This is a genomic window from Streptomyces sp. NPDC096339 (assembly GCF_044762985.1).
GTDB lineage: Bacteria > Actinomycetota > Actinomycetes > Streptomycetales > Streptomycetaceae > Streptomyces.
In genome coordinates, this window is sequence record NZ_JBIWFI010000050.1 from 1 (window position 1) to 54986 (window position 54986).

The 54986-nt window shown below is 72.8% G+C and carries 40 protein-coding genes and 1 other RNA gene; 29 read left to right on the forward strand and 12 right to left on the reverse strand.

Going from position 1 to position 54986, the window contains the following annotated elements; genetic code table 11:
- Window positions 1-147: 147 nt before the first annotated feature.
- Together ACIQ5Y_RS36860 and ACIQ5Y_RS36865 are read right to left on the reverse strand one after the other, a co-directional pair.
- The gene (locus ACIQ5Y_RS36860) at window positions 148-939 is read right to left on the reverse strand and encodes an ABC transporter ATP-binding protein (RefSeq protein ID WP_403890915.1); all 792 of its coding nucleotides are present in this window, start codon (window positions 937-939) and stop codon (window positions 148-150) included.
- Window positions 932-1858 (reverse strand): ABC transporter permease, encoded by a 927-nt coding sequence (locus ACIQ5Y_RS36865; RefSeq protein WP_403890918.1) that lies wholly within the window; start codon window positions 1856-1858, stop codon window positions 932-934. The genes ACIQ5Y_RS36860 and ACIQ5Y_RS36865 overlap by 8 nt, the downstream gene beginning before the upstream one ends.
- Before the next feature lie 133 nt (window positions 1859-1991).
- Between ACIQ5Y_RS36865 and ACIQ5Y_RS36870 the strand changes: the two genes are divergently transcribed.
- Together ACIQ5Y_RS36870 and ACIQ5Y_RS36875 are read left to right on the forward strand one after the other, a co-directional pair.
- Entirely contained in the window at window positions 1992-2621 is a 630-nt protein-coding gene (locus tag ACIQ5Y_RS36870) for a TetR/AcrR family transcriptional regulator (protein ID WP_403890921.1), read from the forward strand.
- 242 nt (window positions 2622-2863) lie between these two features.
- Complete coding sequence (locus ACIQ5Y_RS36875) at window positions 2864-5008, forward strand: calcium-binding protein (RefSeq protein WP_403890924.1); 2145 nt, start codon at window positions 2864-2866, stop codon at window positions 5006-5008.
- Between the two features lie 27 nt (window positions 5009-5035).
- Here the strand turns inward: ACIQ5Y_RS36875 and ACIQ5Y_RS36880 are convergent, their stop codons facing one another.
- The 5 genes from ACIQ5Y_RS36880 to ACIQ5Y_RS36900 form a co-directional block, all read right to left on the reverse strand.
- Window positions 5036-7303, reverse strand: coding sequence for a CDP-glycerol glycerophosphotransferase family protein (locus ACIQ5Y_RS36880; RefSeq protein ID WP_403890927.1), 2268 nt, complete (start codon window positions 7301-7303; stop codon window positions 5036-5038).
- Window positions 7304-7448: 145 nt separating this feature from the next.
- Window positions 7449-8369 (reverse strand): carbohydrate ABC transporter permease, encoded by a 921-nt coding sequence (locus ACIQ5Y_RS36885; protein WP_403890930.1) that lies wholly within the window; start codon window positions 8367-8369, stop codon window positions 7449-7451.
- Window positions 8366-9676 (reverse strand): carbohydrate ABC transporter permease, encoded by a 1311-nt coding sequence (locus ACIQ5Y_RS36890; RefSeq protein WP_403891002.1) that lies wholly within the window; start codon window positions 9674-9676, stop codon window positions 8366-8368. Before ACIQ5Y_RS36890 ends, ACIQ5Y_RS36885 begins: the two co-directional genes overlap by 4 nt.
- On the reverse strand, window positions 9673-11046 hold the full coding sequence (locus ACIQ5Y_RS36895) for an ABC transporter substrate-binding protein (RefSeq protein WP_403890932.1): 1374 nt from the start codon (window positions 11044-11046) through the stop codon (window positions 9673-9675). The genes ACIQ5Y_RS36890 and ACIQ5Y_RS36895 overlap by 4 nt, the downstream gene beginning before the upstream one ends.
- 108 nt (window positions 11047-11154) lie before the next feature.
- The gene (locus ACIQ5Y_RS36900) at window positions 11155-14310 is read right to left on the reverse strand and encodes an FHA domain-containing protein (protein WP_403890935.1); all 3156 of its coding nucleotides are present in this window, start codon (window positions 14308-14310) and stop codon (window positions 11155-11157) included.
- A 443-nt stretch (window positions 14311-14753) separates the two neighbouring features.
- On the opposite strand from ACIQ5Y_RS36900, the gene ACIQ5Y_RS36905 reads away from it, so the two are divergent.
- Both ACIQ5Y_RS36905 and ACIQ5Y_RS36910 read left to right on the forward strand, forming a co-directional pair.
- Window positions 14754-16517: a protein kinase gene (locus ACIQ5Y_RS36905; protein ID WP_403890938.1), complete on the forward strand. Its 1764-nt coding sequence runs from the start codon at window positions 14754-14756 to the stop codon at window positions 16515-16517.
- A gap of 160 nt (window positions 16518-16677) precedes the next feature.
- Window positions 16678-17934, forward strand: coding sequence for a serine/threonine-protein kinase (locus ACIQ5Y_RS36910; protein WP_403890941.1), 1257 nt, complete (start codon window positions 16678-16680; stop codon window positions 17932-17934).
- Between the two features lie 370 nt (window positions 17935-18304).
- Here the strand turns inward: ACIQ5Y_RS36910 and ACIQ5Y_RS36915 are convergent, their stop codons facing one another.
- Complete coding sequence (locus ACIQ5Y_RS36915) at window positions 18305-19339, reverse strand: isopenicillin N synthase family dioxygenase (protein ID WP_403891005.1); 1035 nt, start codon at window positions 19337-19339, stop codon at window positions 18305-18307.
- A gap of 315 nt (window positions 19340-19654) precedes the next feature.
- Between ACIQ5Y_RS36915 and prfB the strand changes: the two genes are divergently transcribed.
- Window positions 19655-20764 (forward strand): peptide chain release factor 2, encoded by a 1110-nt coding sequence (prfB, locus tag ACIQ5Y_RS36920; RefSeq protein WP_403890944.1) that lies wholly within the window; start codon window positions 19655-19657, stop codon window positions 20762-20764.
- An 87-nt stretch (window positions 20765-20851) separates the two neighbouring features.
- On the opposite strand, the gene ACIQ5Y_RS36925 is transcribed toward prfB, so the two are convergent.
- Complete coding sequence (locus ACIQ5Y_RS36925; RefSeq protein WP_329384927.1) at window positions 20852-21046, reverse strand: hypothetical protein; 195 nt, start codon at window positions 21044-21046, stop codon at window positions 20852-20854.
- 238 nt (window positions 21047-21284) lie between these two features.
- Between ACIQ5Y_RS36925 and ftsE the strand changes: the two genes are divergently transcribed.
- From ftsE to ssrA, 5 genes are all read left to right on the forward strand, one after another.
- Window positions 21285-21974 carry a cell division ATP-binding protein FtsE gene (ftsE, locus tag ACIQ5Y_RS36930; protein WP_030771648.1) on the forward strand — a complete coding sequence of 230 codons (690 nt, stop codon included), beginning with the start codon at window positions 21285-21287 and terminating at the stop codon, window positions 21972-21974.
- Between the two features lie 17 nt (window positions 21975-21991).
- Entirely contained in the window at window positions 21992-22963 is a 972-nt protein-coding gene (ftsX, locus tag ACIQ5Y_RS36935; RefSeq protein ID WP_403890948.1) for a permease-like cell division protein FtsX, read from the forward strand.
- 67 nt (window positions 22964-23030) lie between these two features.
- A complete protein-coding gene (locus ACIQ5Y_RS36940) occupies window positions 23031-24209 on the forward strand; it encodes a S41 family peptidase (RefSeq protein WP_403890951.1) in 1179 nt (392 codons plus the stop codon).
- 18 nt (window positions 24210-24227) lie between these two features.
- On the forward strand, window positions 24228-24713 hold the full coding sequence (gene smpB, locus ACIQ5Y_RS36945) for an SsrA-binding protein SmpB (RefSeq protein WP_376662476.1): 486 nt from the start codon (window positions 24228-24230) through the stop codon (window positions 24711-24713).
- Window positions 24714-24797: 84 nt separating this feature from the next.
- Window positions 24798-25186, forward strand: a transfer-messenger RNA (tmRNA) gene (gene ssrA / locus ACIQ5Y_RS36950).
- 81 nt (window positions 25187-25267) lie between these two features.
- On the opposite strand, the gene ACIQ5Y_RS36955 is transcribed toward ssrA, so the two are convergent.
- Together ACIQ5Y_RS36955 and ACIQ5Y_RS36960 are read right to left on the reverse strand one after the other, a co-directional pair.
- A complete protein-coding gene (locus tag ACIQ5Y_RS36955) occupies window positions 25268-26497 on the reverse strand; it encodes an SH3 domain-containing protein (protein ID WP_403890955.1) in 1230 nt (409 codons plus the stop codon).
- 110 nt (window positions 26498-26607) lie between these two features.
- Complete coding sequence (locus tag ACIQ5Y_RS36960; protein ID WP_403890958.1) at window positions 26608-27930, reverse strand: MFS transporter; 1323 nt, start codon at window positions 27928-27930, stop codon at window positions 26608-26610.
- An 87-nt stretch (window positions 27931-28017) separates the two neighbouring features.
- Between ACIQ5Y_RS36960 and ACIQ5Y_RS36965 the strand changes: the two genes are divergently transcribed.
- The 8 genes from ACIQ5Y_RS36965 to ACIQ5Y_RS37000 all read left to right on the forward strand — a co-directional run bounded on the left by ACIQ5Y_RS36965 (window position 28018) and on the right by ACIQ5Y_RS37000 (window position 39496).
- Window positions 28018-28980: a LysR family transcriptional regulator gene (locus tag ACIQ5Y_RS36965; protein ID WP_403890961.1), complete on the forward strand. Its 963-nt coding sequence runs from the start codon at window positions 28018-28020 to the stop codon at window positions 28978-28980.
- Window positions 28981-29077: 97 nt separating this feature from the next.
- Window positions 29078-30448 (forward strand): nitrate/nitrite transporter, encoded by a 1371-nt coding sequence (locus ACIQ5Y_RS36970; protein ID WP_403890965.1) that lies wholly within the window; start codon window positions 29078-29080, stop codon window positions 30446-30448.
- Window positions 30449-30541: 93 nt separating this feature from the next.
- Window positions 30542-31690, forward strand: coding sequence for a uroporphyrinogen-III synthase (locus ACIQ5Y_RS36975; protein WP_403890967.1), 1149 nt, complete (start codon window positions 30542-30544; stop codon window positions 31688-31690).
- 68 nt (window positions 31691-31758) lie between these two features.
- Window positions 31759-32286 (forward strand): GNAT family N-acetyltransferase, encoded by a 528-nt coding sequence (locus ACIQ5Y_RS36980; RefSeq protein WP_403891007.1) that lies wholly within the window; start codon window positions 31759-31761, stop codon window positions 32284-32286.
- 125 nt (window positions 32287-32411) lie between these two features.
- Entirely contained in the window at window positions 32412-32960 is a 549-nt protein-coding gene (locus tag ACIQ5Y_RS36985) for a CGNR zinc finger domain-containing protein (protein ID WP_403890970.1), read from the forward strand.
- Between the two features lie 1563 nt (window positions 32961-34523).
- Window positions 34524-36845 (forward strand): HelD family protein, encoded by a 2322-nt coding sequence (locus ACIQ5Y_RS36990; RefSeq protein WP_403890973.1) that lies wholly within the window; start codon window positions 34524-34526, stop codon window positions 36843-36845.
- A 564-nt stretch (window positions 36846-37409) separates the two neighbouring features.
- On the forward strand, window positions 37410-38813 hold the full coding sequence (locus tag ACIQ5Y_RS36995; protein ID WP_403890976.1) for an NAD-dependent malic enzyme: 1404 nt from the start codon (window positions 37410-37412) through the stop codon (window positions 38811-38813).
- 401 nt (window positions 38814-39214) lie between these two features.
- A complete protein-coding gene (locus ACIQ5Y_RS37000) occupies window positions 39215-39496 on the forward strand; it encodes an HU family DNA-binding protein (protein WP_007264399.1) in 282 nt (93 codons plus the stop codon).
- Between the two features lie 332 nt (window positions 39497-39828).
- Here ACIQ5Y_RS37000 and murA read toward each other — a convergent pair whose 3' ends face one another.
- Window positions 39829-41172: a UDP-N-acetylglucosamine 1-carboxyvinyltransferase gene (gene murA / locus ACIQ5Y_RS37005; protein ID WP_030771691.1), complete on the reverse strand. Its 1344-nt coding sequence runs from the start codon at window positions 41170-41172 to the stop codon at window positions 39829-39831.
- Window positions 41173-41435: 263 nt separating this feature from the next.
- Between murA and ACIQ5Y_RS37010 the strand changes: the two genes are divergently transcribed.
- The 11 genes from ACIQ5Y_RS37010 to ACIQ5Y_RS37060 all read left to right on the forward strand — a co-directional run bounded on the left by ACIQ5Y_RS37010 (window position 41436) and on the right by ACIQ5Y_RS37060 (window position 54834).
- Entirely contained in the window at window positions 41436-41996 is a 561-nt protein-coding gene (locus ACIQ5Y_RS37010; RefSeq protein ID WP_376660975.1) for a YqgE/AlgH family protein, read from the forward strand.
- A 28-nt stretch (window positions 41997-42024) separates the two neighbouring features.
- A complete protein-coding gene (locus ACIQ5Y_RS37015) occupies window positions 42025-42309 on the forward strand; it encodes a DUF3039 domain-containing protein (protein WP_030010729.1) in 285 nt (94 codons plus the stop codon).
- A gap of 187 nt (window positions 42310-42496) precedes the next feature.
- Window positions 42497-44137, forward strand: coding sequence for a beta-N-acetylhexosaminidase (locus ACIQ5Y_RS37020; RefSeq protein WP_403890981.1), 1641 nt, complete (start codon window positions 42497-42499; stop codon window positions 44135-44137).
- 437 nt (window positions 44138-44574) lie between these two features.
- Window positions 44575-45414, forward strand: coding sequence for an FAD binding domain-containing protein (locus ACIQ5Y_RS37025; protein ID WP_403890983.1), 840 nt, complete (start codon window positions 44575-44577; stop codon window positions 45412-45414).
- Window positions 45411-47822: a 2Fe-2S iron-sulfur cluster-binding protein gene (locus tag ACIQ5Y_RS37030; RefSeq protein ID WP_403890986.1), complete on the forward strand. Its 2412-nt coding sequence runs from the start codon at window positions 45411-45413 to the stop codon at window positions 47820-47822. Before ACIQ5Y_RS37025 ends, ACIQ5Y_RS37030 begins: the two co-directional genes overlap by 4 nt.
- A gap of 41 nt (window positions 47823-47863) precedes the next feature.
- On the forward strand, window positions 47864-50161 hold the full coding sequence (locus ACIQ5Y_RS37035; RefSeq protein WP_403891010.1) for a xanthine dehydrogenase family protein molybdopterin-binding subunit: 2298 nt from the start codon (window positions 47864-47866) through the stop codon (window positions 50159-50161).
- Between the two features lie 164 nt (window positions 50162-50325).
- Window positions 50326-50862, forward strand: coding sequence for a hypothetical protein (locus ACIQ5Y_RS37040; protein WP_403890989.1), 537 nt, complete (start codon window positions 50326-50328; stop codon window positions 50860-50862).
- Window positions 50859-52301, forward strand: coding sequence for a WXG100 family type VII secretion target (locus ACIQ5Y_RS37045; protein WP_403890992.1), 1443 nt, complete (start codon window positions 50859-50861; stop codon window positions 52299-52301). The genes ACIQ5Y_RS37040 and ACIQ5Y_RS37045 overlap by 4 nt, the downstream gene beginning before the upstream one ends.
- A gap of 21 nt (window positions 52302-52322) precedes the next feature.
- Window positions 52323-53504, forward strand: a complete 1182-nt coding sequence (gene mycP, locus ACIQ5Y_RS37050; RefSeq protein WP_403890994.1) for a type VII secretion-associated serine protease mycosin — start codon at window positions 52323-52325, stop codon at window positions 53502-53504.
- A 208-nt stretch (window positions 53505-53712) separates the two neighbouring features.
- The gene (locus tag ACIQ5Y_RS37055; RefSeq protein ID WP_403890997.1) at window positions 53713-54255 is read left to right on the forward strand and encodes a hypothetical protein; all 543 of its coding nucleotides are present in this window, start codon (window positions 53713-53715) and stop codon (window positions 54253-54255) included.
- A gap of 372 nt (window positions 54256-54627) precedes the next feature.
- Window positions 54628-54834, forward strand: a complete 207-nt coding sequence (locus ACIQ5Y_RS37060; RefSeq protein ID WP_403891000.1) for a hypothetical protein — start codon at window positions 54628-54630, stop codon at window positions 54832-54834.
- The last annotated feature ends 152 nt before the right edge of the window (window positions 54835-54986 follow it).

Sequence of the window (54986 nt, forward strand, 5' to 3'; positions counted from 1 at the left end):
GCGGGTGCATCTCCCTACCCCCCCCCGGGGGGGGGGGGTGGGGGCCCCCCCCCCCCCAACCGGGGGGGGGGGGGGTTTGCCGGGGGGGGGTTTGGGGGCGCGGGGGCCGGGGCGGAGCCTCGATCCTTCAGCCGGGTGCCGCCCTGCCTAGTGGCGGCCCGCGGTGAAGGCCTCGTACGCGTCGCAGACCTCCGCGGCCGGGCCGTCCATGCGGAGCACACCCGCCTCCAGCCAGATCGCGCGGTCGCAGGTCTCTCGGACGGTGCCGATGCCGTGGCTGACCAGGAAGACCGTGCCGGCGTGTTCGCGCAGTTCCTCGATGCGGGCCTGGCTGCGCCGCTGGAAGGCGGCGTCGCCGGTCGCCAGGGCTTCGTCGATCATCAGGACGTCGTGGTCCTTGGCGGCGGCGATGGAGAACCGCAGGCGGGCGCCCATGCCGGAGGAGTACGTGCGCATGGGCAGGGAGATGAAGTCGCCCTTCTCGTTGATGCCGGAGAAGTCGACGATGCCCTGGTAGCGCTCCTTGATCTGCTCCCGGGTCATGCCCATGGCGAGGCCGCCGAGGACGACGTTGCGCTCGCCCGTCAGGTCGTTCATCAGGGCGGCGTTCACGCCGAGCAGGGACGGCTGGCCGTGCGAGTAGATCCGGCCCCGGGCCACCGGCTGGAGGCCGGCGATCGCGGCCAGGAGGGTGGACTTGCCCGAGCCGTTGGTGCCGATGAGGCCGATGGCCTCGCCCTTGTACGCGGTGAAGGTGACGCCCTTGACGGCGTGCACCTCGCGGATGCCGGGGGCCGGCTTGCGGGAGAAGATCCGGCTCAGGGCCGCGGTGGCGGCGCCCTTGCGGCCTCCGCCGTTGACCTTGTAGACGACGTGGACCCCGTCCGCGATGACGGTGGGCACGCGGGTGTCGGTGGGGGTGGTGGTGAGCTCAGCCACGGCCGTACTCCTCCTCGGCCTTCCAGAAGTAGATGAACCCGCCGACTCCGGCGAGCAGGGCCCAGCCGATGGCGACGAGCCACGCGTGGTGGGGGAGCGAGTGCGCCTGGAAGCTGTCGATCAGCGAGAAGCGCATCAGGTCGATGTAGACGGCCGCCGGGTTGAGCTTGAGCATCATCGACACCCAGTGCGGCAGCTGGTCCGACTTGAGCATCGAGTCGATGGACCACATGACGCCCGAGGAGTACATCCACGTCCGCAGGACGAAGGGCATCAGCTGGCTGACGTCCGGGCTCTTGCTGCCGATCCGGGCCATGACCATGGCGACGCCGGCGGCGAAGACGGCCATCAGGAAGAGGGTGGGGACCGCCAGCAGCCAGGCCGGGCCGGGGGTCTGACCGAAGGCGAGCAGCAGGATGACCAGGGCGCCCATGGTGACGAGCAGCTGCTGGAAGAGCTGTGCGACGGTGGAGATCGGCAGGCTCGCGCGGGGGAAGTGCAGGGCGCGGACCAGGCCGAGGTTGCTGTGGACGGAGCGGGTGCCGGCGTTGATGGAGCTGCCGATGAAGTCCCAGACGAACACGCCGGTGATCAGGAACGGTACGTAGTCGGCCACGCCGTGGCTGGCGCGCATCACGATGCCGAAGATGAAGTAGTAGACCGCCGCGTTCAGGAGCGGGGTCACCAGGTGCCAGACCTGGCCGAGCTTCGCGTTGCTGTACTGCGCCTGCATGCGGGCGGTTGCGTACGCCGTCACGAAGTGGCGGCGGTCCCAGAGCTCCGCGACGTAGCGGGGGAGGGTGGGGCGGGCGCCGCTGAGGGTCAGGCCGTGGGCGGCCGCGAGCTCCGCGAGCTGGGCGGAGGTGGGCGGGGAAGCCTTCGGGGATTCAGGGTGCGCGGGTGCCGTCGAGGTGGTCACGAGGGTCGCTTTCGCCGGGGTCGGGGCGTCGCCGACGACGGGACGGGTCCGTATCGTCGCTACGGCGAGGGTAGGGCGCGACACGTCGGAACGCAACCGTTTCGTCGTTACGTGGCGCGGTTATGCTCTGTGCATGACCACGGATCCTGCCGCCGCTCCCGCCTCCGCCCCGCGCCGTGCCCCCGCCGGGGCCGCCGTCCTGCGGGAGGACGTGACCGAGGCGATCCAGGCCGCGGTGGTGGAGGAACTGGCCGCGGTGGGCTTCGCGCGGATGTCGATCGAGGGCATCGCGCGACGCGCGGGCGTCGGCAAGACGGCGGTGTACCGGCGGTGGAAGTCGAAGCTGCACCTGGTGCTGGACCTGGTGGGGGCCTTCGCGGTGGACGGGCTGCCGGTGCCGGCGACGGGGTCGCTGTACGGGGACGTACGGGCCCTGCTGGAGGTCATGGCGCACGTGCTGCGGCACCCGGTCGCGTCGGCGGTGATCCCCGACCTGCTGGTCGAGGCCGCCCGTAATCCGGAGATCGCCGACGCGGTGCGCGGCGCCCTGCTGGAGGGCGAGCGGCGGATGGCGCAGAGCATCGTCTCGGAGGCCGTCGCGCGCGGTGAGCTGGCCCCCGGCACCGACCCGGGCCGGGCTCTCGACCTCGCGATCGGCCCCTTGTACTGGCGCCAGGTCGTCGTACGCGAGCCCGTCCCGGCCGACTACCTGGACGACCTGGCCCGCTCGGTCGTGGCGGGTCTGACGGTCACCGCGGGCTGACCGGGAGCTGGGCTGATCAGGCGCCGCCGGACCACGCTTGGCCGAACGCAGGGAGCGCCTTCGCGGGGGCGAGGAGAAGGCGCGAGACGCTGCGGCTGCGGATGCCCCGGGCCGACGTGCCGTCCTCCCGGGATCCGTGCCCGGCGGGTGCGAGCGGCGCCCGTGGGGAATGGCTGCCGTCCCGACGCCGGCTGCACGCGCGAGGGCGAGTGGCGGCACGGACGAAAGGCGGCTCGATGGCCATGCCCATGCTCCTTCCGCACGCGCCCCTCGCGCGGAGACGACCACCCGTACGGCCGGCGGGCCGCCGGTGGACGGGGCTCGGCCGGGTCGGGGCGGCAGCGGCCCTGAGCGGGGTGCTCGTACTGTCCTCTCCAGGCGCCGCGTGGGCGGCGGCGGGGGACCTGGACACCGGCTTCGGCTCCGGCGGGGTGGTGCTCACCGGCTTCGGCAGCGGAAGCATCGACCAGGGCCGAGCGGCAGTCGTGCAGGGCGACGGCAAGATCGTCGCCGTGGGCCCCACCGTGAGCGGCAACGCCGACTTCGGGCTGGTGCGCTACAACGCCGACGGCGGCCTGGACACCACCTTCGGCAGCAACGGCACCGGCAAGGTGACCACCGGCTTCGGCAACGGCACCGGCGATGCCGATATCGACGTGGCGCTGCAGCACGACGGCAAGATCGTCGCCGCCGGCCAGAGTGACGACGACTTCGCGGTGGCCCGCTACAACACCGACGGCACCCTGGACACCACCTTCGGCGCCAACGCCAACGGCCGGGTCGTCACCGACTTCGGCGGCGGCATCAGCAGCGACTGGGGCCGGGCGGTACTGGTGCAGGCCGACGACAAGATCATTGTCGCCGGTCGCAGCGGGTCGGGCGGCTTCTACGATTTTGCTCTGGTCCGCTACAACGCCAACGGGACCCCGGACACCACCTTCGGCACCAACGGCAACGGCAAGGTGCTCACCGACTTCGCGGGCGGCGCCGTCGACGTCGTCCTCGACCTGGCGCAGCAGCCCGACGGCAAGATCGTCGCGGCCGGCCAGGGCGGCCCGCTGAACAACCCCTACATCGCGGTGGCCCGCTACGACTCCGACGGCACCCTGGACGGCACCTTCGGCGCCAACGGCCGGGCGACCACCGACGTGAGCAGCGGCAACGACGAAGCGATGAGCGTGGCGGTGCAGTCCGACGGCAAGATCGTCACCGCCGGGGACAGCCGCGCGAGCAACAACCTGTCCGACTTCACACTGGTCCGCTACGCCGCCGACGGCACCCCCGACGCCACCTTCGGCAACAGCGGCAACGGCCTGGTGACCACCGACTTCAACAACGGCAACAGCGACTTCGCGGGCGGCGTGGCGCTGCAGGCCGACGGCAAGATCGTCACCGCCGGCTACAGCCTCCTGCAGAACGACTCCGACTTCGCGCTGGCCCGCTACAACGCCAACGGCAGCCTGGACACCACCTTCGGCCCCGACGGCAACGGCAAGGTGCTCACCGAGCTCGGCTTCTTCAGCGACGGTGCCTTCAACATCGCGCTGCAGCCCGACGGCAAGGCCATCGCCGTCGGCAGCGCCAACGACGACTACGCGCTGGCCCGCTACCTCGGCGACCAGAGCGGCCCGACCGGACCCGACCTGTCCGTGGCCAAGAGCGGGCCGGCCACGGTCAGCCTCGGCGACCAGGCCTCCTACACCGTGACGGTGACCAACGCCGGCGCCACCACGCCGGCCACCAACGTCACCCTGACCGACCAGCTCACCGGATCCGGCCAGGTCCTCAGTGCCACGTCCACCCAAGGCACCTGCACCACCACGGCGTCCGGTGCGAACTGCTCCCTGGGCACCCTCGCCCCCGGCGCCCTCGCCACGGTCACCGTGACCGTGGAACCCACGGCCACCGGCCCGCTCACCAACACCGCCACGGCCGCCGCCACGGAGCCCGACCCGGCGCCGGGCAACAACACCGGCACGGCGCCCGCCATCGTGAACAACGCCCACGGCTGCACCCTCATCGGCACCGCCGGCGCCGACAACCTCACCGGCACCCCCCGCAACGACGTGATCTGCGCTCTCGGCGGCAACGACATCGTCGACGCACGCGGCGCCGACGACACCGTCTACGGCGGCTCCGGAAACGACACCGTCGACGGCGCGAGCGGCGCGGACATCCTGCTCGGCGGCCCCGGCAACGACACACTGAACGGTTCGAGCGGAGGCGACGTACTGAACGGCGGGCAGGGCAACGACTCGCTGAACGGCGGGCCGGGGAACGACAGGCTGAACACCGCCGACGGCGTCAACGGCAACGACTCGGCCGCCGGCGGGAGCGGCACCGACACCTGCACCACCGACCCGGGCGACACGACCGGCAGCTGCTAGTACGTCGGAGCCGAGGTGCCGGCGGCCCTACGGCCACAGCCCGGCCGACGCCGGCTCGGGGAGCAGCGAAGGGGACACCGAAGCGGCCCCCGGGGCCGGCCGCCGTTCCTCCAGGGGGACGACGGCCGGCACGGGGGAGGACTGGCCGAAGAACACGCGGCGGACCACGCGCTCCGCCGCGTGCCCGTCGTCGTACGAGCAGAAGCGGGCGCGGAACGCCGAGCGCAGCTGCGCCGAACGCGAGCCCTGCCAGTGGCCCGTGCCGAAGATGTCGACCAGTTCGTCCTCCGTGCGGGCGATCGCACCCGGCGGGCAGGCCCGCAGGTCGAAGTAGGTGCCGCGGGCCGCCTCGTACGCCTCCCAGTCGTCCGCGTGGATCACGATCGGCCGGTCCAGCGAGGCGTAGTCGAACATCAGGGACGAGTAGTCGGTGACGAGCGCGTCCGAGGCCAGGCAGAGTTCCTCCACCGAGGGGTGGGCGGAGACGTCGATGAGCCGGGGGTGGGGCTCCGCCGTCGCCGGGGCGTCCGCGTAGGTGAGGTGGGTGCGGGCCAGCAGGACGAAGCGCGGACCCAGATCGCGCAGGACCCGCTCGAAGTCGAGGTGGTCGGGGCGGCTGCGCCGGTAGTCGCGGTGCGTGGGGGCGTACAGGATCGCCGTCGAGCCGGCCGGGATGCCGAGGCGTTCGCGCAGCTCCAGGACCTCGGCCCGGGTGGCCCGGTGGAAGGGGTCGTTGCGGGGGTAGCCGTATTCGAGTGTGGTGTAGGAGGCGGGGACCGCCTTCTCCCACACCAGGGTGGAGTGCCGGTTCGCCGAGAGCAGGTAGTCCCACTGGTCGGCGCCCCGCAGCAGGCCCGCGAAGTCCGTCGTCGGGGCGGCCGCCGGGCGGTCCTGGAGGTCCAGGCCGACCCGCTTGAGCGGGGTGCCGTGCTGGGTCTGGAGCAGGACCTGGCCCGGGCGTTTGACCAGGGCGCGCTCGAAGTTGACGTTCGTGGTGAGGTAGGTGGCCCTGGCCAGGGCCGTCCAGTACGCAGCGGAGCCCGGCCGCAGCGCGGTCGTCTCCCGGGGCAGCGTCGCCGCGTGCTCCGGGTCGCAGATCCACGCCGTCCGCATCCGCGGCGCCAGCTCCCGCAGCTTCGCCTCGATCGCCGCCGGGTTGCAGGCGTAGCCGCCGTGCCAGTACGCCGAGAACACCGCCAGCTCCGGGCGGAGCGGGAGCAGGCGCTGGGTGCGGTAGTGCAGGCGCAGGGCGCTCTCGCGCAGCCCCCGCCCCAGGGCGGCGCCGCCGCGGCCCGTCGCCCGGGCGGCCGAGCGCAGCACCGACAGCAGCCGGTACGTGCGCCGCAGGCCCAGCCGCATCAGGGCGTGGCGCAGCTGCTCGGTGCGGGACAGGGACAGGGGCAGAGCGCCGCCACGGCCGGGGGCCCGGTAGCGGCGCAGGAGGGTCGAGGCCCGCTTGAAGAACTCGGGGCGGCCGGCGCGCGGGAGGCGGACCGGGTTGGCGTAGACGGAGCAGAAGTGCTCCGCCATCCGCCGGTGCAGGGCGGGGCGCCAGCGCTCCAGTTCGGGGCGGCCGGAGAGGTAGCCGAAGACCCGGTCGTACTGGTCGAAGAGGTCGAGGTGGCGGCGGCTGGGCGTGGTCAGGATCGAGCCGGTGCGCCGCTGGCGGTAGTGCACGCAGACCCGGTCCAGGACGGCGACGGACTCGGCGGCCAGCAGCGCCGGGTAGGTCCAGGGGGTGTCCTCGTAGAAGCCGGGCGGGAACCGCAGGCCCTCGCGCTCCACGTATTCGCGGCGGTAGGTCTTGTTCCACACCACCATCAGCAGACCGAGGAGGGCCGGGCGGTCGGCGAGGCGGAAGCTGGCCGGGCCCTCCTCGCAGAGGCGGTGCGCGAGGCTGTTGCGGACCGGCTCGCCCGTCCAGTAGGTGCGCGCGTAGTCGTAGACCAGGACGTCGGGGGATCCGGTGGCCTTCAGCCGGTCGGTGATGGCCTGCAGGGAACCGGGGACGAGGACGTCGTCGCCGTCGAGGAAGACCAGGTAGTCGCCGGTGGCCCGGGCCAGGCCCGCGTTGCGGGCGGGCCCCAGCCCGACGTTGTGCGGCAGGTGCACGGCGGTTACGCGCGGGTCCCGGGCCGCGTACTCGTCGATGATCGAACCGCAGGCGTCCGGGGACGCGTCGTCGACCGCGATCAGTTCCAGATCCGGGTACGACTGCGTCAGGACCGAGTCCAGACTTTCCTGCAGATAGGCCTGGACCTTGTACGCGGGCACGATGACGCTGAACCGGGGCACGGCACATCCAGGGGTCGGCGCGGGCATATTGCCCAGGAACCCCCGGCGTGGCGATCGGGTTACGCAGAGTGCGGCATTCGGGTTACGGAGCGTCAACGCCCCACGTCAACCGCTGTCTTCAGGGCGCCCCGGCCGACGGCGGCGGCTACTTGACCGCGCCCGCCATCACCCCCGAGACGAACTGCCGCTGGAAGGCGAAGAAGACGACGAGCGGCACCACCATGGACAGGAACGCGCCGGGCGCCAGTACGTCGATGTTGTTCCCGAACTGCCGTACCTGCTGCTGGAGCGCGACCGTCACCGGCGGGTTCGCCGAGTCCGCGAAGACCAGCGCGACCAGCATGTCGTTCCACACCCACAGGAACTGGAAGATTCCGAGCGAGGCGATCGCCGGGCCGCCCAGCGGCAGCACCACCCGGGCGAACAAACGCAGTTCGCCCGCTCCGTCGAGGCGGGCCGCCTCCAGCAGCTCGCGCGGGATCTCGGCGAAGAAGTTGCGCAGGAGGAAGATCGCGAAGGGCAGTCCGAAGGCCGTGTGGAAGAGGACCACGCCCGCGGTGGTCTCGAACAGGCCGATGGAGCCGAAGAGTTCGGAGACCGGGATCAGCGCCACCTGTACGGGGACGACCAGCAGCCCGACGACGACGAGGAACAGCCAGTCCCGGCCGGGGAACTCCAGCCAGGCGAAGGCGTATCCGGCGAAGGCGCCGAGGGCGACCACGAGCAGGGTGGCCGGTACCGCGATCGCGACGGTGCTGAGGAGGGAGTCGGTGATGGTGTCGTTGGCCAGCAGCCGCTCGTAGTTGTCGGCCGTCAGCCGTGCGGGTGCGGTCAGCACCTGCCACCAGCCGCCCTTGTTGAGGTCGGTGGGGGAGAGGAAGGAGGAGATCAGCAGGCCGAGTGTCGGCAGCAGCCAGAACAGCGCGGCCGCGACGAGGAACACGTGCGTGGCGCCTGCGGCGACCCGGGCCGGGCCTCTTGCGGCGAGCTTGGCTCGTACGGTGCCGCCTGCGGCGGGCTCGGCAGGCGGGTCGGTCGGGTCCGGTGCCTGGCCGGAACGGGTCATCGGGATCCCTCCTTGCGGAGCCGGCGGATGTTCACGAGCATCACCGGCACCACCAGCACCAGCAGCAGGACGGCGATCGCACTGCCCAGGCCCGGGTCGGCGTCCGTGCCGAAGGAGGTGCGGTACAGCTGGAGCGCGAGGACGTTCGCGTCGTCCTGCACCGCTCCGGGTGCGATCACGAAGACCAGGTCGAAGACCTTCATGACGTTGATGACCAGGGTGACGAGCACGACCACCAGTACGGGCGCCAACACCGGGACGGTGATCCGGCGGAACACCTGCCACTCGTTCGCCCCGTCCACCCGCGCGGCCTCCAGCAGCTCCCGCGGTACGGCCGCCAGCCCGGCCCCGATCAGCACCATCGCGAACCCGGCCCACATCCACACGTACGCCCCGATGACCGACGGGGTGACGAGCGCCGGGCCCAGCCACTCCACCCCCGCGTACGCCTCCCGGAAGTTCGACGCGGGCAGGCGCAGCAGGGCGCCGTCGGCCGACGCGGGCAGGGTGAAGGTGCCGTCGGCGCGGGTCGTCGCCGAGGCCACGACCTTCCCGTCCTTGACCGCCTCGATCCGCATGCCGGAGAACGCCGACTCGCTCGGGTCGACCGCGTTCGTCCGGCCGCCGCCGCCCCGGGTGAAGTCCTGCCAGGCCGTACCGGTGACCTTGCCCGGCTCGGCGGCCGCGGCCTTCGCCGTGCGGGTGCCCTCGGGCAGGGCCTCCGGAGCCACGCCGACCAGCGGGAGCACGGCCGGGGTGCCCGCCCTGACCGGATCGCGGGTCACGAAGGCGCCCCCGTCGGCCGGGACCAGCGGGGAGTCCCGGCCCGGGCGGGCCTTGGGGAACGCCGAGGACTCCGCGAACGTGTCGTGGACCCCGACCCAGACCGCGTTGGCGATGCCCCGCTCCGGGTCGTGGTCGTAGACCAGCCGGAAGATGATGCCCGCCGCCAGCATCGAGATCGCCATCGGCATGAAGACCAGCAACTTGAACGCCGTTCCCCAGCGCACCCGTTCGGTCAGCACCGCGAAGATCAGGCCGAGGGCGGTGGCCGTCGTCGGCGCCAGCACCACCCACACCGCCGTGTTCTTCAGGGCGGTGCGGATCGTGCCGTCGCCGAGGATCTCGCGGTAGTTGCCGGCGCCCACGAAGGTGTCCCCGGAGCGGTCGAAGAGGCTGCGGTAGACCGAGTAGCCGATCGGGTGCACGACGAGCGCGCCCAGCAGCACGAGCGCCGGGAGGAGGAACGCCGCCGCGATCAGGCGGCGGCGCCGGGCCTCCCGGGAGGTGGCCGCCACGGGAATCAGTTCCCGTAGGCCTTGGCCGCGTCGGCCTCCAGTTTCGCCTGCGTGCCCGCCACGTCCGACGGGTTCGCGAGGAAGTCCTGGAGGGCCTTCCACTCGCCCGCGCCCGGGGTCCCGCCGAAGGCGGACGGGGCCTGGTCCGACATGTCGAAGCGGAAGTCGTCGCCCGCCGCGAGCAGGGCCTTGGCGATGTCGCGCTGGATCTCATTGGGGTAGGCGCCCGGGTTCACCGCCCGGTTCGGGGAGACGAACCCGCCCTCGCGGGCCTGGATCTCCGCCGCGTCCGGCGAGGCCAGGAAGGTCAGCAGCGCCTGCGCGCCCTTCGAGGGCTTCAGCACGACCGCCACGTCACCGCCCGACACAACCGGAGCCTTCGCGCCGACCGCCGGGAAGGGGAAGACGAGGGCGTCCTTGCCCACCTTCGCTTCCGTCTGCGCGATGTTCACCGCCACGAAGTCGCCCTCGTAGACCATCGCGGCCGCCGGCCGGTCCCCGCCGGTGAACGTCTGCGTCACCGACTTCGGGAACTCCGTCGCGAGGGCCCCGCTCGGCCCGCCCGCCAGGAAGTCCTTGCGCCCGAAGAGCTCGGCGAGCGTGGTCAGCGCCTGCTTGACGCTGTCGTCCGTCCACTTGATCTGGTGCTTCGCCAACTGGTCGTACTTCTCCGGCCCCGCCTGCGAGAGGTAGACGTTCTCGAACCAGTCGGTGAGGGTCCAGCCGTCCGCGCCGGCCACGGAAACGGCCGGGGTACCGGAAGCCGAGAGCGTGTCCGCCGCCGTCAGCAGCTCCTTCCACGTCTTCGGCGGCTGCACGCCGGCCGCCTCGAAGGCCTTCGCGTTGTACCAGATCAGCGACTTGTTGGCGGCCTTGTAGTACACGCCGTACTGGGTGCCGTCGACCGCGCCGAGCTTCTTCCAGCCCGCCGAGTAGTTCGCGTCGAGCTGCGCCTGCGCCTCCGGGCCCACCGGCTGCGCCCACTTGTTCTGCACGGCCGAGACCAGAGCCCCGACCTGGGGGAGCAGCGCCACGTCCGGCGGGGCGCCGCCCGCGATCTTCGTGCCGAGGAAGGTGACGATCGGGTCCTGGGCCGGGACGAAGGTGACCGTCGCACCCGTCCGCTTCTCGAACTCCTTCAGGACCTTCGTGAAGTTCGCCTGCTCCGGGCCGGTCCAGACGGCCGCGACCTCCAGCTTCTCGCCGGTCAGCTTGGGTAACTGCACCCGCGGCGAGGCCGTCCCGCCCTGGGGCGGCTCCGAAGACCCGTCCTTGGTCCCGGACCCGCCGCCGTCCCCGCACGCGCCGAGCACGAGCGCGCCCGCCGCGGCCAGTGCCGCCCAGGTGAGTGTCGTACGGCCCGTTCCGTGCTTGCGCATGGTTCTGCCCCCGATGCCCGTGGATGCCCGTGGTGTGTCCTGGACCACAAGGTCTACGCCGACCCGCGCACCCCGCGCAATACCGCCTCGCGGGGGGCGCGGCCGCGTCTACGGGGCCGGCGGGAACAGCACGGGCACCGCCGAGACCAGGTGTGAGGCCCGGTCCAGGGCGCTGGCCAGCAGCGCGAGGTCGGTCGGCCCGTTGCCCAGTTCACGCACCGGACGGCGGGCCGGAGGGTCGCCCATCCGCTCCCATTCCACCGGGACCACAGTGGGCCGCAAGGTCGCCGTCCGGGGGATCCGGCCGGTCACCCTGCCCGCCTGGAAGGGCACCGTCCGCCCGTCCGCGTGCCGCAGCAGACCGCGGCCCGGCCCCGGCTGGTCGGGCGCGTCCAACTCCACCCGAAGGGTGGTCAGCCGGGCGAGGAGGGTGTCGGCCGTCCGGTCCGGGCGGGCGCTCGTGGCCACCAGGTGCACGCCGAGCCGGGCGCCCTCGCGGGCCACCGCCTCCAGCGCCCGCACCACCGAACCGGCGGCGGGCCGGCCCGTGGCGCCGAGCCCCGGCGCGACCAGCGCGTCGAAGTCGTCGACCAGCACCACCAGCCGGGGCAGCGGACTGGGCCCCGCCGGATCGGTGCGGGTGGCGGACGAGCGCAGCCGCAGCGTCCCCGAGCGCTGGGGGTCGAGGTCGCCGCGCAGCTCGCCCGCGCTGGGCTGGCGGGGGGAGACCATCCGGTCGGCGAGCTCCCGGCCCGCGTACTCCCGGCCGATCTGCTCCCGGCCCGCGTGCCACTCCGCGAACGGCACCCCGTCCAGCAGTTCGGCGCGGCGCTTGAGCTCCGCGCCCAGCGCCTGGGCGAACTCCCGCATGCGCAGCGGATCGGAGGCCACCAGATGGGCGGAGACGTGCGGGAGCTCGGTGCACGGCAGCAGGCCGTCCCCGCGCTCGCCGCCGGCCCCGTCGAGCAGGACCAGCGCGAGCCGGTCGGGCCGGGCCGCCGCCGACAGCGAGGCCGCCACCGAACGCAGCAGCTCCGTGCGGCCGCTCCCGGCGGGCCCCTCGATGAGCAGGTGCGGCCCGTCGTGCACCAGCTCGGCGCCCACGGGCCCGCGCCGGCCGCCGCCCAGCACGATCTCGGCGAGGCCGCCCACGCCCTGCCCCTGGTCCGTCGAGGCGGCCCAGCGGGCCATCAGGGAGGCCGGGGTGGCCCGGGCCAGCCCCAGCTCGTCCAGCAGCCGCGCGGTGGCCGGCAGGGCGGCGGCGGCCGGGCGGTAGGTCTCCGCGGAGCCCTCGGTGGTGCGCAGGGGTGCCAGCGCCCGGGCGAAGCGCTCGGCCCAGGCGGCGGAGACGGCGTCGGCGGTGGCGGTGGCTCCGGCGGGCACCGGCCGGCCGTCGCCGGTGGTGAAGGTCCGTACGGCCGTGGCCACGTCCCCGCTGAGCAGGGCGACCGCGCCGCAGTCGCGGAACGCGGGGGAGGCCGCGCAGGCGGCCTCGTACGTCTCGGCGACCGGGGAGGCGGGGGTCGAGGCCGGGGCCTCGGCGAGCGCGAGGACGTGGATCCCGGCGGCCGGCCCGTGCGAGGCGAGCCGCCCCGTGAGATCGCGGAGCGGGCCCGCGCCGGGGTCACCGTCGAGGACGACCAGCGTGTACGGACCCTCGTAGACGGCGGCGGCCCGCCGGACCTGGTCGGCGTCGGCGGCGGCCCAGTGCGTGCCGAGGGGACCGTCGTCGAGGCGCCGGGTCAGCTCGCCCGTGCGCGCGGCCGCCTGATCGCGGTCGTACGCCAGGAGCAGCCGGCAGTCCTGGCCGTGCGCGGGCCGTACGTGGGGCAGCCAGCCGAGCCATCCCCAGTCGCGGCGGCGGTCGGCGAGGCCGCGGGCGCGGTCGGTGGACAGCAGTACGATCTCCAGCTGCCCGGGCGCGTGCAGTGCGGCGAGCTGGGCCACCACCCAGCGCGCGACCCCGGTCAGCCGGGCCCGCGGCCCGGCCACGCCGAGCCCGCCGACGGCGGGCAGCGACACCCGGCACCCGGCGCCGAGCCCGACCTCCAGATGCCGGGGGTGGTCGGCCGTGCGCGACCACAGGCGCTCGGTGGGCGCGAGCGCGGCCAGCAGCAGTGCGGCGGGGTCGTCGGCGTCGGGCACGGCGGCCGCCGCGGCCGGCTCCTGCGGCTCCTCGACGGCGTCCTCCCCGCGCACCCACTTCCGCGCCCAGGCGCCTATCCCCTTGCGGCGTGCCTTGTCGGGGGCGGGGGGTGTCCCGGGGCCGTTGGCCCCCGTGCTGCCGTCCGACGCCCCGCCGGTCCCGGTCCACCCGGCCGCACCGACCGCGCCGTGCCCGGCCGCACCGTGCGGCGCCTCGCCGTGGGTTCCGGCGCCCTGGCCCGCGGCGCGCCCGGCATTGCCGGGGGTGTCCGTGCCGGCCGCGCCGTGCACGGCCGCACCGCGCGGCGTGCCGCCGTGGGTTCCGGCGCCCTGGCCCGCGGGCCGACCGGGGGTGCCGGCGGCGTCCGTACCGTCCGGCGTGCCGCCGGGGTACGCCGGGCCGTTCGCGCCCGGGGCGTTCGGGGGCGTTCCGTCGGGGGTGCCCGACGGGCCTCCGCGGTCCGGGGTGCCGGCCGAGAGGGAGAGGTGGCCCTCCAGGTCCGGGGCGACCGGGCGGGGGGCGGCCGTGGCCGGAGGGGCCAGGCGGAGGGTGGACTCGCCGACCCGGAGCAGGGCTCCCGGGGTCAGGGCGACCGGCTGCGGGCCCACCGGGGTGCCGTCCAACGTGGTGCCGTTCGTGGAGTCCAGGTCGGCCACGGCGACCCGCCCGTCCCGCAGCACCGTCACCGCGCAGTGCAGCCGCGAGACGTCCGGGTCGTCCAGCGGGACGTCGGCGTCGGCGGAGCGGCCGACCCGGATCTGCCCGCTGTGCAGCAGGTGCACCCCGCCCGCGTCGGGTCCGGCGACCACGTGCAGTTCGGGGGCGCCGAGGCTCTCCTCCGGCAGGACGTCCGGCACCGGCACGTTCAGCGAGAGCACCGCCCCGTCGACGAGCGGCGGCTCGCCCAGGACCCGCCGCTGGAGGTCGAGCCGTTCCGCACCCGCGTAGAGCACGACCGTGCCCCCGGTGTCGGGTCCGCCCACGGTCGCCGCCAGCCCGGAGGCCACCGCGGCCAGCACGGTGCCGACGGGCGCGGTGACGAGCACGTCACAGCCGGCGGGGGCGCTCGCGGTCTGGTGGCCGCTGCGCGACCCGAGGACGGTCAGCCGGATCTGCATCGCCGTCAGCGGTCCCTTCTGCGCGGTGGGCGCGGTGTGTGCGCCCGGCAGGGGAATGACGGGACGGGCATGGCTGCCCGTACGTCGCCCCCCGCCCGGCACGGACGCGTCGTCCGGTCAGGTCTGCCGGAAGGCGGGCTCCCGTCCCGTGCCTTCCGTACGTGTGCATCCTCGCACCTGTTACGGACAACACGCCCGGCACCCGCCGACAAATGATCTTGTTCGATCAGCGGGCGGGCCCGACCTGGCCGAATGCAGAGCAAAAACGCCAGCGGCATACGCCCGGAACGTCACCCTTCGTACATACGTGCGGCAACCAACCTCACGTGACCCGCGTCTTGCACAGGGACACCCCCTAGAGTGGGCCGGAAAACCGATCGGGACATCAGATCGGCACAGCAGATCGACACGCAGATCGACACAGCAGCAGGGGAGCGCGAGACGTGCGGCCAGTCGGCAGCAAGTACCTGCTCGAGGAGCCGCTCGGGCGCGGCGCCACGGGCACTGTCTGGCGTGCCCGCCAGAGGGAGGCCGCGGGCGCCGAGGCGGCCGTGGCCGGCCAGCCCGGCGAGACCGTGGCCATCAAGGTCCTCAAGGAGGAGCTGGCCCAGGACCCCGACATCGTCATGCGCTTCCTGCGGGAGCGCTCGGTCCTGCTGCGCCTGACCCACCCCAACATCGTCCGCACCCGCGACCTCGTCGTCGAAGGTGACCTGCTCGCTCTCGTCATGGACCTGATCGACGGCCCGGACCTGCACAAGTACCTCCGCGAGAACGGCCCCTTCAGCCCGGTCGCCGCGAGCCTGCTGACCGCCCAGATCGCGGACGCGCTCGCCGCCAGCCACGCCGACGGCGTCGTCCACCGCGACCTGAAGCCCGCGAACGTGCTGCTCGACGAGCGCGGCGGCCAGATGAAGCCGATGCTCACCGACTTCGGCATCGCCCGCCTCGCGGACTCCCCGGGCCTGACCCGCACCCACGAGTTCGTCGGCACCCCGGCCTACGTCGCCCCCGAGTCCGCCGAGGGCCGTCCGCAGACCTCCGCCGTCGACATCTACGGCGCCGGGATCCTGCTCTACGAGCTGCTCACCGGCCGCCCGCCGTTCGCCGGCGGCACCGCCCTCGAAGTGCTGCACCGCCACCTCAGCGAGGAGCCGCAGCGCCCCTCGACCGTGCCCGAACCGCTGTGGACGGTCGTCGAGCGCTGCCTGCGCAAGGAGCCGAACGAGCGCCCCAGCGCCGTGAGCCTGGCCCGCGCCCTGCGCGTGGTCGCCTCCGGCATCGGCGTGCACTCCTCGGCCGCCGAGGTCGAGGCCGCGCTCGGCGTCGGCGCGCTGCTCGCCCCCGACCCCTCGCCGGCGCCGGTCCCCGAGACCCCGGGCGCCGCAGACGCCACCCAGGTGCTGCCGACGGGCGCCGCCGCGCCCATGGGGGCGTACGACCCGAACGCGATGACCAGCGTCATGCCGCCGGTCGGCGCCGCCGACGCGACCACGGTGCTGCCGAGCACGGGCGGCCCGGGCGCCGACCCGACCTCGGTCATGCCGCCCGTGCAGCGGCCGGACCAGCCGCACCCGTGGCAGTCGCAGCTGCAGGCCGCCCGCGACCGCAACGAGCAGACGCAGATGCACTACCTCGACCCGAGCGAGGACCCCCTGCGCCGCCGTCCGCAGCGCCAGGCGCCCCCGCCGCCGCAGCACCGGCCCCAGCAGCCCCCGCAGCAGCAGTACCGCCAGGCTCCGCCGCCGCAGCAGCCTCCCCAGTACCGGCAGCAGCCGCAGCAGCCCCAGCACCAGCAGTACGCGCCTCCGCCGCCGCAGCACTACCAGCCCCAGGCCCAGCAGCAGCGCCAGCCGCAGCCGTACCAGCAGCCGCAGGCGCCGCAGCAGCCGCAGTACCGCCAGCCGCAGCAGCAGCCCCCGCAGGCCCCGCCGCAGCAGCAGCCCCCGCGGGAGCCCCGCGAGCCGCGCCGCCGCAGCGCCAACCCGGTGAAGATCCCCGGCCTCGGCTGCCTCAAGGGGTGCCTGGTCCTGATCGTGCTGTTCTTCGTCGCGGGCTGGCTGATCTGGGAGTTCACCCCGCTCCAGGAGTGGGTCGGCACCGGCAAGGGCTGGTTCGACCAGCTGTGGACCTGGGGCTCCGAAGTCGTCGACTGGATCGGCACGATCGGGGACGCCGCCGGCTCCGCGGGGTCCAACCAGCCCTGAAGCGGACCCTTGTAGCGCCGAGTTCGTGGATTTGTCGACTTCTGGGGCGTGTTTTCGCCCGCAGAAGTGAAGGTCACCGCGAATCGGGGCCCCTGCCGGCCTCCAACCCCCACCCGGACGCGTAGCTTTGGTGCGTACGCCAGCCGCTGAGGGAGCAGTCGTGGCACGGAAGATCGGCAGCCGGTACACCGCGCACCAGATCCTGGGGCGCGGCAGCGCGGGCACGGTGTGGCTCGGCGAGGGGCCTGACGGGCCCGTCGCCGTCAAACTGCTGCGCGAGGACCTCGCGTCCGACCAGGAACTGGTCGGACGGTTCGTCCAGGAGCGCAGCGCGCTGCTCGGCCTGGAACATCCGCACGTGGTCTCCGTCCGGGACCTCGTCGTCGACGGCAACGACCTCGCGCTCGTCATGGACCTCGTACGCGGTACGGACCTGCGCACGCGCCTCGACCGCGAGCGGAGGCTCGCCCCCGAGGCGGCCGTCGCGATCGTCGCGGACGTGGCCGACGCGCTGGCGGCCGCGCACGCGGCGGGGGTCGTCCACCGGGACGTCAAGCCGGAGAACGTCCTGCTCGACATGCAGGGCCCGCTCGGCCCGGGCGGCTCGCATCCGGCGCTGCTCACCGACTTCGGCGTGGCCAAGCTGATCGACTCGCCGAAGCGGGCCGCCGGGGTGCGGGCGTCGGCCCCCACCACCCGGATCATCGGGACCCCGGACTACCTGGCCCCGGAGATCGTCGAGGGCCTGCCCCCGCGGGCGGCGGTCGACATATACGCCCTGGCCACGGTCCTGTACGAGCTGCTGGCCGGCTTCACGCCGTTCGGCGGGGGCCACCCGGGAGCGGTGCTCCGCCGGCACGTCACGGAGACCGTCGTCCCACTGCCCGGGATCCCCGACGAGCTGTGGCAGCTGATGGTGCAGTGCCTGGCGAAGGCCCCCGCGTCCAGGCTCCGTGCCTCGGAGCTGTCGGTCCGCCTGCGGGACCTGCTGCCGCTGCTGGCCGGGATGCCGCCGCTGGACGTGGACGAGCCGGACGACGCGGAGCCGGAGCCGGATCCCTCGGAGGAGCCGGCCGCGGCCGCCGATCCCGTCCGGCGCCGGGGTGTGGTCCCGCTGGTCCCCGGGTCCGCGACGGACTCCAACCGGGACACCCACACCTCGATGCGGGTACCGGGGCCGGACGAGCTGGCGGGCGGCGCGCTGGGCACGGCCCGCGTGCCGAGGCCTGCCGGCGGCCACCGGCCAGGCTCGGCCCGCCACCGCGCGGAGGCCGCCCGCAAGCGGCGGCTGGCGCTGTCGGGTGCGGCCGTGGCGCTGGCCGCGGTGGTCGGCGTGGGCACGTGGCTCGCCGTATCGGGCGAGGACGCCCCGCCGGCCCGCCAGGACAACAAACACTCCAGCCCCCGCACGCCGTAACCTGCGGCCCGTCTCCCGGGGCTACGCCCCGGACCCCGCGCCTCAAACGCCGGCGGGGCTGGAGTTGCCTCCGGCGGCGCTCGAACGCCGGCGGGGCCGGATCTGCCTCCGGCGGAGCCTCAAAAGCCGGCGAGGCTGGATTTTGGCTCCGGCGCGGCCGAAATCCAGCCTCGCTTGGCGGACGGCAGGAGCGAAAACCAGCCCCTCCGGCGTTTGAGGAGCGGGGTACGGGGCGGAGCCCCGGATCTTTGAGCCGCGCCGACAGGGCGGCACCAGCCGGATCCAGCCCCGCCGGCGTTTGAGGCGCGGGGTCCGGGCGGAGCCCGGGAGCCCCGCGCAGCGGGTGGCGGCCCCGCGCCCCCGGGTACGGCTACGCCGGGACCACCAGCTCGGGGTGCCAGCGCCGCGCCACGGCCGGGTGGGCGCGGATCCAGCCCTTCAGCTCGTTGCGGCCGTACTCGGCGTGCAGCGGGTTCGACGCGTCGTGCACGACGCCCGGCGCCGTGCGCAGGTACTCGCCCGGCACCGTGTCGATCACCGCGTCCAGCCGCGGGTTGTAGAAGAACGGCACCGAGTACCGCTCCACCGCCCCCGGCGGGCTGACCACCCGGTGGTCCGTCGCCGTCAGGTAGCCCTCCGTGGCGATCTCCAGCAGCTCGCCCAGGTTGACCACGAAGGCCCCCGGGAGCGGCGGGACGTCGAGGTAGCCCCCGCCCCGGACCACCTGGAGGCCGCCCACCGAGTCCTGGAGGAGCAGCGTGAGGAAGCCGTAGTCCTTGTGCGCGCCGACCCCCTGGTCCGCCCCGGACGGCGCCGACCCCGGGTAGCGGATCAGCTTCGTGTGCAGGTGGGGGCGGTCGGCGAAGGCCGCGTCGAAGAAGTCCGCCGGGGCGCCGATCGAGGCGAGGAGCTCCTTGAGCAGCCGGTGGGCCACCGCCGCGAGGCGGGACTGCCAGTCCAGGACGACCGTGCGCAGCTCCGGGAGCGCGACCGGCCACTGGTTCGGGCCCTCCAGCCACAGGTACGCCGGGTCGCCCGGCCGCAGCACCGGCGCCGGCCGCTCCGCGCCGACGTCCAGCTGGTCCCGCCAGTCGGAGGCCCCGCCGGTCAGCTCGTGGCCGATCCGGGTGTAGCCGCGGAAGTGCGGCGAGTTCAGGTTGCTCACGGCGAGCCGGTCGGCCTCCGGGAGGGCGAAGAAAGCCCTGGTCAGCTCCAGGATGCGGGCGCTCTCCGCGGCGGTGACGCCGTGCCCGGTCAGGTGCAGGAACCCGGTGTCCCTGGCCGCGGCGTGCAGCTGCTTCAGGAAGTCGGGCCGCAGGGCGGGATCGTCGGCCTGGGAGAGGTCCAGGACGGGGAGGGAGGGCGTCGAGGAAGTCGAGGAGATATGGGAGTGCGCGGACGGCATGACGGCTCCGTTTCGGGATGTCACGGGGTCCTGTTCCCCTTCGGGTGGCGGGGGCCGCGGGTGGGGTGGGCCGCCGGCAGGGATGGCGCCGGGACCGCTGGGCCGCGTACAGGACCAAGTCGGATCGGGGTGGATCAGGCTTGGGACAGGTCCGGCGGCAGACAGCTCGACGTCGTGACACGCATGTGGTCCACATGGCGGCGCTTGACGAGGAGAACGGTCATACGCTGAGCGTACGCCTGGGCGACCGGCCGTCAGAACGGGTGATTCGGCCTGCCCGGACGGCCTCGCCCGAGGACCGGCTACGCTGGACCCGTGGCAGTCGTCGATGTTTCCGAAGAGCTGAAGTCCCTCTCCTCGACCATGGGGTCGATCGAGGCCGTCCTGGACCTCGACAAGCTGAGGGCAGATATCGCCGTGCTCGAGGAGCAGGCCGCCGCGCCGTCCCTGTGGGACGACCCGGAGGCCGCCCAGAAGATCACGAGCAAGCTTTCGCACCTCCAGGCGGAGGTCCGCAAGGCCGAGACCCTGCGCGGGCGCATCGACGACCTCGCGGTGCTGTTCGAGCTCGCCCAGGAGATGGACGACGCGGACACCCTCGCCGAGGCCGAGACCGAGCTGGTCTCCGTCCGCAAGGCGCTGGACGAGATGGAGGTCCGGACCCTGCTCTCCGGCGAGTACGCCGAGCGCGAGGCCCTGGTCAACATCCGCGCCGAGGCCGGTGGCGTCGACGCCTCCGACTTCGCCGAGCGCCTCCAGCGCATGTACCTGCGCTGGGCCGAGCGCCACGGCTACTCCACGGAGATCTACGAGACCTCGTACGCGGAAGAGGCCGGCATCAAGTCGACCACCTTCGTCGTCAAGGCCCCCTACGCCTACGGCACCCTCTCCGTCGAGCAGGGCACCCACCGCCTCGTGCGCATCTCGCCCTTCGACAACCAGGGCCGCCGCCAGACCTCCTTCGCGGGCGTCGAGGTGCTGCCGGTCGTCGAGACCAGTGACCACGTCGAGATCGACGAGTCCGAGCTGCGCGTCGACGTCTACCGCGCCTCCGGCCCCGGCGGCCAGGGCGTCAACACGACCGACTCGGCGGTGCGCATCACGCACATCCCGACCGGCATCGTGGTCTCCTGCCAGAACGAGCGCTCGCAGATCCAGAACAAGGCCAGCGCGATGAACGTCCTCCAGGCCAAGCTGCTGGAGCGGCGCCGCCAGGAGGAGCAGGCCAAGATGGACGCCCTCAAGGACGGCGGCAGCTCCTGGGGCAACCAGATGCGCTCGTACGTCCTGCACCCGTACCAGATGGTCAAGGACCTGCGGACGGAGTTCGAGGTCGGCAACCCGCAGGCGGTGCTCGACGGCGAGATCGACGGCTTCCTGGAGGCCGGAATCCGCTGGCGCAAGCAGCAGGAGCAGACCGCGTAACGCGTGAGCGGCATGGAACAGGCGGAAGGGCCCGGACACCACTGGTGTCCGGGCCCTTCCGTCGATCACGGCATGTGAGCGCCGCGCCTACGCGGTCTGCTGGGCCACCAGCACGAGCGCCGCCACGAGGATCACCATGAGCACGATGAGCGTCGCCGGATTCAGGCCGGAGAAGGGGCCTTCCTGCTGCTGGAGGCGCTCCCTGTTCGCCCGGCACACCGGGCAGCGGCCCTGGCTGACGGGTGCGGCGCAGTTCGCGCACACGAGCCGGTCATATGTCATGCGCTCCTCCTCTCGTCCTCTCGGTCCTCTTACTCGTGTACAACGGCACGGGGAACCAGTCCGTTCCCCCTACCACTGTGCCGGCTTCGAAGACATTCGGCGCGGCCCGTCCGGGCAATCGCGGTCACAGACCCCCCGGACCCGGGGACATATGGGGCAACTCCGGTTGCCGGGTCCACACCTCGCGCCCGTTCGCGTATGGTCACGCACACCTACTCCCGGCGACCGTGGTGCACCCGTGATCCGATTCGACAGTGTCTCCAAGTCCTACCCGAAGCAGAGCCGTCCCGCACTCAGGGAAGTCTCCCTCGACATCGCGAAGGGCGAGTTCGTCTTCCTCGTCGGCTCCTCCGGCTCCGGCAAGTCCACCTTCCTGCGCCTGATCCTGCGCGAGGAGCGGGCGAGCCACGGCCAGGTGCACGTCCTGGGCAAGGACCTCGCCAAGCTCTCCAACTGGAAGGTCCCGCAGATGCGGCGCCAGCTGGGGACCGTCTTCCAGGACTTCCGCCTGCTCCCCAACAAGACGGTGGCCGAGAACGTCGCCTTCGCGCAGGAGGTCATCGGCAAGCCGAGGGGCGAGATCCGCAAGGCCGTACCCCAGGTCCTGGAGCTCGTGGGCCTCGGCGGCAAGGAGGACCGCATGCCAGGCGAGCTCTCCGGCGGTGAGCAGCAGCGCGTGGCCATCGCCCGTGCCTTCGTCAACCGGCCGGCGCTCCTCATCGCGGACGAGCCCACCGGCAACCTCGACCCCCAGACCTCGGTCGGGATCATGAAGCTGCTGGACCGGATCAACCGGACCGGCACCACCGTGATCATGGCCACGCACGACCAGCAGATCGTGGACCAGATGCGCAAGCGCGTCATCGAACTCGAACAGGGCCGACTCGTACGCGACCAGTCGCGCGGCGTCTACGGCTACCAGCACTGAAAGGCCCTTGAGACGTCATGCGCGCCCAGTTCGTCATGTCGGAGATCGGCGTCGGTCTCCGGCGCAATCTCACCATGACCTTCGCGGTCATCATCTCCGTGGCCCTTTCGCTGGCCCTCTTCGGCAGCTCCCTGCTCATGCGCGAGCAGGTGAGCAAGATGAAGGGCTACTGGTACGACAAGGCCAACGTCACGCTCTACCTCTGCAACAAGCAGGACGCCCAGGAGGCGAGCGAGGCCGCCGCCAAGAAGCCGGACGGTTCGGCGGCGGCCGCCACGGGCGTCGCCACCTGCGCCAAGGGCGCGGTGACCGAGGACCAGAAGAAGCAGATCGAGTCCGAGCTCAAGCAGATGTCCCTGGTGAAGTCCGTCGCCTACGAATCGGCGGACGAGGCCTACAAGCACTACCAGGAGCGGTTCGGCAACACGCCCCTCGCCTCCTCCATCACCCCGGACCAGATGCAGGAGTCCTTCCGGGTCAAGCTGAAGGACCCGGAGAAGTACAAGGTCGTCACCTCCGCCTTCGTCGGCCGCGACGGCATCCACACCGTCGACGACCAGCGCCAGGCCATCGACGACCTCTTCCGGATCCTGAACTACCTCAACATCGGCGCGCTCGCCATCATGCTGATCATGCTGATCGTGGCGCTGCTGCTGATCGTCAACACCGTGCGCGTCTCCGCCTTCAGTCGCAGGCGCGAGACCGGGATCATGCGGCTGGTCGGCGCGTCCAGCTTCTACATCCAGGTCCCGTTCATCATGGAGGCCGCCGTCGCCGGGCTCATCGGCGCGCTCTTCGCGTGCGGCATGCTCGTCTCCGGCCAGTACTTCGTGATCGACCACGGTGTGGGCCTGCGCTACAAGATCCAGCTCATCGACTTCCTGGGCTGGTCCGCGGTGATCGGCAAGCTCCCGTACGTCCTCTTCATCGGGCTGCTGATGCCCTCCGTTGCGGCCTTCGTGGCTCTGCGCAAGTACCTGAAGGTGTGACAAGCGCCCCGTGAGCGGTCCGGGCAACCACCCGTACCGCGGCGGGGCTTGTCCTAGACTCGGCGCCATGCTGGGCTTGCCGAGTATTCCCGCCTCCAGTCTCCGGCCCCGCGACCTGCGTCGCGGGGCCGTCTTGACGTTGGCCTTCCTCGCGTCCGTCACCGCGGCCGCGGGCACGGGCTGCTGGGACCGCGGGGAGAGCACCGCCGCCGCGCTGGTGGCGGACGTCGAGCCGCCCCGCACGACGGGCACCGCCGACCGCGAGGCCGTGGCCCGGGCCGTCGCCGAGGCCGTGGCCGAGGGCAAGTCCGGCAAGAACGCCGCCCAGGAGGTGGTCAGCCGCAGCGGGGACCGCTGGGGCACCGTCTACGACCACGGCGAGTACGCGGCCTTCGCCGAGGGCCTCGACGGCCACTGGACCGGCGTCGGGCTGTGGGCCCAGCGGGCCCGCGACGGCCGGATCCAGGTCGACAAGGTCCAGCCCGACAGCCCCGCCGCCCGCGCCGGCCTGCGCGCCGGGGACCGGCTGCTGAGCGTCGACGGGCACGCCGTGACCGGCCTGGCCGTGGGCGACGTGATCTCCCTGCTGCGCGGCGAGGCCGGCACCCCCGTCGTACTGAACCTGAGCCGCGACGGCGCGGACCTCACCGAGACCGTGCGCCGAGAGCAATTGCAGACCGAGCCGGTGACCGTACGGCAGCTCCCGGGCGGCATCACCGTCATCAAGGTGGCCACCTTCACCCGCGGCGCCGGGGACCGGGTCAAGGCCGCCGTCCACGACGCCCCGCCCGGCGGCGGGGTCATGCTCGACCTGCGCGGCAACCCGGGCGGGCTGGTCACCGAGGCGGTGACCGCCGCTTCCGCCTTCCTCGACGGCGGGCTGGTGGCCACCTACGACGTACGGGGGGACCAGCGCGCCCTCTACGCGGCCCCGGGCGGGGACACGGCGCGGCCGCTGGTCACCCTCGTCGACGGCGGCACGATGAGTGCGGCCGAACTGGTCACCGGCGCCCTCCAGGACCGCGGCCGGGCCGTGGCCGTGGGCAGCCGCACCTTCGGCAAGGGCTCCGTCCAGATGCCGACGGAACTCCCGGACGGCTCGGTCGCCGAACTGACGGTCGGGACGTACCGCACGCCGGGGGGCCGCAGCCTGGACGGCGCGGGGATCACCCCCGACGTGGCGGCGGGCGAACGGGTCGAGGAGCGGGCGGCCGCGGTATTGGGTGGCCTCGGGGTGGGTCCGTAGTGCGAAAATGACCGCACTATGGCTAAGGAAAAAGGGCGCAAGCTGATCGCCCAGAACAAGAAGGCGCGGCACGACTACGCGATCCTCGACACCTACGAGTGCGGTCTCGTGCTCACGGGCACCGAGGTCAAGTCCCTGCGCCAGGGCCGGGCCTCGCTGGTCGACGGCTTCGTGTCGGTGGAGAGCAACGAGGCGTGGCTCTACAACGTCCACGTGCCGGAGTACAGCCAGGGCACCTGGACCAACCACAGCGCCCGCCGCAAGCGCAAGCTCCTCATGCACCGCGAGGAGATCGACAAGCTGGCGCGCAAGGCGGAGGAGGCCGGTCACACGGTCGTGCCGCTGTCCCTGTACTTCAAGGACGGCCGGGCGAAGGTGGAGATCGCGCTGGCGAAGGGCAAGAAGGAGTACGACAAGCGCCAGACGCTCCGCGAGAAGCAGGACACCCGCGAGACCCAGCGCACGATCTCGGCGATCCGCCGCAAGCAGCGGGGCACTGTTTAACCTCCTGGCACGCGGTGGTCCACTTCGCGTACCATGGCGGCAGCACCACCCCCTCGGGGGCGGCGCAGCTTGATAAATCAACATGGGGATGATCGGTTTCGACAGCGGATGTCGATGCAGGGGAAGCGAGCCGAGGAAGCGGCAATGATCTCGTAAACCACCTGTCGCAAAAAATAATCGCCAACTCCAAGAGCGATAACTCCCGCTTCACCCTCGCTGCCTAATAACAGTGAGCTGAAGCCTCTGTGAGGAGCGTCAGCCCGGAAGTGGTCCCGGTCCGGATCCTGGCGTCAATTAGGGATCTAAACCTCTAGCCCCGGTCACGGGGGGTAGGGGGAAACCAAACAGTGACTGAGCCCGTCGGAGACTTGTCCGTGTGATCTCCGGGGCCGAGAAAAGCGCAGCGGAATGCGCTCGGAGAAGCCCTGCTTCTGCACCGTTGGACGCGGGTTCGATTCCCGCCATCTCCACTCATCCCATGTGGGCAAAGGCCCCGCAGCCTCTCGGCTGCGGGGCCTTTGTCATGCGGGGCCTTCGTCATGCGGGGCCGGGTGTCAGGAGCAGTACGGGACCTTGTTCAGGTTCTGGGCGTAGCGGGCCGCGATCCAGCCGGAACCGTCGGCGAGCTTGTACCAGATCGAATTGCCCTCGACCTTCTGGCCGTTGACCTTGCACTGCAGGTAGACCACCGCGCCGTCGCCGACCTTGCCGGTCTTCGCGTACTGGGTGCCGGGGCCGGAGCGGACGCCCAGGGTCCCGCCCGGCTTCACGATGCGGGCCTTCGGCCCGTGCGTGGGCTTCGGGGGCTTGTTGCCGTGGTGGGGCGGCTTGGGCTTGTCGTCGTGGTGGCCGCCGCACTTCTTGCAGTGGCCGGGCTTGCCGTGGTCACCCTTGGGGCCGGTGGGTCCCGTCGGGCCGGTGGGACCGGTCGGGCCGGTGTCGCCGGTCGGTCCCTGCGGGCCGCCGGACGGGCCGGTCGGGCCGGTGTCGCCCGTCGGTCCCTGCGGGCCGGTTTCGCCGGTGGGTCCCTGGGGGCCGGTGTCGCCGCTGGGGCCCTGCGGGCCGGTGTCGCCCGTCGGTCCCTGGGGTCCGGTGTCGCCGCTGGGGCCCTGGGGTCCGGTGTCGCCGGTCGGTCCCTGGGGTCCGGTGTCGCCCTTCGGGCCCTGGGGGCCGGTCGGTCCCGTCGGGCCGGGCTTGCCGGGCTTGCCGTGGTGGCCGTCGTGGCCGGGCTTCCCGTCGTGGCCGTGGTGGCCGTCGTCGCCCTTGTCTCCCTTGTCGCCCTTGGGGCCCTTCGGGCCGGACACCGGGGTGGAGACGGCGAAGAGGGCGGGGGCCTCGGTGCCGGTCGCCCACTCGCCGCCGACCAGCGTCGTGCCTTCCGGAGCGTTCCTGTCCACCCGTACGGCCACGCCGAGCTGGGTCTGGGCCTTCGCCGGGAAGCGGAAGCCGGCGCGGGTGCCCGCGTTGCAGGTCAGCTGTCGGGCATCGGCCGACCGCGTGCAAGAGGTCGCGGCGCGCTTGCCGTCCCAGTAGAAGCGGGCCTCGGGGAAGGTCGTCCGGTCCGGAGCGGTGATCCGGAAGGTGCTGCTCAGGGCCGGTTGCGACCCACCGAGGGCCGCGATGACGACGCGGCCCGTCTTGCCGGGGGCGATCGAGGGGAGGTACGGCTGGGAGAACCGGATGTTCGACGAGTCGGCCAGAGCCGGAACGGCCGGCACCAGAGCGGTCGCGGTGACGGCCGCGACGATCAGGGCCGAGGACACGGAGCGGGAAGCAGACAGCAAGGGGTGTTCCTCCGCACAGGGAAGGGCGTTGGGGGGAAGACATCCCAGTTATTGCGGATCATGAGCGGCGCCGGTGAGTACCACGCGGGCACGATCACCCGGCCGCCGGATCAAATATGATTCTTCGCCCGCCCCTTCGCCCGCCCTTCCGCCTGCCCTTTCGCCGCGGCGCCCAGCGCCGTCGCCGCGGCCGCCGCGGGCAGCAGGTACGCCGTCACCGGACCGGCGTGGTCGACCGTCAGACCCGCACAGGCCGAACCGACCGCGATCCCGGCGAAGATGGCGGTGACCGCGAGGGTCATGCCCTCGTTCAGCCGGCCCTCCGGCGTGAGCGCGTGGACCCGGGACATCGCGGTGACCATCGTCGGGGCCGTCGCCATCCCGGCCAGGAGCAGGGCGGCGCAAAGAGCGGCCAGGGATCCGCTGTTCGCCGCGGCCCACGGCAGGGTCATCAGCGTGGCCAACACCGACACGCAGGCCCGCAGCGAGCGCGGGCGCAGGGTGCCGTAGAGCAGGCCGGCGGCGCAGGAACCCGCCGCCTGCAAGGCCAGTACCAGGCCGGAGGCCGCGCCCAGCCCCCGCTGTTCGAGGTGGGCGATGGAGGAGACCTCCATCGAGCCGAAGACCACGCCGAGGCTCACGAAGAGGAGCAGCAGCGGGGCCAGGGCGCGCAGCGGGGAGCCGAGCCGGGGCGCTGCCGCCACCGGGGGCTCCGTGGAGCGCTGGGAGACGAAGACCAGCATGCCGGTGAGGAGCAGGGCCGCCCCGGTGAGGGTGCCCGCCTCGGGGAAGACGGAGGTGCAGAGCAGGGCCGCCAGGACCGGGCCGAGCATGAAGGAGAGCTCGTCGGCGGCCTGTTCGAAGGACATCGCCGTGTGGTGGGCGGCGGGGGAGCCGCGCAGCAGGTGCGTCCAGCGGGCGCGGGACAGCCCGCCGATGTTGGGGGTGGTCGCGGTCGCGGCGTAGGAGGCGAAGAGGGTCCAGGCGGGGGCGCCGGTACGGACGCACACGATCAGGGAGAGCGAGCCGAGCACCGCGATCAGCGTCGCGGGGAGGGCGATCCGGGCCTGCCCGTGGCGGTCGACGAGCCGGGCTGTCCACGGCGCGACCAGCGCGGTCGCGGCCAGGCCGGTCGCGGTGACCGCGCCCGCGAGGGCGTACGAGCCGCGCTGGCCCGCGATCATCATGACCGCGCTGACCCCGAACATGCCCATGGGAAGCCGCGCGATGAGGTTCCCGGCGGTGAAGGCGCGGGTGCCCGGGAGGGCGAAGAGCCGGCCGTACGGCCCGCGCGGCCGGCGCCGGGCCGGGGCCGCGGCCGGGGTGGTGATGACGAGGGTCGTGCCGGTGACGGTCATACGGGGGGAGCGGGCGGCGGCAGTGGGAGCTGCGGCGGTGGCGGAGGAGCCGGCAGTGGCGGTGGTGGCGGGCATGGGAAGAGCCTCGCGCCGGGCGGCCCCCGCGGTCCAACACCTGTTCGGGACCCATTCACATCATCATGTTGTTAGTCTCCGGGGGTGATGCCCCGTGATGTGGAACCCCGCCTGCTGCGCGGGTTCGTCGCCGTCGCCGAGGAACTGCACTTCACCCGCGCCGCCGCCCGCCTCTACGTCGCCCAGCAGGCCCTGAGCCGGGACGTGCGCCGGCTCGAACGGACCCTGGGAGCCACCCTGTTCGTACGGACCACCCGCGCCGTCGAGCTGACCCCCGACGGGGAGCGGCTGCTGGCCCCGGCCCGGCGGGTCCTCGCCGCGCACGAGGAACTGGCCGCCGCCTTCGCCGCCCCCCGCGCCCTCCTCGTCGACCTCAACACCGACGGACCCTGCACCCCCAGGACCGTGCTGGAGCGGGCCCGCGAACTCGCCCCGGACTGCGAGCTGATGGCCCGCTTCGAGAGCGGGCTCACCTACGCCGCCGGAGAGCTCGCCGCGGGCCGCCTCGACGTGGCCTTCGGGTACGCGGACGGACTCGACCCGGCGCTGCGCGCGGGGCTCGCCGTGATGCCCGTACGGTACGAGCCGCTCGCCGTGCTGCTGCCCGACGGGCACCCGCTGGCCGCGCGGGAAGCCGTACCGCTGGACGCGCTGGCCGGGGAGACCGTGTACGCGGGCGCCGGGAACCCGCGGACCGCCGAGTGGACGGGGCTGGCGCGCGAACTGTTCGCCGGACGGGGCATCGAACTCGCGCCGCCCGCACCGGTCGCGATGGGCAAGGAGGAGTTCCGCCGGGTCATGGCCAAGACCCGAAACCCGGTGCTGGTGACCGTGGACTTCCTCGACATGCCGGGCTGCGCGAAGCGGCCGCTGACCGACCCGGTACCGCTGTCCCCGCTGTCCATGGTGTGGCGCAGGGGCCTGACCCATCCCGGGCTGGACGCCCTGCGCGCCACGGCCGCGGGACTCGCGGCCGACCACGGATGGCTGGATCCGGCGCCCGGCACCTGGCTCCCCCAGGGACTCACACCCCGCCCCGGCGGCGGGTGAGAGCAAGGTTTCCCGGCGGTCATCCGGCGGGGACCGGGGCCGAAACGCGCCGTTCCTACGGTCGTCACCACGGACGCGACAGCTGTGGAGGCGTGTGATGACCGGTACGACCGCACCGCGCAAGGGGGGCCGCTGGATCGAGCGGTGGGATCCCGAGGACGAGAACTTCTGGAAGGAGACCGGAGAGCGGACCGCCCGCCGCAACCTGGTCTACTCCGTGTTCTCCGAGCACATCGGGTTCTCCATCTGGTCGCTCTGGTCCGTGATGGTCCTCTTCATGAGCCCCAAGTACGGGATCGACCCGGCCGGGAAGTTCTTCCTGATCGCCACAGCCACCTTCGTGGGCGCGTTCGTCCGGGTGCCGTACACCTTCGCCGTCGCCCGCTTCGGCGGCCGGAACTGGACCGTCTTCAGCGCCCTGCTGCTGCTCGCCCCGACCGTGGCCGCGCTGGTGGTCATGGAGCCCGGCACCTCCTACGGCACCTTCCTCCTCGTCGCCGCCCTCACCGGCGTCGGCGGCGGCAACTTCGCCTCCTCGATGACGAACATCAACGCCTTCTTCCCGCTGCGCAAGAAGGGCTGGGCGCTCGGCCTGAACGCCGGCGGCGGCAACATCGGCGTGCCCGTGGTCCAGCTCGCCGGACTGCTGGTCATCGCCACCGCAGGGGCCACGCACCCGCGGATCCTGCTCGGCGCCTACGTCCCGCTGATCGTGATCGCGGCGGCCCTGGCGTACGCACGCATGGACAACCTGGCGCCCGTGAGCAACGACACCGGCGCGGTCCGCGAGGCGGTCAAGGACCCGCACACCTGGATCATGTCCTTCCTCTACATCGGCACCTTCGGGTCCTTCATCGGATACAGCTTCGCCTTCGGGCTCGTCCTGCAGACCCAGTTCGGCCGCACCCCGCTCCAGGCCGCCTCGCTGACCTTCATCGGACCGCTGCTCGGCTCGCTGATCCGGCCCGTGGGCGGCGCGCTCGCGGACCGCTTCGGCGGGGCCCGGATCACCCTGGGGACGTTCGTGGCGATGGCGGCGGCGACCGGCGTCGTCGTGTTCGCCTCGCAGCGGCACTCGCTCCCCGTCTTCCTCGTCGGGTTCGTGGCGCTGTTCGTACTCAGCGGCCTCGGCAACGGCTCCACGTACAAGATGATCCCCGGCATCTTCCAGGCCAAGGCCCTGGCGCGGGGCATGAGCGGCGAGGCCGCGGCCGCCTACGGGCGACGGCTCTCCGGGGCCTCCATGGGGCTGATCGGAGCCGTCGGCGCACTGGGCGGGCTCGGCATCAACCTGGTCTTCCGCGAGGCCTTCCTCAGCTCCGGATCGGGCACGGCGGCCTTCGTCACCTTCCTCGGCTTCTACGCCGCGTGCTGCGCGGTGACCTGGGCGGTATACCTTCGCCGGCCGGCGCCCGCGGTGCTCCCGGCGGCCGGGGTCGAGGCGAAGCCGCAGCTCACGTCGGTGTAACCGGGGTGAAATACGGGTGAACCGAGCCTGACACGCCACCTTGGCAGGCTCGGTTCACCCGCACCGCCCCCACGTGTCACGAGGCAGGTCACGATGGACGACACCAAGACCGGCCCGCTCGCGGGCTTCACCGTCGGCGTCACCGCCGCCCGGCGGGCGGACGAACTCATCGCCCTGCTGCGCCGCCGCGGGGCCGCCGTCGTGCACGCGCCGGCGCTGCGGATCGTGCCGCTGGCCGACGACAGCGAACTGCTCGCCTCCACGAAGGAACTCATCGGCTGCGCACCGGACGTCGTGGTCGCCACCACCGCCATCGGCTTCCGCGGCTGGATCGAGGCCGCCGACGGGTGGGGGATCGGCGAGGAACTGCTGGAGCGGCTGCGAGCCGCCGAACTGCTCGCGCGCGGACCGAAGGTGAAGGGCGCCATCCGCGCCGCCGGGCTCGTGGAGACCTGGTCCCCGGACTCCGAATCACTCGCCGAGGTACTGGAACGCCTGCTGTCGGCCGGGGTCGCCGGCCGGCGCATCGCGCTCCAGCTGCACGGCGAACCGCTGCCCGGCTTCGTCGAGGCGCTGCGGGCGGGCGGGGCCGAGGTGGTGGTGGTCCCCGTATACCGGTGGATGGCGCCGGAGGACCTGGCACCGCTGGACCGGCTGCTCGACGCGGTGATCGGCGGCGCGGTCGACGCGGTCAGCTTCACCTCCGCCCCGGCCGCGGCCTCCCTGCTGTCCCGGGCCGAGGAGCGGGGCGTACGGGAAACCCTGCTGCGGGCGCTGCGGGGCGGAGTGGTGTCCGCGTGCGTGGGCCCGGTGACCGCACTGCCGCTCCAGGCCGCCGGGGTCGACACCGTGCAGCCGGAACGCTTCCGCCTCGGCCCGCTCGTCCAGCTGCTGTGCCAGGAGCTGCCGGGCCGCGCGAAGGTCCTGCCGGTGGCCGGGCACCGGGTGGAGATCCGCGGGCACGCCGTGCTGGTCGACGCGGAGCTGCGACCCGTACCGCCGGCCGGGATGGCACTGCTGCGGATGCTCGCACGGCGGCCGGGGTGGGTGGTGTCCCGCGCGGACCTGCTGCGGGCGCTGCCGGGGGCGGGCCGCGACGAACACGCCGTGGAGACCGCGATGGCCCGGCTGCGGGTGGCGCTGGGGGCACCGAAGCTGATCCAGACGGTGGTCAAGCGGGGGTACCGGCTGTCGTTGGACGCGGGCGGGGAGGTCAAGTACGGGGAGGAGCGCGTGGGTTAGCGGCCGTGGGGGTGTTCCGGTCGCCCGGGGTCCGTTAGCGTGCCCGGGTGATCTTCAACGGGGTTGAGATGAGGGGCCTGGAGCTCGGCGACGCCGCCGCGCTGGCCGAGGCGTTCGCGCGCAACCGGGCGTACATGCAGGCGTACGAACCGATCAGGCCCGACGTCTACTTCACGGAGGCCGGGCAGCGGGACCGCATCGAGGGCATGCTCGACGACCGGGACGGGGGCCGGCTGGTCCCCTGGGTGCTCGTCGACACGGCCGCCGGTGCGGTCGTCGGCGCGATCAACCTGGGGTCCATCGTGCTGGGACCGCTGTGCAGCGGCGGGGTCGGCTACTGGGTCGACACCGCCTGGCACGGGAAGGGGCTGGCGTCGGCCGCCCTGGCGGAGGTCCTCCGGGTCGCCCGTGAGGAGGTCGGGCTGCACCGGGTGGAGGCCGGAACGCTGGTCGACAACACGGCCTCGCAGCGGGTCCTGCAGAAGGCGGGCTTCGAGGAGTACGGCCTCGCCCCGGGCTACCTCCACGTCAACGGGGTCTGGCGCGACCACCGCCTCTTCCAGCGACTGCTGCACGACGACCCGCCGGGAGCGTAGCGGGGCTCCGACCGGGGGCGCACGCAGCGGCTGCGCACGCGCGACGGACCGGTTCGGGGGCTTCCGCATGCACGCGCGGGGCGGCAATCTGGTGGGACGCCCCACGACGCGAGGCGGTGACGTGCATGCGGTTCGACTCAGGGCGGGTCTGCCTGGACCTGCTGGCCACTGACTGCATCCGGGACGGCGACGGGCTGCGGACATGGCTCGCCGGGGCCGGGCTGGTGCCCGACAGGACGCCACTCGCCCGCGTCGGCCCCGACTGGGTGGCGGCCTTCCAGGCCCTGCGCCGGGACGTGGAGGCACTCGTACGGGCCGAACTCGACGGCACCGAACCGACAGAGGCAGCCCTCGCCCGGGTCAACGCCCTGGCCGCGGGACCACCCCCCGGGCTGTGCGCCGTACGGGACCAGGACGGGCACCTCGTACGGGAGTTGTGCGGCGGAGTGGAATGCGGGGCGCTGCTCGCGGCGGTCGCCCGCGACGCCGTGGAACTGCTGACCGACCCCGGCGACCTCGCACTCCTGCGGGCCTGCGCGGGCGACGGCTGCGCCCGGGTCTACCTCGACACCTCCCGCGGCCACCGCCGCCGCTGGTGCTCGAGCGAACTGTGCGGCAACCGCGAACGCGTGGCCCGGCACCGGCGCCGGGCGATGGCTGCGGGCGGGGGGTAGGGCGGAGGCTTCGCGACGGGCTTCGCGACGGGCTTCGCCACGATGCGGGCCGCCCATCTCCCCCTCGACCCCGCTGGGCCAGTCGGTGGCTGCCCACCCGCCCCCGGGTGCGGGTGGGGATCGGTACGCCGTTTCAGCCCGCCGGGGGCTGAACCCTTCGGGACGGTGGTGGCGGGGAGCCTGGGCGGGGCGGAGGGGAACAGTCGGCCGGGACGTGTGGTGGCGGTGCCCCGGTCGGTCGGAGGTGAAAGGGGTTGGGGGTTTCCCGTCAGTCCCATCGTCCTTCCGCGTCGGGCCGGCCTGTCAAGGGCGCTCCTCCTTCGTCGTCGCGTCGCTGCGCGACGGCCTTCGGCCGCCCTTGACAGACCGTCCCGCCACGGAAAGACAAGGACTGCCGGGAACCCCCCAAAGGAACGGGCCGGGCCAGAGATTCCAACACGGGCCAACCGGAATGCCCGACCCGGTCGAGGACTCACCCCTCCTCGGCCCCTCCAGAGCACCGGCCAGGCCGGGCAGACGGCCACACCCCCCGAAACCCCCACCACAAGAGCCTGAGCGGGAGGAAGGGCGCCACAAATCGCTACGCGCTCCTCGACGACGGCGTCTGACGACCGTCTGGGGCTGGTCTCGCCCCAGATCGCTACGCGCTCCTCTTTGACGGCGTCCGACAGCTGCCGTGGGCTGGACATAAGCCGCCTACACCCTTGAATCGTCCTCCGTGACGGCGTCCGACGGCTGTCGAGAGGAGAGCAGGAGCCGGACGGCGGCCATTTAGGGCTGCCTTCGGGTCACAGCGAGTATCAGCCCCGGACGGGGGTCAGTCGCGGTCGTCGAGAAGCGCGTAGCGATCGTTGGCGGCTTATGACCAGCCCGAAGAGGCCGTGGACGCCGTCAGGGAGAAGCGCGCAGCGATCCGGTGCGTGACCAGCCCCGGACGGGTCGCAGACGCCGAGACGTGAGGAGCGCGTAGCGATTTGACGCGCCCATCCCCCTGCCGGGGCTCTTGTGGTCGACCTTTGGGGGAGGGTGGTCGCCGGGTCGGGCATTCCGGTTGGCCCGTGTTGGAATCTCTGGCCCGGCCCGTTCCTTTGGGGGGTTCCCGGCAGTCCTTGTCTTTCCGTGGCGGGACGGTCTGTCAAGGGCGGCCGAAGGCCGTCGCGCAGCGACGCGACCGAAGGGAGCGCCCTTGACAGGCCGGCCCGACGCGGAAAGACGATGGGACTGACGGGAAACCCCCAACCCTTCTCGCGGCCGACCGGCCGAGGCACCGCCTTGCCCCACCCCCGCCCCCGCCGTCAGGCCCCGATGCGTGAACGCCACCCCGCGAGCGTGGCCCGAACGGTCGAAGCCCCCTCCCGCCAGGACGCCCGCCCACACCCCACCCGCACCCGAGGGGGCGGGTGGGCAGCCGCCGACCCGGGGCGGGGGTCGAGGGGGGAGAGAAGGCGGGCTCGCGCGTGGACCCGTACGCCCCCGCCCGACCCGTACCGGATCCGGCGTGCGGACAGGGGGCCGGTTCGCGTACGGTTGACGGTCGCCCATGCACGTCAGAAGGGGGCCTTGGTGGCCGCGCAGAATGCCGCTGTCGACAACACGGCGGATTCCGTCCGCGATCGGGAGATCGCGGTCGAGCAGACGCATCTCGACCAGGTGTACCGGCGCCTCGAGGAGAAGATCCACGAGGCCGAGTTCCTCATGAACGACGCCGCCAAGCGCGGCCAGGTCGGCACTCCCGGCGCACTGGCCGAGCGGGACGCGCAGGTCTTCCGGGCCGGTATCCACCTGAACCGGCTGAACAACGAGTTCGAGGACTTCCTCTTCGGGCGGATCGACCTGGTCCTCGGCAAGGACGGGGAGCGCGGCCCGGACGGCGCGTACACCTCCATCGAGCCCGCCGACGACGCGATCCGCGAGGACCTGACCGCCGAGATCGCCGAGACCCTGCACATCGGCCGGATCGGGGTCCTGGACTCCGACTACTCGCCCCTGGTCATCGACTGGCGGGCGCCGGCAGCCGCGCCGTTCTACCGCTCCACCCCGAAGGACCCGGGACGCGTCGTACGGCGGCGCGTGATCCGGTCCAAGGGCCGCAAGGTGCTGGGCGTCGAGGACGACCTGATGCGCCCGGAGCTCACCGCCTTCCTCGACGGCAGCGAGCTGCCCGCGATCGGCGACGGCGCGCTGATGGCCGCGCTCGGACGGGCCCGTACGCACTCCATGCGGGACATCGTCTCCTCCATCCAGGCCGAGCAGGACCTGGTCATCCGCGCCCCCGCCGCCTCGGTCGCCGAGGTCGCGGGCGGGCCGGGCACCGGCAAGACGGCCGTCGCCCTGCACCGCGCCGCCTACCTGCTCTACCAGGACCGCCGCCGCTACTCCGGCGGCATCCTGATCGTCTCGCCGACCCCGCTGCTCGTCGCGTACACCGAGGGCGTCCTGCCCTCGCTCGGCGAGGAGGGCCAGGTCGCCATCCGCGCACTCGGCTCGCTCGTCGACGGCGCGGAGGCGAGCACGTACGACGATCCGGCCGTGGCCCGCATCAAGGGCTCCTCGCGCATGCTCAAGGTGCTGCGCAAGGCCGTACGGGGAACCCTGGAGCTGGGTCAGGCGCCGGAGCGGCTGCGCGTGGTGGCCTTCGGGCGGCGCCAGGAGCTGGAGGCCGACGAGCTGAACCGGATCCGGCAGAACGTCCTCGGCGGCAGCGCGCCCGTGAACCTGCTGCGCCCGCGCGCCCGCAAGCTGCTGCTCGACGCGCTGTACGCGAAGACCGGCGGCGCGAGCCGGCACAGCGACCCGGAGCTGGCCGCCGAGCTGCGGTCCGCCTTCGACGAGGACATCTCGACGGAGGACGTGTTCATCGACTTCCTGAACGCGTGGTGGCCGGAGCTGACCCCGCGCGGCGTCCTCGCCGCGATGGCCGACGAGCGGCGGCTCGGCCGCTGGTCGCGCCGGGACCTCAACCCCCGCGAGGTCCGCCGGCTCGCCCGCTCGCTGCGCCGCGTCGGCCCGGACGGCAAGGGCCCGCTGTCGGTGCACGACGTGGCGCTGCTCGACGAGCTCCAGCAGCTGCTGGGCGCCCCGGCCCGGCCCAAGCGCAAGCGGGAGATGGATCCCCTCGACCAGCTCAGCGGGCTGGAGGAGCTGATGCCGACCCGCGAGGAGACCCAGTGGGAGCGGGCCGAGCGGCTCGCGGCGGAGCGCACCGAGTACGCGCACGTCATCGTCGACGAGGCCCAGGACCTGACGCCGATGCAGTGGCGGATGGTGGGCCGGCGGGGCCGTACCGGCACGTGGACGGTCGTGGGCGACCCGGCGCAGTCCTCGTGGACCGACCCGGACGAGGCGGCGGCGGCCCGCGACGAGGCCCTGGGCAGCCGGCCGCGCCGGCGGTTCACGCTGACGGTCAACTACCGCAACCCGGCGGAGGTCGCCGAGGTCGCGGCGCGGGTGCTGCGGCTGGCGATGCCGGGGATGGAGCCGCCGTCGGCGGTGCGTTCCACGGGCCTGGAACCCCGTTTCACGGCCGCGGACGGCGATCTGGGCTCCGTGGTCCGGGAGGAGACGCGCAGGCTCCTGGAGCAGGTGGACGGCACCGTCGGCGTGGTCGTGGCGATGGACCGGCGCGCGGAGGCCGCGGGCTGGCTCGCGGATCTCGGCGAGCGGGCGGTGGCGCTGGGCAGCCTGGAGGCCAAGGGCCTGGAGTACGACGCCACGGTGGTCGTTTCCCCGGCGGAGATCGCGGACGAGTCCCCGGCGGGCCTGCGGGTGCTGTACGTGGCGCTGACGCGCGCGACGCAGCAGCTGACGGTGGTCTCGGCGGCGGACCGGGACGAGCCGGACGCGGACGGGGTGCCGGCGCTCCTGCGGGGCTCGGAGCGGGGCTAGGGGCCTGGCGGCCCCCCGGGGCTCCGCCCCGGACCCCGCGCCTCAATCGCCGGCGGGGCTGGATGTGGCCGGCGTGGGCCTGTATGTGCGGGCCGGGCGGCCTGGAGGTGCCGGCCCGGTTCGTAGGGCCGTATGGGCCGCGGCCAGGAGCGTGGTGCTTTTGAACCGACTTCCGCACCGGGGATGACATCGGGCGATCCTTTGTTAGCCTGGGTACGGCACCGACTCGATCCAAGCCCCCGGGCCCAACCTTCGTCGCTTAGAGCGACCACTTGCCGCGAGGCGAGCATGGCGGGTCGGTGTCACAGACGTATGAATCACCAGGTCCGCGCCCTCCACGAGTGGAGGGCGCGGACCTGTTTTGTATGGACCCCCCATTCCAAACCCCATCTGTTATCTCGTATGGTGGAAGTGTCTTTCCGAAGTTTGTAGCTGGTTACCTTGTACCGGCTGGTAGGTGGGACGATCGGACAACAGGTCCTGCCGCACCTGTCAGTGCATCGGCCGGTGCAGCGCGGGACCCTGTGTGTACAGCGAACCAGGGACAGAAGAGGAAACACGGCCATGGCAACGGCGCCCAGCGTCTCGTATTCGATGACGGTCCGCCTGGAAGTGCCCGCGAGCGGAACCGCGGTCTCCCAGCTCACCACCGCCGTGGAGTCCTCCGGTGGTTCGGTCACCGGCCTCGACGTGACCGCCTCCGGCCACGAGAAGCTCCGGATCGACGTCACCATCGCCGCCACCTCCACCGCGCACGCCGACGAGATCGTCGAGAAGCTCCGCGGGATCGAGGGCGTCAGCCTCGGCAAGGTCTCCGACCGAACCTTCCTGATGCACCTCGGCGGCAAGATCGAGATGTCGTCCAAGCACCCCATCCGCAACCGTGACGACCTCTCGATGATCTACACCCCGGGCGTGGCCCGCGTGTGCACGGCCATCGCCGAGAACCCCGAGGACGCGCGCCGCCTCACCATCAAGCGCAACTCCGTCGCAGTCGTGACGGACGGCTCCGCCGTGCTGGGCCTGGGCAACATCGGCCCGATGGCCGCGCTGCCCGTGATGGAGGGCAAGGCCGCCCTCTTCAAGCGCTTCGCGGGCATCGACGCCTGGCCGATCTGCCTCGACACGCAGGACGCCGACGAGATCGTCGCCATCGTCAAGGCCATCGCCCCGGGCTTCGCCGGCATCAACCTGGAGGACATCTCCGCGCCGCGCTGCTTCGAGATCGAGGCCCGGCTGCGCGAGGCCCTGGACATCCCCGTCTTCCACGACGACCAGCACGGCACCGCCATCGTGGTCCTCGCCGCCCTGACGAACGCACTTCGCGTGGTGGGCAAGGCAGTTGGCGACATCAAGGTCGTCATGTCCGGCGCCGGCGCGGCCGGTACGGCCATCCTCAAGCTGCTCCTCGCGGCGGGCGTCAAGAACGCCGTCAGCGCCGACATCCACGGCGTCGTGCACGCGGGCCGCCCCGACCTCGTCGACGCGGCCACCGACTCCCCGCTGCGCTGGATCGCCGACAACACCAACCCCGAGGGCTACACGGGCACCCTGAAGGAGGCCGTGGTCGGCGCCGACGTGTTCATCGGCGTCTCGGCCCCCAACGTGCTCTCCGGCGAGGACGTCGCCGCCATGGCGGAAGGCGCGATCGTGTTCGCGCTCGCGAACCCGGACCCGGAGGTGGACCCGGCGGTCGCCCGCCAGACCGCCGCCGTCGTCGCCACCGGCCGCTCCGACTTCCCGAACCAGATCAACAACGTGCTGGTCTTCCCGGGTGTCTTCCGCGGTCTGCTCGACGCCCAGTCCCGGACGGTCAACACCGACATGATGCTGGCCGCCGCGACCGCCCTCGCCGACGTCGTCGGCCAGGACGAGCTGAACGCGAACTACATCATCCCGTCGGTCTTCAACGACAAGGTCGCCGGCGCGGTCGCGGGCGCCGTCCGCAAGGCCGCCACGAACGCCTGAGCACGCCGGGCGGGTCGAGCCGATCCCGCCGAAGGACCGTGAGGGCGGTGAGGCCCGTGAGGGCCGTCTGTGACGGCCCTCACGGCCCGCCGTTCCCGGCGCGTCGCGAGATGCGGGCCCGGCGGGCCGCCTCTAGGGTTGCGGGGATGCCCGCGGGTTCCGCCGTCCGCGTCCGCCTGTGCGCAAGGGTGTGGACGGAGCGTCACCGAGGCGTGACTGTGGCGCTTTTCGTGTGACCCCGGCGGGTGCCGGATTGGCTTTCCCGCCGCTGGTGGGGGCAGGATGCGTAACCGGGCGAGAGGGTCTGACGTTCAGACCCGGGTCCGGGGACTGTCCTAGGGCCCTGGCAGCATCGGCTTCGATCTCACGCCTCTAAGGCAAGTTGAACACGGGAGTACAACATGAACCGCAGTGAGCTGGTGGCCGCTCTGTCCGAGCGCGCCGAGGTGACCCGCAAGGACGCCGACGCCGTTCTGGCCGCGCTCGCCGAGACCGTCGGCGAGATTGTCGCCAAGGGCGACGAGAAGGTCACCATCCCCGGCTTCCTGACCTTCGAGCGCACCCACCGTGCCGCTCGCACCGCGCGCAACCCGCAGACCGGCGACCCCATCCAGATCCCGGCCGGCTACAGCGTGAAGGTCTCCGCGGGCTCCAAGCTCAAGGAAGCCGCCAAGGGCAAGTAGTACGCCCTTGTGCCGAGGTCCGCACAGGCCCTCGGGACGGCAGTGGTACGCAGAACGGCCAGGGCGGCCGCCCCCGAGCGGGGGCGGCCGCCCTTCGGCCTTCCCAGGGGCCCCCACGCGCCCTCACGCGCCCTCACGCGCCCTTCCAGGCCCTTCCGGGCCCTTCCCCTTCCGTCCGTCCCCTTCCCGGCCCTACCGCGCGCTTCCCGCCGCCTCCCGCGGCCCGGCACCGGTGAGGGGCCGTCAGGCCCCGTGCCGGGCACGGGAAAGCCCCCCGGGTCCCTTGCGGGGCCCGGGGGGCTTTCGTGTCCGTACCGGCTGGGCCGTACGGGTCAGACCAGGTCGCCGCCCGGGAGTTCGACCTTCGCGCCGAGCTCGACGAGCTTCTCCATGAAGTTCTCGTAGCCGCGGTTGATCAGGTCGATGCCGTGGACGCGCGAGGTGCCCTCGGCCGCCAGCGCCGCGATCAGGTACGAGAAGCCGCCGCGCAGGTCGGGGATGACCAGGTCGGCGCCCTGCAGCTTCGTGGGGCCGGAGACGACCGCCGAGTGCAGGAAGTTGCGCTGCCCGAACCGGCAGGCGCTGCCGCCCAGGCACTCGCGGTACAGCTGGATGTGAGCACCCATCTGGTTGAGCGCCGAGGTGAAGCCGAGCCGGGACTCGTAGACCGTCTCGTGGACGATCGAGAGGCCGGAGGCCTGCGTCAGGGCCACGACCAGCGGCTGCTGCCAGTCGGTCTGGAAGCCGGGGTGGACGTCGGTCTCCAGCGCGATCGCGTTGAGCGGGCCGCCCGGGTGCCAGAAGCGGATGCCGTCGTCGTCGATCTCGAAGGCGCCGCCGACCTTCCGGTACGTGTTCAGGAAGGTCATCATCGAGCGCTGCTGGGCGCCGCGCACGTAGATGTTGCCGCCGGTGGCCAGGGCCGCGGAAGCCCAGGAGGCGGCCTCCAGGCGGTCCGGGAGCGCCTTGTGGTTGTAGCCGCCGAGACGCTCCACACCGGTGATCCGGATGGTCCGGTCGGTGTCCATGGAGATGATCGCGCCCATCTTCTGCAGTACGCAGATGAGGTCCTCGATCTCCGGCTCCACGGCGGCGTTGCTGAGCTCGGTGACGCCCTCGGCCAGGACGGCCGTCAGCAGCACCTGCTCGGTCGAGCCGACCGAGGGGTAGGGCAGGCGGATCTTGCAGCCGCGCAGCCGCTGCGGGGCCTCCAGGTACTGGCCGCCCTCGCGCTTCTCGATGGTCGCGCCGAACTGGCGGAGCACGTCGAAGTGGAAGTCGATAGGCCGGCCGCCGATGTCGCAGCCGCCCAGGCCCGGGATGAAGGCGTGGCCGAGGCGGTGCAGCAGCGGGCCGCAGAACAGGATCGGGATGCGCGACGAGCCCGCGTGGGCGTCGATGTCGGCGACGTTCGCGCTCTCGACGTGGGTCGGGTCGAGCACCAGCTCGCCCGGCTCCTCGCCGGGACGGACCGTCACCCCGTGCAGCTGGAGCAGCCCGCGGACGACCCGGACGTCACGGATGTCGGGAACGTTGCGCAGCCGGCTGGGTTCACTGCCGAGCAGCGCGGCGACCATGGCCTTGGGCACGAGGTTCTTCGCCCCGCGGACTCGGATCTCGCCCTCGAGCGGGGTGCCGCCGTGGACAAGCAGTACATCGTCACTGATGCCGGTCATGAATCTCGCGTTCCGGAGAGGAGTGGGCGGGGGGCGAGTGACAAGGGTAAGGGCCACCACCCCCTTGTTCGTAAGGGTGACGTGGCCGTAGGACTGTCATGAATTCGGTACAACACCCTCCGTATCCACCACATGGCGGAGTGTTGTGTTCCGCCCGCGCCGCCCACGCGCCCTCCCGGCTGCTGCCGTGCGCCCTGAGCTGCGTACGATTCGATCTCGCCTTCGGCTCCCCGCTACGGGCGAATGTGCGGGATCATGTCGGCATGACCGAGGTGTCCTCCCTCACAGGGCGGCTGCTCGTGGCCACCCCCGCCCTCGCGGACCCGAACTTCGACCGCGCGGTGGTGCTCCTGCTCGACCACGACGAGCAGGGCTCGCTCGGCGTGGTCCTCAACCGGCCGACGCCCGTGGGCGTCGGCGACGTACTGCTGCCCTGGGCGCCGCTGGCGGGTGATCCGGGCGTGGTCTTCCAGGGCGGGCCCGTCGCGCTCGACTCGGCGCTCGGAGTGGCCGTCATCCCCGGTGAGGAGGGCCCGCTCGGCTGGCGCCGGGTGCACGGGGCCATAGGTCTGGTCGACCTGGAGGCGCCGCCGGAGCTGCTCGCCTCGGCGCTGGGCTCGCTGCGGATCTTCGCCGGCTACTCGGGCTGGGGCCCGGGCCAGCTGGAGGACGAGCTGGGCGACGGCGCCTGGTACGTGGTGGAGTCGGAGCCCGGGGACGTGTCCTTCCCGGACCCCGAACGGCTCTGGCGGGCGGTGCTGCGCCGCCAGCGCAGCGAACTCGCGATGGTCGCCACCTATCCGGACGACCCGTCGCTCAACTGACCCCTGCGGGGATCGGTACCCTGGCTTTATGAGCACTCTTGAGCCCGAGCGCGGGACTGGTACGGGGACCCTCGTAGAACCGACGCCACAGGTGTCCCACGGCGACGGCGACCACGAGCGCTTCGCCCACTACGTCCAGAAGGACAAGATCATGGCGAGCGCGCTCGACGGCACCCCCGTCGTCGCGCTCTGCGGCAAGGTCTGGGTGCCGGGCCGGGACCCGAAGAAGTACCCGGTCTGCCCCATGTGCAAGGAGATCTACGAGTCCATGGGCCCCGGCGGGGACAAGGACAAGGGCGGCAAGGACAAGTAGTCCGCCCCTGATCGGGCCGGTCGGGCCGGTCGGGACGATCGAGCAGGACCGGGGCCCCCGGTCGCACCCAGGTGCGACCGGGGGCCTTTGCCGTGCCCCGGGGGAGGGCTAGGGTCGGCCCGACGAGCACCCCGTGGAACAGGTGTTGCGCAGGGTGCAACGAGCTGTCGCGAAGGGATGCCGCCGCATGGACCTGATCCCCGTACCCCAGGTTGCCGTCTTCGACGAGGGCGGGCGCCGGTACGCGTTCGGGCCCGAGCCGGTCCTCGACGCCGGGCCCGGCGCGGAGGGCGTGGCGCGCTGGCTGCGCCGGGAGCTGGGGGCGGCCACCGGGTGGGGTCTGCCGGCCGCCGGGGCGGGGGCGGCGGCGGACGTGCGGCTGCGCCTCGACCCCGACGGATGGGGCGACCTCGGGCCGGAGGCGTACCGCATCGAGATCGGCGCGGACGGGGCGGAGCTGACGGGCCGGGCGGCGCCGGGGCTGTTCCGGGCGGCGCAGACGCTGCGTCAGCTGCTCGGGCCCGACGCGTACCGCAAGGCGCCGCTGCCGGGGAGGGAGTGGAGCCTGCCGCACGTCGGGATCGCCGACAGCCCCCGCTTCGGGTGGCGCGGGCTGATGCTCGACGTGGCCCGGCACTTCATGCCCAAGGAGGGCGTGCTGCGGTACATCGACCTGATCGCCGCGCACAAGCTCAACGTGCTGCACCTGCACCTGACGGACGACCAGGGTTGGCGGATCGAGATCAAGCGCCACCCGAGGCTGACCGAGGTCGGCGCGTGGCGGACGCGCAGCCGGTGGGGGCACCGGGCCTCACCGTTGTGGAACGAGACCCCGCACGGCGGCTTCTACACCCAGGACGACATCCGCGAGATCGTCGCGTACGCCGCCGAGCGGCACGTACGGGTGGTTCCGGAGATCGACCTGCCGGGGCATTCGCAGGCCGCGATCGCCGCGTACCCGGAGCTGGGCAACACCGACGTCGTGGACACCTCGACGCTGGGGGTGTGGGACGACTGGGGGATCGCCGAGAACGTGCTCGCGCCGACCGAGGCCGTGCTGCGCTTCTACGAGGGCGTCTTCGAGGAGCTGCTGGAGCTCTTCCCGGCGGAGGTCTCGCCCTTCGTGCACGTGGGCGGGGACGAGTGCCCCAAGGCGCAGTGGAAGGCCTCGGCGGCCGCGCAGGAGCGGATCCGCGAGCTGGGGGTGGACGGGGAGGACGGGCTGCAGTCCTGGTTCATCCGGCATTTCGACGGCTGGCTCGCCGAGCGCGGCCGGCGGCTGATCGGCTGGGACGAGATCCTGGAGGGCGGGCTCGCCGACGGCGCGGCCGTGTCCTCGTGGCGCGGCTACGCGGGCGGGATCGCCGCCGCCGAGGCCGGACACGACGTGGTGATGTGTCCCGAGCAGCAGGTGTACCTGGACCACCGTCAGGCGGCCGGCGGGGACGAGCCGATGCCGATCGGGTACGTCCGCTCATTGGAGGACGTGTACCGGTTCGACCCGGTACCGCCGAAGATGTCCGAGGCGGCCGCCGCCCGGGTGCTGGGCGCGCAGGCCAACGTGTGGACCGAGGTGATGGAGAACCAGAGCCGGGTCGACTACCAGGCGTTCCCCCGGCTGGCGGCCTTCGCGGAGGCGGTGTGGTCCCGACTGCCGGAGCCCGGCGAGCGGGACTACGCGGACTTCGAGCGGCGGATGGCGACGGCGCACTACGCGCGGCTGGACGCGCTCGGCGTCGACTACCGGCCGCCGGGCGGGCCGTTGCCGTGGCAGCGGCGGCCCGGGGTGCTCGGGCGTCCGATCGAGGGCGAGCCCCCGATCGCGTGACGATCGTGTGACATCGGGCGGCGGGGCGGGGGCGGCGGCGGTGGGTGTGGCGGTGGGTGTGGCGGTGGGTCCGCCGCCGGCGCCGGGAATCGGAACTCTGTCTGGTTTTCCTCCTATACGGGGAAAAACGGGCCGTCGGGAAGGGGGCTCCGAGGCATCCGCGAGGGAACCCGAAGGCGGCTGGTGACGGCCCGGCCGCCCGGCAACCCCCGCCCCGGCCGACCCTCGCGCCGGGCGGCCCGGAAGATGTGCCAGAGTTGCCACGTCCCGGCGGTGAGCACGTACCGTACGGCGGACAGGCGTGAGCGCCGGGACCGGGACATCGGGAAGGGGCAGCTGGGTTGACCACGCACGCACCGCAAGCACCGCACGCGTCGGATGCGCCTCACGGCGCGCAGGGCCAGCATTCGGCGCAGGCCCCGCACGCGGCGCAGTCCGTGACGTTGCCGACCTCGCTCGACGAGGCCGTGGCGGCGCTCACCGCCATGCCCGCCGCCGTGCCCGTCGCCGGAGGCACCGACCTCATGGCCGCCGTGAACGCCGGCCTGCTGCGGCCCGCCGCACTGGTCGGCCTGGGCCGGATCAACGAAATCCGCGGCTGGCAGTACCAGGACGGCCACGCACTCCTCGGCGCCGGCCTCACCCACGCGCGGATGGGACGGCCGGACTTCGCGGCCCTGATCCCCGCGCTGGCGGCCGCCGCACGCGCCGCCGGGCCCCCGCAGATCCGCAACGCGGGCACCCTCGGCGGGAACATCGCCACGGCCGCGCCCACGGGCGACGCGCTGCCCGTGCTGGCCGCGCTGGAGGCCGTGCTCCTCGTCGTCGGGCCGCTCGGGCAGCGGGAGATCCCGGTCTCGCACCTGCTGGCGGGCCGCGAGATGCTCCGGCCCGGGGAACTGATCGGCTTCGTACGGGTGCCGCTGCTGCACGCGCCGCAGGTGTTCCTCAAGGCCACGGGACGTACGGGGCCGGGGCGCGCGGTGGCGTCCGTGGGGCTCGTACTGGATCCCGCGCGCAGGGGCGTGCGGTGCGCGATCGGAGCGGTGGCCCCGATGCCGCTGCGTCCGCTGGAGGCCGAGCAGTGGGTGGCCTCGCTGATCGACTGGGACGGGGACCGGAGCCTGGCCCCCGAGGCGCTGGAGGCCTTCGGCGAGTACGTCGGGGCCGCCTGCGTGCCCGACCAGGGGGACCCGGTGGCTCCCGGTGTGCTGCACCTGCGGCGCACGGTGGCCGTGCTGGCACGGAGGGCCCTGGGGAGGGCGCTGACCTCATGAGCGAGAACGAGAACGAGAACGTGACCCAGGGGAACGCCGGGAACGGCGCGAACGGCACGGCGGGCTGGGGCTGGGAGCCCGTCCCGCAGGGCGGCGAGTACGACTCGGACGCCACGGCCTTCGTGAAACTGCCGCAGGACATGCTGGACGCGCTCGGCACGGGGGAGCCCCTCGCGGCGCCCGGGCACGGGTACGTGCCGCCGCCGATGATCGTGCCGCTGGGCTCGGCCAGTACGGATCCGAGCGCCACCGGGACCTGGACGATGCCGGTGCAGTGGCCCGAGGCGGCGGGCTCCGCCCCGGCCGACACGGGTCCCGCGCCCACACCCGCGCCGGTGGGCGGGCCGATCCCGGCGTCGGTCCCGATCCCGGCCGCGGTGGCGGCGGCGTTCGCCGAGGCCGAGCCGGAGCAGGCGCAGCCGCCGCTGCACGACCCGGGGGCGACGGCGGAGTGGCGGTTCCAGGACGAGTCCTCGACGGGGCAGTGGGCGGTGCCGGCGTACTCGGAGTACGCGGAGTACGGGGGGACGCCGGAGGTACCCGGATCTCCCGGACCCGCCGGACTTCCCGGACTCGCCGGAACCTCCGGACTCCCCGAGCAGCAGGGTGACTTCAGGCCCCCGCCGGCGTCGAGCGCACCGGCCGCAGACTGGAGCCAGGCCCCGGCGACGCTGCCGGGCGGCGCCCCGGCGCCGTGGGCGTACCTGACGCAGGACACGGGCACGCTGCCGGGCACTCTGCCGGGCACCGACGAGGCCGCTGCCGCTGCCGCGTCGGCCGCCGCTGCCGCCGTCACCGCGGCGACCTCCGGACGGCTGCTCGGCGGCCCCGGGGTGGGCACCGCGCCGCGCGGCCCGCGGGTGCTGGGCGGTCCGGGCGTGGGCACCCCGCTCCCGGAGGACGAGCCGGCGCACCCGACCCCCCACGACATCGAGGCCGCCCACGGCCCGGCGCAGGACCCGGCCGAAGGGGCGCGGGCGTCGGAGCACGCGGAGTTCGGGGGGCACGCGGGCTTCGGCGGGCCCGGTGGGCACGCGGAGTTCGGCGGGCATGCCGGGCATGCCGGGCATGCCGGGCAGGCGGGGTTCGAGGGGCACGCCGGGTTCGGCGGCCACCCCGAGCCTGCGGCCCACGCGGGGCACGTCGAGTTCGGCGGGCACACTGGGCAGGCGGGGAGCGCGGGGCAGGCCGAGTTCGGCGGGCACCCGGAGCAGGCCCACGCGGGGCACGACGGGCAGCCGGCCCACGCCGGGCACGGCGGGCACGGCGAGCGGGCGGAGGGCGAGCAGCACGCCGGGCACGCCGGGCACACCGGCCCCGTGGAAGGCACCGGGCACGCGGATCACGCCGGCCACACCGGGCACGCGGAGCAGACCGGCCAGACCGGCCACACCGACCTGACCGGCCACACCGACCTGACCGGCCACATCGACCACACCACCCACACCGCGCACGGTGCGTTCGTGCCGCCCGCCGGTACCGGCGGTACCGACGGGCGCGGCTTCGACGCCTTCGGGCACGCGGCCGAGGCGGCCCCGGTGGAGCCCGGCCCGCTGCCGGTCGCCGGGCCGGAGACCACCGGACCCCGAACCGCGGCCGACGGCGCCGACGCGGACCCGCACGCCCTCGCGGAGGCCGCCGGATCCCGGCCCGAGCCCGAGCCCGATCCCGACGCCGACGCCGAAGCCGGCCCGGCCCCGGCGGACGCCGCCGCCGCGCCCGCCCCGGACGCGGACGCCGCCGACACCGCCCTGTCACCCTCGGACGCGGACCCCACCGGAGGTGTCCCGGCCGAGGGGCCGACGTACGAAGAAGAGAACGAGCACCCCCAGGCCTCCTACGTCCTGCGCGTGAACGGCGCCGACCGTCCCGTCACCGGGGCCTGGATCGGCGAGTCCCTGCTCTACGTGCTGCGCGAGCGCCTCGGGCTCGCCGGCGCCAAGGACGGCTGCTCGCAGGGCGAATGCGGTGCGTGCGCCGTGCAGGTCGACGGCCGGCTCGTCGCGTCCTGCCTGGTCCCGGCGGCGACAGCCGCCGGCAGCGAGGTCCGCACCGTCGAAGGTCTCGCGACGGACGGGGAACTCTCGGACGTGCAGCAGGCGTTGTGCAGGTCGGGTGCGGTGCAGTGCGGGTTCTGCGTACCCGGCATGGCGATGACCATCCACGACCTGCTGGAGGGCAACCACGCCCCCAGCGAGCTGGAGACCCGCCAGGCACTCTGCGGCAACCTCTGCCGCTGCTCCGGCTACTCGGGAGTCGTCGACGCCGTGCGCGAGGTCGTGGCCGAGCGCGAGGCGGCTGCGGCCGAGGCGGCCGCCGAGTCCGCGGCCGCGTCTTCACCGGAGCCGCGGATTCCGCACCAGGCAGCGCCCGGCGAGGGCGGCATCCACCACGGAGGCACGGCGTGAGCGGGCAGGACGCGGCGACGTCGACGACGACGCTGAACACGATGGTGACCGCCCTGGCGGCACCCACGGACCCCGCCGACCAGCAGGTCCCGCGCGGAATCGGCGCCTCCGTCCCCTCCGCCGACACCCGGGCCAAGACCGAGGGCACCTTCCCCTACGCCGCCGACCTGTGGGCCGAGGGCCTCCTGTGGGCCGCCGTGCTGCGCTCCCCGCACGCCCACGCCCGGATCCTCTCCATCGACACCACGGCCGCCGCCGCCATGCCCGGCGTCCGGGCCGTCGTCACCCACGCCGACATCCCCGGCGCCACCACGCACGGCCGCCGGATCGCGGACCGGCCCGTCTTCGCCCACGACGTCGTACGCCACCACGGCGAGCCCATCGCCGCCGTCGCCGCCGACCACCCCGACACCGCGCGCCTCGCCGCCGCCGCCATCGCCGTCGAGTACGAGCTCCTCGACGCGGTCACCGACCCCGAGCAGTCCTTCGGCGCCGCCCCGCTGCACCCCGACGGCAACCTCATCCGGCACATCCCGCTCCGCTACGGCGACCCGGAGATCACCGGCGAGGTCGTCGTCGAGGGCCTCTACCGGATCGGCCGCCAGGACCCCGCCCCCATCGGCGCCGAGGCCGGGCTGGCCGTGCCGCGCCCCGACGGCGGCGTCGAGCTGTACACCGCCTCCACCGACCCGCACTCCGACCGCGACCTGGCCGCCGCCTGCTTCGGCCTCGAACCGGACCGCGTACGCGTGGTCGTCACCGGGGTCCCGGGGGCCACGGCCGACCGGGAGGACGCCGCCTTCCAGCTCCCGCTCGGCCTGCTCGCGCTGCGCACGGGCTGCCCGGTCAAGCTGGCCGCGACCCGCGAGGAGTCCTTCCTCGGCCACACCCACCGCCACCCGACCCTGCTGCGCTACCGCCACCACGCGGACGCGGAGGGGCGGCTGGTCAAGGTCGAGGCGCAGATCCTGATGGACGCCGGCGCGTACGCCGACTCGTCCTCCGAGTCGCTGGCCGCCGCCGTCGCATTCGCCTGTGGCCCGTACGTCGTCCCGCACGCCTTCGTGGAAGGCTGGGCGGTCCGCACCAACAACCCCCCCTCGGGACACGTCCGGGGCGAGGGCGCCATGCAGGTCTGCGCGGCGTACGAAGGCCAGATGGACAAACTGGCGGCCGCCCTCGGCATCGACGGCGCGGAACTGCGCATGCGCAACGTCCTGGCGACGGGCGACCTGCTCCCCACCGGCCAGACGGTCACCTGCCCGGCCCCGGTCGCCGAACTCCTGCGCTCGGTCCGCGACTTCGAGCTCCCCGCCCTCCCGAAGGACACCCCGGAGGACGAGTGGCTGCTGCCGGGCGGCCCGGAGGGCGCGGGCGAGCCGGGCGCGGTGCGGCGGGGCGTCGGCTACGGCGTCGGCATGGTGCACATGCTCGGCGCCGAGGGCACCGACGAGGTCTCCACCGCCACCGTAAAGGTGGTGAACGGCGCGGCGACGGTCATCTGCGCGGCCGTGGACACCGGCCAGGGCTTCGCGACCCTCGCCCGCCAGATCGTCCAGGAGGTCCTGGGCGTCGACGTGGTGACGACGGCCCCGGTCGACACGGACCAGCCGCCGGCGGGCCCGTCGGCACACGGCCGCCACACCTGGGTGTCGGGCGGCGCCGTCGAACGGGCCGCCAAAATGGTCCGCACCCAGCTCCTCCAGCCGATGGCGCACAAACTCGGCATGTCCACCGAACTCCTCCAGATCGCGGATGGCCGGATCACGTCGTACGACGGGGCCTTCTCCATGACGGTCGCGGAGGCCATAGAAGGCAAGGAACTCTGGGCGACGGCCCAGTGCCGTCCCCACCCCACGGAACCGCTGGACGCCGACGGCCAGGGCGACGCCTTCGTCGGCCTCGCCTTCTGCGCGATCCGCGCGGTGGTGGACGTGGACATCGAACTCGGCTCGGTGCGCGTGGTCGAACTCGCCGTGGCCCAGGACGTGGGCCGCATCCTCAACCCCCGCCAGCTGGAAGCCCGTATCGAAGCGGGAGTCACGCAGGGCGTGGGCGCGGCCCTGACGGAGAACCTCCGCACGGTCTCGGGCCTCGTCCGCCACCCCGACCTGACGGGCTACGCCCTGCCGACCGCGCTGGACGCGCCGGTGGTCCGCATCGTCAAACTGGTCGAGGAGCGTGACGTGGTGGCCCCGTTCGGCGCGAAGGCGGCCAGCGCGGTCCCTGTGGTGACGGCCCCGGCGGCGGTGGCCTCGGCAGTACGCGCTGCCACGGGCCGCCCGGTGAACAGGCTCCCGATCCGGCCATCGGCGGCTGTCGCGGTGCCCAACTCGTGACCGCGTGACCCGCATTGCACATGCAACCCGGACTTGGGGTTGCCGGAGCCGATCGTTAGAACGATCGGTCAGAGTGTTTGCGCGCGCGTGCGAACGGGCGCGAACGGGGATGGGGAGCGGCGCCGACGGGCGCCGTGATCAAACGAGGAGTCGGGGAGGCCATCGTGGCAGAGGACATCGGGGTAGGTCTGTTCGGAATCGGCGCTGCGGCGGTGGCCGGCGCTGCGATCGGCGCGCAGGCCACCGCTGCGGCGCTGCGCGTTCAGTACGAGGACCTGAAGAGCTATCAAATCCTGGTGAACGACCTCCTGACGAAGCTCAAGGAGTCCCCGGCGGACGACGGAAGACTGGCCGACGGCACACTGCCGGCGGGAGCCCTGGGCAAGAACTTCACTCAGGCCGAGAAGCTCTACAAGGCGTACGGCACCGTCCACACGGAGTTGCAGAAGCTCTCGAAGGGACTGGCGGTGCAGATCGAGGCGCTCGGCATCGCCATCCAGTCCGCGAGCGGCGGTTACAGCCAGGTGGACGAGGACACGAAGCGGCGCATGGCCTTCCTCGCGAAGCAGGCCCATGAACAGTACGTCCCGAAGCGCGACCCGTACGCGGACAAGACGGCCGACGGCGGACAGCCGGCCGCGCCGAACGCGCCGGCCGTGCCGCAGCCGAACGGGAAGCAGAAGGGGGCTCCTCTCGCATGAGTGAGTTCGAGGGCTACACGCACGCGCAGCTGTACGCCATGGTCGCCGCGATGGACCCGGACAAGGTCCATGACTGCGCCACGCAGCTCACCGATGCCTCCAAGACGATCGAGGAGATCGGAAACAAGCTCAAGGACCACAAGGTCGAGGGCTGGGAAGGCGAAGCGGCCGAGGCGTTCCAGAACTGGGTGAACCAGACGGGCAGCGCCACGCTGGTGCTGGCCGAGTACAGCGCCGCCGGCGGCAAGTACATGGCGGAGTCCGCCCAGATCATGCGCGAGGTCAAGCCGACCGACTACGGCGCGGGCAACATGCCCAAGTACGACGCGTCTGCGGAGGCGACCCTCAGGCAGAACCTCGAGACGTCCCGCGAGTACCACAACGACCCGGATGCGGTGAAGCTGGGCCAGGAGGCCTGGTCGAAGCTGAACGGGGACCACGCGCGGGCCGTGGACGCGATGACCAAGCTGGCCGGGTCGTACGACAAGTCGTCCCAGCAGATGGATGCGGCGACTGTCCCGACGTTCCCGCCGCCGCCGAGGGTTCTCGTGCCACAGGGTTACGACGGTGGGCAGGATATGGCGAGGCCTGGAGGCGGGTCTGGTGGGGGATACGGATCGGCCAGTTACTCGTACGCGCCGCCGAGTTCTGGCGGTGTTCCCTCTTCGAACGAGCCCGGGCTGGTGCCCGGGCATCAGCAGCAGCCGGACAACCCGGTCCCGTCGGTGCCCATGCCGGGAATCCCGGACCGCAACGTGAACGTGGACCTTGACTCCGTCGGCACGCTCCCGGACCGGACGGTGCCGCCGCTGACGACCCCGCCTACTGGGCCGCTGCCCACTGGTCCGGGCCCCAGCGTCCCCACCCCCGGCCCGTTCGTCCCGCCCGTGGGACTCCCGCCGGTCGGTGGCCTGAAGGGGACCGGCCCGGGCACAGGCCCCGGACTCGGCCCGTACCCGCGCCTGACGGGTCCCAGCGGTCCGGGTGGCGGCAGGGTCGGCGGCATGCCGCCGGGCATGCCCCCGCGTGACACCGGCATCATGGGCGGTCGTCCCGTGAACTCCAAGGGTCTCGGCTCGGGCATCCCGCGGGGCACGGTCATCGGTGAAGGAGCCCAGGGCGGCCGCGGCATGGGCGGCGCGATGGGTGGCGGTGCTCACGGCGGTGGTGCGGGCGGAGTTTCGGCGGGCCGCCGACTTGCTTCCGAGCCGGGAGGCATCGTCGGTGGGCGCCAGTCTGCGGCCGGTCGTCCGATTGCGGGCGGCAAGCCGTTCACCCAGGGCGGCTCGGGACTGGTTCGGAATGGCGCTGTCGGCGCGGGTACGCACACTCCGGGTAGGCGACGGGACGACCAGGGGGGCGAACGCCCCGACTATCTGGTCGAAGACGAAGAGACCTGGCAGGGCAACCGTCGTGTTGCTCCCCCGGTGATCGACTGAGCAGAACGGACGTTGTACGGGATGCGCATGCGCAAGGCGACCTCGGCCCTGGTGGGTCTGCTGCTGGCCGGGGTCGCGGCGACCCCTGCCCATGCGGAGACCATTCGATCGCAGCAGTGGCATCTCGACGCCATGAAAGCCGGCGAGATCTGGAAGATCAGCACGGGCAAGGGGATCACCGTCGCGGTGATTGATACGGGTGTTAACCAGATCCCGGAACTCGAAGGCCAGGTTCTCCCAGGTAAGGCCTTCCCTGCCGGCGATGCCGAGGTTGGCAGGGACAACGATTATTACGGCCACGGCACTGCCATGGCCGGAATGATTGCTGGTACAGGCAAGCACCCAAGCGGTGATGGCGCGTATGGCCTTGCGCCCGGTGTCAAGATTCTTCCGATCCGCGTGCCCGACATGCTCGAAGGGGCGGATACTCCATCGATCGTCGCGGCTATTCGATACGCGGCGGACTCGGACGCCAAGGTCATCAACATTTCCATGGGTCTTGCAAGCAAGCCCGAGCAGGACGCGGGGCGGGCGGCCGCCGTGAAGTATGCGCTCTCCAAAGGCAAGTTGATCTTTGCCGCAGTTGGAAACTACGGGGATTCGACCAATGAGCTCGCCTACCCCGCCGCGACTCCCGGAGTAGTGGGGGTCGGAGCCGTGGATGCCAATGGCGAGCCGACCAAGGAATCGATGAACGGCCCCCAAGTGGACATGGCCGCGCCAGGCATTGACATCGTTTCCTCCTGCAAGGGGAAGACGGGGCTCTGTAAGACGCACGGTACGAGCGACGCCAACGCCCTCGCCTCCGCCTCCGCCGCCCTCCTCTGGTCCGCCCACCCCGACTGGACCAACAACCAGGTCCTCCGCGTCCTCCTGAACACCGCCGGCAAGCCCTTCGACGGTTCGCAGCGCAACGACTACGTCGGCTACGGCGTGGTCCGCCCTCGCGTGGCACTGCAAAACCCCGGCGACCCCGGTCCGGCGGACGTCTACCCGCTGCCCGACCTGGCGGCGGCGGACGCGAGCAAGAAGCCCTCGGCGTCCCCCGACGGCAAGGCCCCCGACTCGGCCGCCCCCTCACCCGCCCCCCAGGCGGACGAGAAGAAGGACGGCAGTCCCCTTCCCTGGATCGGCCTCGGTCTGGGAGCCTGCCTGTTGATCGGCGGTGCCGTCACCGCGGTCGTCGTACGCCGGAACCGCTGACACACCTCCCCCGACCTCCTCCCCCCACGGGAGTTCACGCGATGTCGTTCGACGAGGAATGGTCGGCGGCGCGCGCCACGGCCGCGGCCAACGTCTCCATGCGGCTCAACCACGTCCCGGTGGATCCCGGTGGCGGTGGCAGCGGTGACCTGTAGTTGCACCAGCGGTGGGCCGCGGCCAGGTCGCCACGGCCAATGGAGGCTCCTGAATGTGCCGTACCGGCATCTCCCGTGCTCTCGTCGGTGTCCTCGCCGGTGTCGTGCTCCTGTCGGGCTGCGCCGAGGAGAAGAAGCCTTCGGCCGCCTCTCGGCTGCCGAAGTCGACGTGCTTCGGCGCTTTCACGCCGTCCGATCTGGCGCCCCTGTTGGGAAACGCCGACGAGGTCAAGGTGGATTCGCCCGCCGACCTCAAGCTGACCGCGAATCGCCGTGGCGCGACCTGCAACGTCTACGTCGACGGCAAGAGCGGAGTGCTCGCGACAGCCGAACGCCGGCCTCTCGGGCAGGGGTTCTTCTGGCCCTTGGACGACAAGAGCCCCGAGCCGATCCCCGGTGTGGAGAACGGCAAGGTCTGGGACACGGGGGCGGCCGCCGGCATCTCGTGCAAGGGGGTCACGGACTCCTTCGAGCTGGAACTGTGGCTGAGCGGATCCGTCCAGGGCAAGAAGGCCGGCGAGTCGCGCCCGGTGCTCACCGAGCTCATGAGGAAGTACGTCGACTACGCCAAGCAGCAGACGCTCTGCGGAGCCTAGAACCGGACCCGGCGGAGCCGGGTTCGGGATCACGTCGGAACCCGGCCGAGTGGCCACATGCCCGGGCCACTTCAGCGGGTGCAGGCACCACCGCCGCACGCCGCACGCCGCACGCCGCACGCCGCACGCCGCACGCCGCACGCCGGAGGACAGAGCCGTGCCCCAAAATGCACCCACTTGCGAGAATTGCTAGTTTGGAATAGCGAGCGCGGGCCCGGTGATCCAGGGCCTGCCGACGGGTCGCGTCATCGACCCCGCATCCGCACCCGACCGCACTGTCGCCCGAATGGTGCAACGCGACGTGCCACGCGCACGGGTGCGGACCAAGCCGACCAGAGCCCCAAACGAGTCAATCCGTGAAAGGGGAATCGAATGCGCATTCGACGAATCTTCGCCGCCGTCTTCGCGACGGCAGCCTTCGCCGGACTCGGTCTCACAGGCGTCGCCACCGCCACCGCTGCCACGCAGGGTGTCCCGTCAGTCGTCACGCCTTCAGAGTGCAAGCAGGGCGGCGGAACGGCCGATCTGGCGAACAACGTCTGCAAGGGCGGTATGTACGACGGGGAGCAGGTCGACTGAACCCCGCAAGGCGTCCCGCTGCCCCGCGCTGCGGGGCGTACCCATGCGAGAGGGGGGGGGCCCCCCCCGGGGGGCGCCCCCCCCCCCCCCCCCCGGGGGGGGGGGGGGGCCCGGGCCCCCCCCCCCCCCCCCCCCCCCCCGCCCCGCCCCCC

Bases quoted from the DNA above. Each gene is read 5' to 3' on its own strand.
- ACIQ5Y_RS36870 (WP_403890921.1), top strand. From the start codon at position 1,992: ATGACCACGGATCCTGCCGCCGCTCCCGCCTCCGCCCCGCGCCGTGCC.
- ACIQ5Y_RS36875 (WP_403890924.1), top strand. From the start codon at position 2,864: ATGCCCATGCTCCTTCCGCACGCGCCCCTCGCGCGGAGACGACCACCC.
- ACIQ5Y_RS36885 (WP_403890930.1), bottom strand. From the start codon at position 8,369: ATGACCCGTTCCGGCCAGGCACCGGACCCGACCGACCCGCCTGCCGAG.
- ACIQ5Y_RS36895 (WP_403890932.1), bottom strand. From the start codon at position 11,046: ATGCGCAAGCACGGAACGGGCCGTACGACACTCACCTGGGCGGCACTG.
- ACIQ5Y_RS36900 (WP_403890935.1), bottom strand. From the start codon at position 14,310: ATGCAGATCCGGCTGACCGTCCTCGGGTCGCGCAGCGGCCACCAGACC.
- ACIQ5Y_RS36915 (WP_403891005.1), bottom strand. From the start codon at position 19,339: ATGCCGTCCGCGCACTCCCATATCTCCTCGACTTCCTCGACGCCCTCC.
- ACIQ5Y_RS36925 (WP_329384927.1), bottom strand. From the start codon at position 21,046: ATGACATATGACCGGCTCGTGTGCGCGAACTGCGCCGCACCCGTCAGC.
- ftsX (WP_403890948.1), top strand. From the start codon at position 21,992: ATGCGCGCCCAGTTCGTCATGTCGGAGATCGGCGTCGGTCTCCGGCGC.
- ACIQ5Y_RS36940 (WP_403890951.1), top strand. From the start codon at position 23,031: ATGCTGGGCTTGCCGAGTATTCCCGCCTCCAGTCTCCGGCCCCGCGAC.
- smpB (WP_376662476.1), top strand. From the start codon at position 24,228: ATGGCTAAGGAAAAAGGGCGCAAGCTGATCGCCCAGAACAAGAAGGCG.
- ACIQ5Y_RS36960 (WP_403890958.1), bottom strand. From the start codon at position 27,930: ATGCCCGCCACCACCGCCACTGCCGGCTCCTCCGCCACCGCCGCAGCT.
- ACIQ5Y_RS36965 (WP_403890961.1), top strand. From the start codon at position 28,018: ATGCCCCGTGATGTGGAACCCCGCCTGCTGCGCGGGTTCGTCGCCGTC.
- ACIQ5Y_RS36970 (WP_403890965.1), top strand. From the start codon at position 29,078: ATGACCGGTACGACCGCACCGCGCAAGGGGGGCCGCTGGATCGAGCGG.
- ACIQ5Y_RS36975 (WP_403890967.1), top strand. From the start codon at position 30,542: ATGGACGACACCAAGACCGGCCCGCTCGCGGGCTTCACCGTCGGCGTC.
- ACIQ5Y_RS36980 (WP_403891007.1), top strand. From the start codon at position 31,759: ATGAGGGGCCTGGAGCTCGGCGACGCCGCCGCGCTGGCCGAGGCGTTC.
- ACIQ5Y_RS36985 (WP_403890970.1), top strand. From the start codon at position 32,412: ATGCGGTTCGACTCAGGGCGGGTCTGCCTGGACCTGCTGGCCACTGAC.
- ACIQ5Y_RS36995 (WP_403890976.1), top strand. From the start codon at position 37,410: ATGGCAACGGCGCCCAGCGTCTCGTATTCGATGACGGTCCGCCTGGAA.
- ACIQ5Y_RS37000 (WP_007264399.1), top strand. From the start codon at position 39,215: ATGAACCGCAGTGAGCTGGTGGCCGCTCTGTCCGAGCGCGCCGAGGTG.
- murA (WP_030771691.1), bottom strand. From the start codon at position 41,172: ATGACCGGCATCAGTGACGATGTACTGCTTGTCCACGGCGGCACCCCG.
- ACIQ5Y_RS37010 (WP_376660975.1), top strand. From the start codon at position 41,436: ATGACCGAGGTGTCCTCCCTCACAGGGCGGCTGCTCGTGGCCACCCCC.
- ACIQ5Y_RS37015 (WP_030010729.1), top strand. From the start codon at position 42,025: ATGAGCACTCTTGAGCCCGAGCGCGGGACTGGTACGGGGACCCTCGTA.
- ACIQ5Y_RS37020 (WP_403890981.1), top strand. From the start codon at position 42,497: ATGGACCTGATCCCCGTACCCCAGGTTGCCGTCTTCGACGAGGGCGGG.
- ACIQ5Y_RS37030 (WP_403890986.1), top strand. From the start codon at position 45,411: ATGAGCGAGAACGAGAACGAGAACGTGACCCAGGGGAACGCCGGGAAC.
- ACIQ5Y_RS37035 (WP_403891010.1), top strand. From the start codon at position 47,864: ATGGTGACCGCCCTGGCGGCACCCACGGACCCCGCCGACCAGCAGGTC.
- ACIQ5Y_RS37045 (WP_403890992.1), top strand. From the start codon at position 50,859: ATGAGTGAGTTCGAGGGCTACACGCACGCGCAGCTGTACGCCATGGTC.
- mycP (WP_403890994.1), top strand. From the start codon at position 52,323: ATGCGCATGCGCAAGGCGACCTCGGCCCTGGTGGGTCTGCTGCTGGCC.
- ACIQ5Y_RS37055 (WP_403890997.1), top strand. From the start codon at position 53,713: ATGTGCCGTACCGGCATCTCCCGTGCTCTCGTCGGTGTCCTCGCCGGT.
- ACIQ5Y_RS37060 (WP_403891000.1), top strand. From the start codon at position 54,628: ATGCGCATTCGACGAATCTTCGCCGCCGTCTTCGCGACGGCAGCCTTC.